The following is a 57,671-nucleotide window of genomic DNA, read 5'->3' on the forward strand; positions in this document are numbered from 1 at the left end:
GAGGACCAGGTCCTCCCAGCCCGAGCGGACCTTCATCGCGGCGAGGTTGACCGCCTCCAGCCCGGAGGCACAGAAGCGGTTCTCCTGGACGCCCGCGACGGTGTCGGGCAGTCCGGCGGCGATCGCGGAGATCCGCGCGATGTCCGAGCCCTGGTCACCGACCGGGCCGACGACACCGAGCACGATGTCGTCGATCGCGGCCGGGTCGAGGCCGGGGAAACGGGCGCGCAGCTCGTGGATCAGGCCGACCACGAGGTCGATGGGCTTGGTGCCGTGCAGGGCGCCGTCCGCCTTGCCGCGACCGCGCGGGGTGCGGATCGCGTCGTACACGAATGCTTCGGTGGTCACGCGTGAACCTTTCGGTGAGGGTCGGCCGAACGGGCGGGGGGCCGCGCGAGGCGCGGGGCGGGGCGGATCAGCGGGCGGATCACGGGGTGCGCGGGCATCACCGGCCGTCCCCGGCGAGGTCCCGTGGGGGTACCGCGGCGAGATCCTCCGGAGGTGCCGCGAGGTCCGGGGCGTCCTGGGGTGTCGTGAAGCCCTGGGCGTTCTGCGGTGTCGCGCGGCCCGGGGGGTCCTGCGGTGTCGTGAGGTCGGGCAGGTCCCAGTCGCGGGCCACCTCGGCGGTGTCGGCACCGGGGCGTGCGGGGCTCCGGCGGATGGCGCCGGGAGTGGCCGAGAAGCGGGGCGCGGGCGCGGGCTGGGTGACCCCTTCGTGGACGGTGAAGGTGCCCCGGGCGGCGAGATGCGGATGCCCGGGAGCCTCACGCAGCGACAGCACGGGCGCCACGCACGCGTCGGAGTCCGCGAACACCCGCGTCCACCACGCGCGCGTGCCGGTCGCGAAGCGGGCCGCGACGGCCGCCCGCAGCTCGTCCCAGCGGGCCGGGTCCTCGCGCGGGGGCGCGGTCGCGGTGAGGCCGAGGAGCGCCAGGAACTCATCGTAGAAGCGCTGTTCCAGGGCGCCCACGGCCATATGGCCGCCGTCGGAGGTCGGATAGCAGCCGTAGAAGGGGGAGCCGCCGTCGAGGAGGTTGACGCCCCGGCGGTCCTGCCAGTGTCCGGCGGCGGCCAGGCCGTGGATCAGGGTGGTGAGATGCGCGGTGCCGTCGACGATCGCGGCGTCCACGACCTGGCCGGTGCCGGTCGTCCGCGCGTGGTGCAGGGCCGCGAGGAGTCCGACGACCAGGTAGAGCGAGCCGCCCGCGTAGTCCCCCAGGAGGTTGGCCGGAGGTGTGGGCGGCTGGTCGGGGCGGCCGATCATGCCGAGCGCGCCCGTGACGGCGATGTAGCTGATGTCGTGGCCCGCGCGCGGGGCGAGCGGGCCGCTCTGGCCCCAGCCGGTCATCCGCCCGTAGACGAGCCGGGGGTTGCGCGCGTGGCACTCCTTGGGCCCGACCCCGAGACGCTCGGCGACACCGGGTCGGTAGCCCTCGATGAGGAGGTCCGCCCGGCCCGCCAGACCGAGGACCCGCTCCGGGCCGCCCGGGGCCTTGAGGTCCACCAGGACGGAGCGCTTGCCGCGGTTGGTCGGATCGTGCTCGGGGGCGACGGAGTGGCCCGGGCCGCCGGGACGGTCGACCCGGACGACATCGGCGCCGAGATCGGCCAGCAGCATGCCGGCGAACGGCCCCGGACCGATACCCGCCAGCTCCACGACCCGCACCCCCGCGAGGGGGCCGCCCTGCGCGGGCGTACGGGGCGGTTCCTGTGTCCCGCTCATCGAGCTCCCTTGTCCATGACCCGACCGGATCTACGACATGACTGGATCTGCGTGACCAGGTCTGCGCGACAGGTCTGCATGGCTTGCATGACCAGGTCCGCGTGACTGGCTCCGACACGACCGGTGCGAACAGAAGTGATGCTAGGAACGGGTCGCGGGCCGCACAAGAGAAGAACGAGCAAGCGCTTGGAAATGTGCCCGGCAAAGCACTTCCATGATGGTCCGGCGGCGGGCCCCGCCGCCTGTGACACGAGCCGTCCGCACGCCGGTGCACCCGCTCGGCCCGGCCGTCCGGACGCGTGGGCGCACCCCAGGGCGGACCACCGGCCCGGCCGTGCGCGAGGTGCTCACCGCGGTCGCCCTGGTCACCCGCGGGCCCGCACACGCTAGCCTCAGCCACCGACAACGGCGCGGGCGTCACGGCTGAGAGGTTGCCATGAGCAGGCTGGGCAAGGCAGATCGCACGGACCGGTCCTACGACATCGTCCTCTTCGGCGCCACCGGGTTCGTGGGCGCGCTGACCGCGGAGTACCTCGCCGCGCACGCGCCCGAGGGCCTGCGGTGGGCCATCGCGGGCCGGGACGCGGAGAGACTGCGGCGGTTGCACGGGGAACTGGCGGCCGTCTTCCCGGCCGCCGCCGGGGCGGGGGTGATCGAGGCGTCCGCCGACGATCCCGGCTCCCTGCGCGAACTCGCCCGCCACGCGCGCGTGGTGGCGACCACGGTCGGGCCGTATCTCACGCTGGGGCAGGAACTGGTGGCCGCGTGCGCCGACGAGGGCACCGACTATCTGGACCTCACCGGGGAGCCCGAATTCGTGGACCTCACGTATGTGCGGCACGACGCACGCGCGCGGGAGACGGGGGCGCGTCTGGTGCACTCGGCCGGGTTCGACTCGGTCCCGCACGATCTGGGAGTGCTCTTCACCGTCGGACAGCTGCCGCCGGACGTCCCGTTGCGTGTCGACGGGTACGTCAGCGCGCGCGGGATGTTCTCCGGGGGCACGTTCGCGTCGATCGTCGGCCAGTCAGCGCGCGGGCGGCGGATGGCGGCGGCCGCGCGGGACCGCAGACGGCATGAGCCGCGGAGCGTGGGAAGGCGGGCCTACTCGGCGATCGGCGGACCCCGGTTCGCCAAGGAGGTCGGCGCCTGGGCGCTGCCCCTGCCCACGATCGACGCACAGGTGGTACAGCGGTCGGCGCGGGCGCTGGAGCGGTACGGTCCCGACTTCCGTTACCGCGAGTACGCGGCGGTCCGTCATCTGCCCGTGGCGGTGGGCGGGGTGGCCGCGCTGACGGCCCTGTTCACCGTGGCGCAGGTGCCGTCCGTGCGACGGCAGCTGTCGAGGCTGGTGCGCCCCGGTGAGGGGCCGGACGCGGCCCGCCGGGCGCGCAGCTGGTTCTCGGTGCGGTTCGTCGGGGAGGGCGGCGGCAGACGGGTCTTCACCGAGGTCTCGGGCGGGGACCCGGGCTACGGCGAGACCTCGAAGATGCTCGCCGAGGCCGCGATGAGCCTCGCCCTGGACGACTTGCCCGCCACCTCGGGTCAGGTGACCACGGCCGTGGCGATGGGCGACGCGCTGACGAAACGGCTGCGCGCGGCCGGGATCACCTTCCGGGTGGCCGACACCCGCTAGCCCGGCCCGGTCACCGGGGGTGGCGCCGGGCACGCGCCACAGGCACGGCCGGGCCCGGTTCCCGCAGGCACGGCCGGGCCCGGTTCCGCGCCGGTCGGTGTGCCGCGGCGCCCCTTGGGCGGATGAGGGGCCGGTCAGGGGCGTCCGGCCGTGAGCTCGGACAGGGCCCTGCGGCACAGGGAGTCCGCGTGCCGGGTGGTCTCCGGGAGGCGGTACCGGGGCGTCAGGGCCAGGGTGTGGGCCACCGCGTTGGGAAGGGTGACCCGGTGGCCGACCGACACGTACACGGGTTTGACCCCGGGCCGGGTGCGCAGCGCGGCGCCGACCTGTTCCGAGTCCGCGAGCAGCGGGGACCACGCCCCGCGCGTGGGAGGCGGTTCCTCGTACGTGAACGTGAACGGGTTCTTCGCGACACCGATCGTGGGGAGCCCGGTGAGGACACCGAGATGGCTGGCGAGCCCGAAGCGGCGGGGATGGGCGAGCCCGTAACCGTCACAGACGACGATCCCCGGGTCGACGCTCAGCGCCTCCAGGGCGGCGAGCACGGTCGGGATCTCACGGAACGCGAGGAGTCCGGAGACGTACGGGAAGGACACCGTGCCGACGGCGGTGGCCTCTTCGACCACCTCCAGGGTGACGCGGTCGAGGACGACCGCCGCGGCGACGACGAGGTCGCGGCTGTCGTCGTACGCCACGTCCACGCCGGTGGCGTGTCCGGTGCCGGGAGGCGGTCCCGGTTCGTCCAGGACGACGCGGGCGCGCAGTTCGTCCTGGACGGCGCGCGCCCGGTCCTCGGTGACGGGCCAGTCGTCGGGCGGCGGCGGGGCCGGTACGGGGGTGGGGTGCGGTACGGGGTGCGGTGCGGGCTTCATGGTGACGCCGAGGGTAGTGCGGGGCGCCTCCGCGCGGCTGGCGTCACCCTGATTCGCCGTGCCGTCCCGGGCGGGCGACGGCACCGGCACCGGCACCGGCACCGTGCGGGTCCGCAAGTCCTGCCATACGTCCTGCCGGGTCCTCCGCGCCGGGAACCCCTCGGCCGTTCGGGACGGCGGGGATGGGTAGGGTCGGGGTGTGTTCGTGCTGGAGTTGACCTATACCGTGCCCGTCGACGCTGTGGACGTGGCCCTGGACGCCCATATCCGCTGGCTGGACGAGCAGTACGCGGCAGGCGTGTTCCTCGCGTCCGGGCGGAAGAATCCCCGGGACGGCGGGGTGATCCTGGCGGTCGGTGACGACCGCGCGCGGATCGAGACGGTCGTCGCGGCCGACCCGTATGTGACGGCCGGGTTCTGCGCGTACCGGATCACGGAGTTCGCGATGACGAAGACCGTGCCCGAGCTGGCCGCCTATCAGGAGCCCCAGCGGCCCTGACGTACGCCGGGCCACGGCCGGTCAGCGGGTGAGCCGGGCCACCCGGCCCTTCTCACCGGATGCCCAGCAGCCGCCGTCCGGGGCGCAGTCGACGGTGTCGTAGGAGCCGGTGTCCATCGGCCGCCAGGTCCGGCCGCCGTCCGTGGTGAGGTCGGTGCCGGTCGGGCCGACCGCGAGCGCGGTGTGCCGGGAGCCGACGCGGTGCGCCCACGGGGCGGGCAGCCAGACGGCGCCCGAGCGGTACGCGGGCGGGGGACGGTCCGCCGGCCGCCAGGAACGTCCGCCGTCCCGGGTCGTCGCCGCGGCGTCCGGGGAGGGCTGACCGGTGCGGTAGTCGCCGCCGACGGCGATGCCTTGGGCGCGGTCGCGGTCACGGTCCCTGCCGCGGTCACGGTCGCGCTCCCTGTCGCTGCTGTCGCTGTCGCTGTCTCGGAAGGCGAGCGCGAACACCCCGCGCGCGGGATCGCCCGCCGGGAGGGACAGTTCCGTGGCCCGCCAGGTGTGGCCACGGTCCGTGGAACGCAGCACCCGCGCGCGTGCGCCGCCGCCCGTCGCCAGCCACACGTCCCGGGAGCCGGAGGTGACCAGGCACTGGCCACTGGCCGCGAACCCCGCCTCCCCGGGCAGGGCGGGCGGCATGCCCGCGTCGGGCAGCACCCGCCAGGAGCGTCCGCCGTCCCGGGTGGACACGATGCGGTACTTGCCGTCGACCGGGTCGCTCATCGCCAGTCCGCGGCGGTCGTCGAAGAACGCCACGCAGTCGTAGAAGGCTCGGGGGTCGGTGTTGCGGAAGACCTCCGTCCAGGTGGCGCCGCCGTCCTCGGTGCGCAGCATCCGGGACGCCTCGCCCTCACCGATCGCGAGGACCACCGCCCGACGGGCGTCGAACGCCTCGATGTCACGGAACTCCAGGTCGGCCGTCCCGGGCGGGGACACCGTCCGCCAGTGCGCACCGCCGTCGGTGGTGCGCAGCACGGTGCCCCGGGAGCCCGCCGCCCACGCGGTGCGCCGGTCCACGGCCGCGAGCCCCCGCAGCCGGACGGTGACACCGCTGTCCTGGGAGCGCCAGCCGGGCGGACGCGGCTGACCGGTGCCCAGGGTGTCGGCGGCCTCGGACTCGGACACGGACACGGTGGGGACCGGGGCCGGGGTCCGGGGAGCGGGGGCTTCCGAGGCGTGCGCGGGGACGGCCGACGCCAGAGCGGTGAGGGCCACCGCGAGCAGCCGGGCGGTGCGGCGGGCGGCGCTGGGGCGGCGGCCCGCCGGGTCTGTGCCGGGGCCGGTGGAGATGACGTGGCCGTGGCCGTGGCCGTGGCCGTCGCTGTGGCTGTGGCTGTGGACGGTGTCGGTACCGGTGTCGTGCTTCCGGGTCGTCGGGACCGTACGCCTCTTGTTCCCCAAGCGCCTCATGGCGGGCGAAGCTAGTGCCTGGGGCGGAGGCCGTCCAGAGGGCCCGCGCCGGGCCGAACCTCCCCCCGGGCGGCGGGAGAAGGGGTCCGCAGGTGTCCGGAGTCCCACGAGCGGGCAGCCGTGACAGAGGTCACTCACCGTTCGGGTCACGGATCGGGGCGCTCCGGCGTCTCTTCTGATGTCCGGGGATTCAGTGGGGCCGACCGTGCCACTGGGCCGACAGCCGTCGCCGTCACGAGGGAGCAGGCGTTGTCCATCGTCATCGAGCAAGCCGTGGAGGCGCGCTTGGTCGCCGCCGCGCCGCGCATGGCCACCATCCCGGCCGTTCTGCGGTACGAGCAGGACGACCCCTTCGCGGTCCGTATGACCTTCCCCGCGCCCTCGACGCTGGAAGGCGTCGATGTGTGCTGGACGTTCGCGCGGGAGCTGCTCGCCGCCGGGATGGAGGAGGCCGTCGGCCAGGGCGATGTACGGGTCCGGCCGTACGGGTTCGACCGTACGGTGATGGAGTTCCACGCGCCCGAGGGCACCGCAATCGTGCATGTCCGCAGTGGTGAGCTGCGCCGGTTCCTGGAGCGGACCGACGCGGCGGTGCCCACGGGGCGCGAGTCGCTGTACCTCGATCTGGACCAGGACCTCGCGGATCTGATGCGCGACGCATGAGCCCGGGGGCGGGCGGGGCTGGGGGTGCTCCTCCTTGGCCCACTGTTCCTGTGTGGGCCTTGTCGGGCGCCCCCAGGGTCCCCTGTGCTGGGCGCGATTGTTCCCGTGCGGGTCGTTCGGTGGTTTTGCGCGGTTCCTCGCGCCCCTGAGGTTCCTTGTGCTGGGCGTACTTGTTCCTGTTGAGGTTGCTCGGGGGTGCGCAGTTCCTCGCGCCCCTGGGTACTCGGTTCTGGGCGCACTTGTTCCCGTGCGGGTCGCTCGTGGGTGCGCGGTTCCTCGCGCCCCTGAGGTTCCCTGTGCTGGGCCTACTTGTTCCTGCTGAGGTCGCTCGGGGGTGCGCAGTTCCCCGCGCCCCTGGGTACTCGGTTCTGGGCGTAGTTGTTCACGCGCGGGTCGCTCGGTGGATTTGCGCGGTTCCTCGCGCCCCTGAGGTTCCCTGTGCTGGGCCTACTTGTTCCTGTGCGGTCGCTCGGGGGTGCGTAGTTCCTCGCGCCCCTGGGTACTCGGTTCTGGGCGTAGTTGTTCCCGTGCGGGTCGCTGGTGACGAGAACGGGCCGGGCTCTGGTCGAGCGCGGCCCGGGTCTCGTTCGGTCAGCGTTGGGGGGTCGGCTCGCGGAGTCGGGGGCCGGAGACCGGGCCGCCGGAGAGGGTGGCCGCCTCCGCCAGTGCGGCTCTGCGGAAGGTTCTGCTGCGGCCCGCGCAGTCCGCGCAGATCGCCGGAGCGCCCTCCGCGGACGGATCACGGTCCATCTCCGCCGCGATGTACGAGTGGTCGCAGCGGTGGCAGCGGACCCGGGCCTGCCAGATGTCGTCGACCTCGTCGCGCGGGTCGTGGGCCCGGCGGAGCACCGGGGAGCGGGTGGTGCGGGTGGCGAGCCAGTAGAGGCCGACGCTCAGGACCAGGGTCACCGGTGACGACCAGGTCGTGCCGAAGGTCCCCGTGAACTCCAGGACGAGGATGCCCGTCAGGGACGAGATCATCCACACCACCGCGCCCGGCGCGAACGTGGCGACCCGCCCCGGCCGGAACTCCGGCAGCCCGTCCCGGTCGCCGTCACGGTGCAGCGCAAGATGCGTCAGCATGATGCCGACCCAGGCGACGACGAACGCGCCCTGCCAGGCCAGCGCGGTGAGCACATAGCTCAGTACGTCGGTGAGCATGATCAGATACGTCACGACGCTCGCCACCGCGAGAGCCGCCACTCGTGGCACCCGGATGTGGAAGAGCCGGGCGACCACGGCCTCCACATTGGTGGACGCCACGTAGTAGTTGGCGGTGTTGATACGGGACTGGGTCAGCCAGACGACCCCGAGTCCCCACACGCCCATCAGCGCGACGATGGTGTCACCGATGGCCGTCTCTGTCGGCATCCCGGCGGCGCCCGCCGCGAGGACCAGGAAGATACCGATCAGGCCGTTGACGAAGTACACGAAGAAGTAGAACACCGGGCCGAAGGTGACGACGCTGTGGAAGCCCGCGTCCTTCGGCTTGCCGAACCGGCCGAAGTCGACGGTGTACATCATGAAGACGAAGACGCCCATGTAGACGAAGAAGGCGTACAGCCAGCCCGGGGCACCGAGGTCCGGGACGAGGTCCGGGGTGTGGGTGAACCAGCCGGACGGCTTGTACTCCCGCGCGGCGAGGATCACGGCGATGATGAGGCCGGTCCAGTACAGCGGCAGCAGCGCCCCGTTGAACTTGTCGAGCCAGCGGCGTACCCCGCCGACGGCCATGGGCACATTGGTGAGGATCGAGACCGCGTACCAGAACTCGATGCTCAGCGCCCCGGTGTACGCGTGCAGGGCGTGCGCGATCACCGAGCCCTCGAAGACGGCGTAGTAGATCGCGGTCGCGGCGAGCACGAGCGGCGCGAGCACCGAACCGATGTACCCGAAGACGCGCTGCGAGAGCAGGGCCACGGTCAGCCCGGTGCGGGCCGCGTATCGCGAGAAGACGTAGTTGACCGTGCCGAACACGGCGACCGCGAGCAGGATGCCGATCAGGGTGTCGACGGTCCCCACGGTCACGGCCAGGGTCGCGGCGGTGACCAGGTAGAACATGCCACTGACGAGCGCGTACCAGGCCATGGTCAGCGAGAGCCGGCCGCTGCGCCAGGTCAGCGGGACGATATGCGTGGAGTAGTCCTCGTTGGCGGCCTCCTTGACGACGCGGGGGTCATCGGTGAAGGAGACGTCCAGTGGTACGGGGGCGGAGACATCCGGGCGTGGAGCGGTCACGGGAAGTCCTAGGGAACGGCCGCCTGGGGGGAGAGCGGGGCGGGGGCGCCGTACGACGCGTCCCCGCACCGGGGCGGACACCGCGCGGAACGGGAAGCGCGGGGCGGGCCCGGTGGTGCGGGCTGCGGACGGGTGACGACGCGGGGGCTGCTTGGTCGGCCCCGAGGCTTCCGGCGGGATGACCTCGTCCGGTCAAGGTGTGCGCCGCCACCCCGCCTTGTCAACGGTTCGACCGAAGAAGTGAGCTCACGCAACGAAAAACATGGGTCAATCGGTCAAGTTACTACGGATTTCGTCGCACCTGATGCAGCCGTGTGCCCAGTACGAGGGTCAGCGCGACCAGGGCGGCGGGCAGCACGGCGGCGGTGATCGGCGCGTACCGCAGCAGGAGCGCTCCGGCGAGTGCGCCGACCACCAGGGCGAGCAGCACCGCCAGCCGGCGCGGGACGTGCCGGGCGGACCCGTGCGCGGCGGACTCGGCGATCGATGTGAGGGTGCCCGTGACGAAGGTGGTGGTGATCCCGGCGAGCGCGACCCGCCGCGCGCACGCGGTCTGCACCCCCATGGCGAGCGCCGACAGGGCGACGAGCGCCACGTCCCACTCCTCGGACGGCTCGGCGTCCACGGCGGCCCAGCCCGCGAGGAACGCCACCTGGCAGAGCAGACCGACCGTCAGGGTCAGGGTGATCCGCCGGGGCCACAGGGCGCCCGCCGGAAGGTCGCGGGTCACCCGGAACGCCAGCACCAGCCCGGCGGCGAAGGCGAGGGTGGCCGCCGCCGCGCGGGCCACATGCAGATCGGCGCCGTGCGAGCCCGCGATCCCGAGCAGGACGAGATTGCCGGTCATGTTCGCGGTGAAGACTCCGCCGAGACCGAGGTAGGCCAGGGCGTCGGTGGCCCCCGCCGCCACGGTGAGCAGCAGCGCGAGCGCGTCGGCGAGCCGCTGCCGTCCGGCGGTGGCGGGCAGCACGGACGCGGTGTCCGGGACGGTGCCCGGTGCCGTTCCCTGCGCTGCGTCCGGCCCCGCGTCCGGTCCGGAGCCCTCGGGGGCGGACCCCGAGGAATCGTCGCGGCTGTCGACCCCGGCAGATCCCGTGGGGCCCGTGGGGTCTTCGGGGTTCCTGGGACCGGCGGCGTCGGCGTGGTCCTGGGGGCCGGGGAGGTCGTCGGGGGGACCGCTCGGCTGGTTTCGCATCATGCCGTTCCTCGGGTTTCGGGGCCCGTACCCCCGGCGCGCTGGCGGCCGAAGGGGTTGACATACGGGAAAAGGTGCCCAAACAATAAGCCCACTTGGTCGGACCATCTGACTATCTCGGCCCACCGGCAGGGCCACCCGCACCCGAAGGCACGCACTCCATGGCGCACACCGATCCCGAGACCCGCGTCCGTGAACTGGGTCTCGTCATCCCCGACTTCGCCGCCCGGCCGTACTACGGCACGGACTACGGGTCGATGAAGCCCCACCACATCACCGGAAACCTGCTCTTCCTGGGCGGCCACACCGCCGACGACGCGGACGGCAACGTCCGCAACCCGGGCCGCCTCGGCGCCGATGTGACCGTCGAGCAGGGTTACGAGGCCGCCCGGCTGACCGCCCTGAACTGCCTCGGCGGCATCCGGCTCGCCCTCGGCTCGCTCAACCGGGTGCACTCCCTAGTACGCTCGCTGTGCTTCGTCGTCAGCACCCCGGAGTTCGAGGACGTGCACAAGGTGTCCTCGGGCGCGACGGACCTCTTCCGGGACGTGTTCGGCCCCGAAGCGGGGCTCGGCGGACGCGCCACCATCGGGGTGATGAGCCTCGCCCGCCGGAGCTGCTTCGAGAACTGGCTCACCGTCGAGATCGACGGCTGACCCACCCGGGACGGCGGTCGCGCGCACCGCCCGGCCGGCGCGCGCGGCCGTGCCGCACGGCACCCGTCCACCGCCCGGCGGCCGGGCCCACCCGGACCGCCGCCCCGCCCGAAAGGCCCATCGGTGACCGTCGACTGGACCCTGATCGCCCCCGAGGCAGCCCTCGGACCCGACCGGCTCGCCGGACGCCTCCAAGGGCTCATCGAGGAGGGTCGGCTGCCCGCCGGCACCCGAATCCCCGCCGAGCGCGAACTCGCCGAGCAGCTGCGGATCTCCCGGGCCTCCGTCCGCGAGGCACTGCGCGAACTGGAGCTGCGCGGACTCGTCGACCGCAAGCCGGGCCGGGGCACGATCGTCACCGGCACCACCCGGCCCGATCTGCACGCCCGTCAGCTCGGGGACATGGACGAGGCGGCACGGCTGGTGCACGAGGTCATGGACCTGCGCTCGGCCGTCGAACCGCCCGTCGCCGCGCGGGCCGCGCTGCGTGCCACCGAGAGCGATCTCCAGCACCTCGCCGGACTGCTGTCGCAGGCCGAGCTGGAGCGCGGACGCGACAATCTGGCCGCCCTCATCGAACTCGACGGCGCCTTCCACGTCGCCGTCGCCCGGGCCACCCACAACCCGATGCTGACCCGGCTCCTCGAAGCCACCAACGAGTGGGTCGGACCCTCCCGTGACCCGCAGTACCAGTCCACGGAACGCCTGGTCGCCTCACTGCGCGGGCACCGCCGTATCCTCGCCGCGCTGATCAGCCACGACAGCGAGGCGGCGGCCGAGGCGATGGCCGACCACCTCAGCGAGGTCCAGGGCATGATCATCGACAGTCTGGGGCGGGGCACCCACGACACCGCGGAACCGCGACCCTGACCTCGCCGCACCTCAGCCCACCCTCTTCTCCCCCGCGCGAACGCCGTCCCGTGCCGGTGCCGCCGCAGCAAGGAAGGCCGCCGTCATGAACGCCGTACCGCCCGCCCAGCCCGCCTCCGCCGCCGCGCCCTTCGCCTTGGCCGCCCCGCACGCCCTGGCCACCGGGGCCGGGGACGCCGTCCGGGCGGCGGGCGGCAACGCCGTCGACGCCGCGCTCGCCGCTGCCATCGCGCTCACGGTCGTCTATCCGCACCAGTGCGCGGTCGGCGGCGACCTGATCGCCCTGGTCGCGCTGCCCGACGGACGGACCCTCACCGTCAACGGCAGCGGAGCCGCCGCGGCCGGAGCCGACCCCGGGGCCTTCAGCGGCCCCCTGATGCCGGTCACCGGCGCGCGGACCGTGACCGTCCCGGGCGTCGTCGCGGGCTGGGCGACCCTGCACGAGCTCGCCGGACGGCTCCCGTGGGCGCGGCTGTTCGACGCGGCCGTCACCTACGCCCGGGACGGTGTGCCGACCGCGCCCGGGGTCGCGACCGCACTGCGCCAGGAGGCGCCGCTGCTGCTCGGGGACCCGGGGATGCGCGAGGTGTTCTTCCCGGACGGCGTCCCGCTCGCCACCGGTGCGGTGCTCCGTCAGCCCGCCCTCGCCCGTTCCCTGGCTCTGCTCGCCGAGCGGGGCCCGAAGGCCCTGTACGACGGGGAGTTGGGCGCGGGTCTGGTGGAACTGCTGCGGTCCCTGGGGTCGCCGCTCACCAGGGACGACCTGGCCCGGCACACCACCGAGGTCACGGAGCCGCTGGGCACGGTGTTCCGGGGCGAGGAATACCTCACCGCCCCGCCCAACTCGCAGGGCCTGCACCTGCTCCAGGCCCTCGCCCTGGTGGAACGTATGCCGCGCGACGCCGAACTGCTCGGCGCGGACGCATCGTTGTTGGCGCGGATCTTCGACGCGATCACCCAGGACCGGGACAGCCATCTCGCGGACCCCCGCCAGGTGGACGTCCCCGTCGCAGAGTTGCTCGGGGCGGCCCATCTCGACACGGTCGCCGAACGGGTTCTCGGCGGTGAGCGGGCGCTGGGCGGTGAGCGGACCGCGTCCGTGCCCGGTGCCGCCCGGCGGGCACAGGCCGCGCGGCCCAGCGGGGACACCGTCGCGGTGGTCGCGGCCGACGCCGAGGGGTACGCGGTGTCGCTGATCCAGAGCCTCTTCCACAGCTTCGGGTCCGGCATCCTCGACCCGGGGAGCGGAATCGTGCTGCACAACCGGGGGTCGTTCTTCGACCTGGCGCCCGGCGCCCCCAACCGGCTCGCCGGGGGGCGGCGTCCGGCGCACACCCTGATGCCGGTACTGACCCGGCGGGACGGGGTGATCAGCGGCGCCCACGGCACGATGGGCGGCAAGGCTCAGCCGCAGATCCATACGCATCTCGCGCTGCGGCTCACCGCGGGGGACGATCCGGTGCGGGCGCTGGGCCGGCCCCGGTGGGTGATCGGCGGGCTAGGGGTGGACGAGCCCGCCGGGGTGGCCTCGGTGGAGGGATCGGTGCCCGCGGAGGCGCTTTCCGCGCTGGTCGGGGCGGGGTACCGGGCGGAGGTCCTTGCCGAGTTGGACGAGCAGGTGGGGCACGGGCAGGTGGTGCGGCGGCGGGAGGACGGCGGGTTCGACGCGGGGACCGATCCTCGGAGTGACGGGGCGGTGGCCGTGCGGCGGGCCTGACGCCTTCGCTTGCGCCTCCGGGTGCTGCCTCCTGCTGTTGTCCGCCGGGTGCGGGTCAGTCCTCGTTTTTGCGCAGTTCCCCGCGGGGCGCCTTCGCTTGCGCCTCCCGGTGCTGCCTCCTGCTGTTGTCCGCCGGGTGCGGGTCGTTCTCGCTTTTGCGCAGTTCCCCGCGCCCCTTCGGGGGCGCTGCCTTGCTGGGGCTTGCTCCTCGGGTGCGGGTTGTCCTCGTCTTTTGCGCAGTTCCCCGCGCCCCCTGGCGGGGCGCTGCCTGGTACCGCTCGCTTCTCGGGTGCGGGTCGTTCTCGTTTTTGCGCAGTTCCCCGCGCCCCTTTGGGGGCGCTGCGCGGTACGGCTCGATCCTCGGGTGCCCCGCGCCCCTTTGGGGGCGGTGACCGGCTGGGGGGCTCTGCTGTGGGGCTGGTCAGGGGTGGGGGAAGAGGGTGTTGGCCTCTTTGTAGGGCATGGCCCCGGTGAGGGCTTCGTAGGTGCCGGTGGTGAGGGCCTCTCGGGCTGCTGACCGGACGAACGAGTGGGCCGCGCGGGCCAGTCCGGAGCCCAGGGTGACGCGGGCCACGCCGAGTGCGGCCAGTTCCGGGACGGTCGGCAGGCCCGGTCCGGCCAGGATGTTGAGGGGGCCGTCCACACCGTCGGCCAGGGCACGGATCTCGTCGGGGTCGCGGACCCCGGGGACGAAGATCCCGTCCGCGCCCGCCGCGAGGTACGCGGCGGCCCGCTCCAGGGTGCGGGCGAGCCGGGTGGCCGGATCGCCGACCGACTTCCAGTACGTGTCCACCCGGGCGTTGACGAACAGCGGCACGCCCTGCGCGTCGGCCGCGCCACGGGCGACGCGCAGCCGGGCGGCCTGGTCCCCCACCGGACGCAGCGGGGTGGCGGCGTCCCGCTCCGGGTCCCCGTACAGGGCGTCCTCGATGTTGACGCCGACCGCACCGGCGGCGAGCACGATCTGGACCGTGGCGGCGATGTCCGGGGTCTCGTCGGCGTAGCCCGCCTCGATGTCGGCGGTGACCGGTACGTCGACGGCCGCCGCGATCCGTGCCACCGCGTCGAGCGCGCGGTCCCGGTCGAGCCGCTCACCGTCGGGGAGACCCAGTTCCCAGGCGATCCCCGCGCTGGTGGTGGCGACCGCCAGGGCGCCAGCGGCCACGATGAGCCGGGCGCTCGCGGGGTCCCAGGCGTTGGGCAGCACCAGCGGGCGGCCCGGCACATGCAGGGCGCGCAAGGCACGGGCCTGCGCCACCGGGTCGACGGCGTCCACGGGCGGCTTTGTCTCGTACGTCATGGCGGCCACTCAAGCACGCGGGGGGCGCGGGCGCGGGGACCGGCTCAGCCGCTGGTCGCGGCACCGCCCGCGACCACCGTCGTCGTCGTGACGATGAGCGCCGTGCGCAGCTCCTGGATCACCTTGCGCAGCGCCGGGGCCGCCGCGCCGCTGCGGGCCGTGAGGGCCTCGGCGCGGGCCTTGTGGGCGCGGTACTCCTTGGCGGAGGCGAGGGTGCGGACCTCGCCCGCGACGGCGAGGGCGACCAGTGCGGCGTCACGGGCGGGAACGTCCTCGACGGGTGCCGTGCCGACGAGCACACAGCGGGCATCGTCCCGCAGGGCGTCCACGACGGCGGGCCGTTCCAGGGTGTGGTCGACCGAGGGGAAGACCCCGAGGACGCGTTTGCGGTCGACCCCCAGATGACCTTCGGCGACAAGCTGTTCACGAACGGCGTCAAGGGTGACGCGGGCGCGCGAGCCGACCCAGGACTTCCACTTGCGGGGCGCCGACTCGCCGATCAGTTCCAGCAGCCCGTCGAGGACGGTGTCCCCGGCGCGGGCGTCCGGGTCGACCGGCCGGACGACCCCCTCGTCGTCGACCAGCAGCCCGCGCTGCGCCAGCTCCGTGAGGGCTCCCGCTCTGACCAGGTAGTGCAGCTGACTGGCACCGGTGATCTTGAGCCGGGTGGTGTCCCACGACAGCAGATAGAGCCGGGCAGGCAATGAGAGCGGGCCGAACGGCACGGAGTTCCTCCAGGGCGGCGTGGAGAGGGAGGGGCCGCCCAGCGCCACGATAAACGCTTGACTTCCCGTGGGCCGATTTCTACGGTGGAGAGGCACTGCCACCGTTGATGGGAGAAGGACGTTGCTCTACTGAGGTCCCGGGACACCGCGTCACACAGTCCGGTCCGATCCGCTGTGTGCGAAGTGTGCGACCTCGGTGCACGAGCCGTCCGCCCGTACGGGGCAGTCCGGTCCGCCTTTCCGGCGGCGGCCTCCCGCGTTCCCCGCTGAACGCCCCCGTCACGGCGCGCCCCGCCTCCGGCCGTCCGGTCCCCGCTTCCCGGTGTCTCCACTCGTCGCCCTGACCATGACGAGCGACCAGGAGGCCGCATGTCTACTCCGAATCCTTCCCGCAGCGCTTCCCTCACCCTGACCTCGCTGTCCTTCGCCTGGCCCGACGGCACGCCGGTCTTCGACGACCTGCACACCGCCTTCGGTCCGGGACGGACCGGCCTGATCGGGCTGAACGGCTCGGGGAAGTCCACCCTGCTCCGACTGATCGCCGGTGAACTCACGCCCGTCGAGGGCTCCGTGCTCACCGCCGGTGACATCGGGTATCTGCCCCAGGACGTCACGCTCGACACCGCGCTGCGGGTGGACGAGGTGCTGGGGATCGCCGCGACCAGAGCCGCGCTGCTCGCCATCGAGGCGGGTGACGCCGCCGAGGAGCACTTCGCGGCTGTCGGTGACGACTGGGACGTGGAGGAGCGGGCGCTCGCCACGCTCGCCGGTCTGGGGCTGGGGCACATCGGTCTCGACCGGACCATCGGCGAGGTGTCCGGTGGTGAGTCGGTGCTGCTGCGGCTGGCCGCGCTGCTGCTGGAACGGCCCGCCGTACTGCTGCTGGACGAGCCGACGAACAATCTCGACCTGGACGCCCGGCGGCGGCTGTACGCGGCCGTGCGGGCCTGGACGGGGGTGCTGGTCGTGGTCAGCCACGACCGTGAACTGCTGGACCTGGTCGATCAGGTCGCCGATCTGCGCGGCGGCGCGATCACCTGGTACGGCGGCAACTTCACCGCGTACGAGGAGGCGCTGGCCGTGGAACAGGAGGCGGCGGAGCGGATGGTCCGTGTCGCCCGGACCGATCTGCGCCGCCAGCAGCGCGAACTGGCCGACGCCCAGGTCAAGCTGGCCCGGCGCAAGCGGTACGGGCAGAAGATGTACGACACCAAGCGTGAGCCGAAGATCGTGATGAACGACCGCAAGCGCACCGCCCAGGTGTCGGCCGGCAAGCACCGCGTCATGCACGAGGACAGGCTCGCCGGGGCGAAGGAGCGTCTCGACGAGGCCGCCGGAGCCGTACGGTCGGACGACGAGATCCATGTCGATCTGCCGTACACGTCGGTGCCGCCGGGGCGCACCGTGCTGACCCTGCGGGAGCTGGAACTCCGGTACGGCTCCCGGGTGGACGGTGAGCTGTGGGTGCGCGGCCCGGAGCGGATCGCGCTGGTCGGCAGGAACGGGGCCGGGAAGTCGACGCTGCTGCGGACGATCGCCGGTGAGCTGTCGCCCGAGGCGGGTGAGGCGGTGGCACATGTGCCGCTGCGGTACCTGCCGCAGCGGGTGGATCTGCTGGACGAGGAGGCGACGGTCGCCGAGAACGTCGGGCGGTTCGCCCCGCAGGCCACCAACGCGCTGATCAGGAACCGGCTGGCCCGCTTCCTGTTCCGGGGTGCCCGTGCCGACCAGCGGGTGTCGACCCTGTCGGGCGGCGAACGGTTCCGGGCGGCACTGGCCTCGCTGATGCTGGCGGAACCCGCGCCGCAGCTGCTGATGCTGGACGAGCCGACGAACAATCTGGACATGGCCAGCGTCCGGCAGCTCACCAGCGCGCTGGAGTCGTACGAGGGGGCGCTGATCGTGGCGAGTCACGATCTGCCGTTCCTGGAGTCGCTGGGCATCACCCGCTGGCTGGAGCTGGACGGCGCACTGCGGGAGGTGACACCGCGCGACGTGGCGGGGCTCGGCTAGTCCGCGTCCCGGCGAACGGTGCCCGTCCAGGAAGGGGGACCAGGAAGGGGGACCGGAGGGGGAAGGGGCGCGGCGGGGGCGCGGGCCGGGTGTGCGGGGCGCGTCCGCGGGCAGGGGTACCACGCGAATCGGCCGTCGGTTGTGCCCGGGGGCTGTTTCCCGTCAGGTGGCCGGTTGCATGATGGCCGCCGTACGCGAGGGGGCCGTACCGGCCCCCTCCGCGCCCGTGCCCGTCGAGACGGAGAGCCGCCTGTGCCCAGCAAGAAGGCCCTGATCCGCCGTCCCGGTCCCCGGCTCGCCGAGGGGATCGTGACCCATGGCACGCGGGAGCCCGTCGACGTGGATCTCGCGGTCCGGCAGTGGGAGGAGTACGCGGCGGCGCTGGAGGCCCATGGGTGGGAGACGCTGGAGGTGGCGCCCGCCGACGACTGTCCGGACGCGGTGTTCGTGGAGGACACCGTCGTGGTGTTCCGCAATGTCGCCCTGATCGCGCGGCCCGGCGCCGAGTCCCGGCGAGCGGAGACCGCCGGGGTGGAGGAGGCCGTGGGGCGGCTGGGTGCCTCGGTGAACTGGGTGTGGGAGCCGGGCACGCTGGACGGCGGCGATGTGCTGAAGATCGGGGACACCCTGTACGCCGGGCGGGGCGGGCGGACCAACGCGGCGGGGGTCCAGCAGTTGCGGGCGGCGTTCGAGCCGCTGGGGGCCCGGGTCGTCGCGGTGCCGGTGGACCGGGTGCTGCATCTGAAGTCGGCGGTGACCGCGCTGCCGGACGGCACGGTGATCGGGTACGGACCGCTGGTCGACACGCCGAGCCTGTTCCCGGGTTTTCTGCCGGTGCCGGAGGAGTCCGGGGCGCATGTGGTGCTGCTCGGCGGGGCCCGGCTGCTGATGGCGGCGAGCGCGCCCCGGTCCGCCGGGCTGCTCGCCGGGCTGGGCTTCGAGCCCGTCCTGGTGGACATCAGCGAGTTCGAGAAGCTGGAAGGCTGTGTGACATGCCTCTCAGTGCGGTTGCGGGAGCTGTACAGCTGACCCGCATGGACCCGCTGGTGAATGGCCGGATTCGGATGTTTTCCACCACCCCGGCTGCGAGGTGCCTTTACGGCGGGTTTAACCTACGGGTTCGTAACCTACGGGTTCGTAGCCTACGTTGCCGTAGGTTGTCGTCCCCAGCACGTACTCCCCTCCCCAGGAGCCCCAGTGACGCTCACCTCTCCCCACCTCGGCACCTCGTCCACCTGGACGGATGCCCGGCTCCTCCATGCGCTGGAGGAAGTGGTCGAGCAGGAGCTGAACCGTCATCTGAAGGTCGCCAAGGACTGGATGCCGCACGAGTACGTGCCGTGGTCGGACGGCCGTAACTTCCCCGGCATCTTCGAGGACGGCGAGGCCTGGGGCAAGGAGCAGTCCAAGGTCACCGAGATCGGCCGGATCGCGCTCGTCGTCAACCTCCTCACCGAGGACAACCTCCCCAGCTACCACCACGAAATAGCTTCCCTGTTCGGCCGCGACGGCGCGTGGGGCACCTGGGTGCACCGCTGGACCGCCGAGGAGGGCCGCCACGGCATCGTGATGCGGGACTATCTGCTGGCGTCGCGGGCGGTGGACCCCGACAAGCTGGAGGCGTTCCGCATGTCGCACATGTCGGAGGGCTTCGAGTCGGACAACCGCCACTCGATGCTGCACTCCGTCGCGTACGTGGCCTTCCAGGAGCTGGCGACCCGGATCTCCCACCGCAACACCGGCCACCAGTCCGGTGACCCGGTGTGCGACCGGATGCTGGCGCGGATCGCGACCGACGAGAACCTGCACATGGTCTTCTACCGGAACCTGCTGAAGGCCGCGTTCGAGCTGGCGCCCGATCTGACGATGCAGGCCGTGCGCGACGTGGTCGTCGACTTCCGGATGCCCGGTCACGGCATCCCCGGCTTCGAGCGGGCCGCGGCGCAGATGGCGATCGGCGAGGTCTACAACATGCGCATCCACCATGACGACGTGCTCCAGCCGGTGCTCCGCTTCCTGAAGGTCATGGAGATCGACGGGCTGGGCCCCGACGGTCTGAAGGCCCAGGAAGAGCTCGGGCTCTACATGGGCGGTCTCGACGCGGAGGCGAGCAAGTTCGACGAGCGGCTGGCCGCCCGCAAGGCGCGGATGGCCGCCCGCAAGGGCTGACCGTACGACGGTGGGGGGCACGGGCCGCGGGCCGGTGCCCCCCACCGTCGTTCCCGCTGTCGACCCCGCCGGACCCCCGGATGAACAGCGCGTTGATCGTTTGTTTTTCGCCACCGTGCACGATCGGTGGCATGCAGATCGACAGTGACCTGGAGCAGGCTTCCGACTGGCAGGAGCGGGCGCTGTGCGCGCAGACCGGCTCCGAATTCTTCTTCCCGGAGCCCGGCAGCTCCGTACGCGAGGCCAAGCGCATCTGCCGGATGTGCGACATGCGCGAGGCGTGCCTGAGGTACGCGCTCGCCAACGACGAACGCTTCGGTGTGTGGGGCGGGCTCTCCGAGAAGGAGCGGCTGGACCTGCGCCGGGAGGCCGCCGCCTGACCGGCCCGGCCGGGGCGCGACGGGGTGCGGTGCCGGCGCGGGTTCAGTCCTGGCGGGCCGCGCTGCGGATCACCGCGAACCTCGCTCCGTAGGGGTCCGCGACCTTGGCGATCCGGCCGACGTCGGGCAGATCGGTGGGCGGCATCCGTACCTCACCGCCGAGCTCCTGGACCCGCGCCGCGACCGCGTCGGTGTCGGTGACCTCGATGTACGGCGTCCAGTAGGGGCCCGCCGCGATCTCCGCCGGGTCGGCGTCGACGGGCAGGAGACCGCCGAAGGTGCCGCTCTCGTCGGCCCCGGCGGGGCCCACGGTCGTGTACGTGCCGCCGCCGAAGGGGATGTCGGAGGTGTGCCAGCCGAAGACCCCGCCGTAGAACTCCTTGGCCGAGGCCACGTCCGGGGTGTACAGCTCCGTCCAGCACAGCGAGCCCGGCACGTCGACCAGGTCGAGGCCCTTGTTGGTACCGGGCTGCCAGATGCCGAAGCGGACACCCTCGGCGTCGCGGAGGAGCGCCATCCGGCCCTGCTCCATGACGTCCATCGGGGCGAACTCGACCGAGCCGCCGTGCTCCGAGGCCGCCGCGGCCGTCGCGTCGGCGTCGTCGCTGCGGAAGTAGACCGTCCAGCTCGGTGACCCCTGGTCCGCCGTGACGGTCATCCCGCCCGCGACGGTCCCGCCGTCGAGCTGGAACATGCCGTACCCGCCGGCCTCCGGACCCGCCGAGCGGAACGTCCAGCCGAACAGCGCCCCGTAGAAACCGAGGGCGCCGTCGAGGTCGGGGGTGCCGAGGTCGAGCCAGTTCGGGGCGCCGTGGACGTAGGGGATGGTGAGCATGATGCCCTCCTCCTGGGACCCCGGCCGGTCGCGGACCGCCGCTCCGTCCCGGTCCCGGGTACTGGGTGCCGGGCCCCGGGCACGGGCCGCGGGGCCCCCGGTCGTCCTTCCCCACCGAGTGTTCCACCACGGCCCGCCGCCCGCCGCCGGAGCGGAGGGACGCGGCCGGTGACCGGCGGCGGTCAGCCGACGACGAGCGTGCCCAGCATGGACGGATGGATCGTGCAGGTGTACGGATAGCTGCCGCGTTCGCCGGGCGCGGTGAACGTGGCGGTGGCGCCCGGCGCGATGTCACCGGTGTCGAAGGCGTCGCCCCCGGCGGCGGTGACGGTATGGGTCACCGAGTCCTCGTTGGTCACGGTGACGCGCCCGCCCGGGGCCACGGGAAGATCGGCGGGGACGAACGCGAAGTCCCGGATCACCAGGGCGGCCCGCGTGGAGCCGGACGGCCCGGTGGCCGAGGGCGTCGCGGACGACGGGGTACTTCCGCCGCCCCCGCCGCCCGAGCACGCGGCCAGCGGCAGGCACAGCACGGCGAGCACGGCCACGGCGGCGCGGGCCCGGGACCGGCGGGTCGGCCGGTGGCGCGGTGACCTGACATCCATACGGGCTCCGGGGTCCGGCCGCGTCCTCGGCGGCGTGCGCGCCCCGGGCACGGGGCCGTCGGCCTCACTAGAGCGCGCGGCGACACGGAGGGCCACCGGGCACAGCCGTCCGGATGACGCCCCGCGCACACCGTTCGGGTGAGCTGATTCCGGACATCCCCGTACCTCCCGCCCCGGTGAGGGATCAGACACCGACCGTGGCGGCGGGAGCGCGCGCGGCGAGAAGAAGGTCCTCGTAGGTGTGATGGCGGCGGGTGGTGGTGCGGTGGTGCAGCAGCCCGGCGGCGCGCGTGTGGTCCCCCGTGTCGACGAGGGCGCGGGCGAGGGTGTCCTGGACGATCTCGCGCTCGACCCGCACCCCGCCGATACGCTCCACCCCCTCACCCAGACCGCTCAGCAGCTCCACCGCCACCCCGGGACGCCCGGCGGTGATCTCCGCCAGCGCCCGTACGACGGGGGCGAGGACCTCGCGGTAGTCGGCGCGCTCGTCGGCGGCGGCCCGGCGGGCCAGGACGTACAGATCGTCGGTGGCGGCCTCCACGGCCAGGGCCAGGGCGAGATTGAAGGTATGGAAGACCTCGGCCGTCCCGCCCGGCGCGGCGAGCAGCTCCCGCACATGGTCCAGGTCGCTCCGGCCCGCCGGTGCCTGTCCGGCCAGGAGCAGGCGCCAGTTCGTCGCGGCTCTCATACCGACGTCCGTGCGGGCCAGTGCCGTGTCCGCGCGTCGGCGCGCGTCCGGGAAGTCGCCGCAGGCGAGGGACTGGAGTGCGGCATGCCAGTTGAGATGCCGTGACTGCGCCGCGTGCGGGTCGGCGCGCAGCCACTCGTCCAGGAAACCGGCGCCGTCGGGACCCGCCCCCAGCTCGTGCTCGGCGTGCGCGAGGGCGTGCGCTGCCACGCCCGAGCGGGGGTGGAGGGCCAGGGCCCGCCCGGCCAGTCCGTGCGCCTCCCGTACCCGGCCCTGCTCCGCCCGGGCCGCCGCCAGCCGGCCCGTCCACGACCAGCTCTCCGGACCGGCCAGCGCCGCGTGCTCCTCCACGAGGGCATCGCCGTGCGCACGGTAGGCGTCGTCCCCGCACGAGGAGAACGCGCCCAGCATGAGACCGGCGAGCTCGTCGGCGGGCCAGCGTGCGAAGTGTCCCACCAGGTGATCGGCCGTCAGCCGGTACTGCCGGTGGGTGTGGAGGAACACCCCGTACACCAGGCTCGCCTCCCGCTCACCGGCGGCCTGCGCGTCCCGGTGGGCGATCACCAGCTGCTCCTTGAGCACCGCTTCGTCCCACCGGTCACCGGTCACCAGCGCCAGCAGCGCCCGCGCCACCCCGTGGTCCGGCTCCGAGCCGACCCACTGGCGCAGCAGCGGCAGCGTCCGCCCGCTGAGGGACAGCAGCGCCTCCACCGCCCGCTCGCCCAGCGCGGCAGTCTCCGCTTCCCCGCTCACCGCCGCCGCGCCGGTCACCGGCCGCTCACCGGACCGTTCACACACTCGGTCGGAAGTCGACGGTGCAGACGACGCCGCTGTTGCCGCACTGGTTGCGCCGGAGGTCCAGCGGCAGACCGGTCTGATTGCCACCCCCCAGCCCGCTCCCGGCCGCGGTGACGCCCACGGCACGGGAATCGCCCTGGGTGACACAAGCGTTGCCGAAGACCGCGTTGCCGATCCCGATGATGCTCGCGTGAGCGGCGCCCGCCGGAACCAGTGCCACCCCGGCCACCGCTCCCAGCACCGCCGTCCGCACACCCACACGTCCCGCGCCACCGCGCGTACCTCGTGTCTCCACGCCCATCACGCCGCCTCCTTCGTCCGGGACCCTGTCCCGGTGCCGTACTGGTCACGACCGGCCGGACGGACCCGGCCACCGCACTTGCACCAACGAGTCGGCCCCCGCCCCGACACGCGGAGATCGCCCGGACCCCGTCAACGCGGCGGGGGCGCTCACGCGGACGGGGGCGGCGGCCCGCTGCCGGGCCGCCGCCCCCGTCCGGGGTACCGGATCAGAACTGCCAGAGCAGCACCGAACGCAGCTCCAGCCGCTCCGTGGCCGGGCGGCCGTGGGGACGGAGGTTCCACTCGCGTCCTGTGCAGTCGGCCTCGCTGTAGACGGTCGCCCAGGCGTCCGTGTCGTTCCACGGGGCGACGGCGGGCGAGGAGGCGTCCGGGTCGGCGACCTCGGGCAGCGTCACACACTCCCCGCTCGGCGGGTCCTGGAGCACAGCCGTCCGCAACTGCCCGTCCAGCCCGTGGTACTTGTACGCGAACTGCCCGGTCGCCGCGGCGGCGGTGCCCGACAGGGTGAACAGGAAGGCGAGGGACGCGGCGACGGCGGTCGCGGCGGAGGTACGGAGACGCACGGTGAGGGTGATCCTTTCCCCGGAGCTGCACTGGAACGAAGATCACCTTACGCGTCACCCAGCGTGCCCAAACGATTCTCCACAGCAACCGAACCCACGGTTCATCCCAAAGGACCGAACACCCGAATCGCCGAGGACCACGCACCCCCACGAACAACCGGAACCCGGCAAACAACCACAGCCCCCACCACCGACCCGAAGGGGCGCGGGGAACTGCGCACCCACGGACAACCCGCACCGGAACAAGCGCGCCCACCCCCAAGGGCCCGGGCACGGCAACCGAAGACATCCCGCACAGGAAAGGGAGCCGAGAGAACCCCCCAACCCCCGCGCCCCGCCGCCTCAGTGGGGATGATGCGGCTCGTACCCCGGGATCGTCCCGTCCGGCTTCTTCACCAGGAACAGGCCCACCATGCCCATGTCCGAGTGGCTCTGCACATGGCAGTGGTACATCCAGGCGCCGGCGCCCACGCCCTCCCCCGCGACGATCTGGAAGCCGAACGAGTCGGCGGGCCCGCAGATCTTGTTGTCGATGACCTGGCTCGGGTCGTCGGGCCCGGTGAGCATGCCCGTGCGGTTGTCGGCCCAGCGATGTCCGTGCATATGGAACGTGTGGTAGTACTCGCCGTGGGTGATGACGATGAACTCGACCCGGTCACCGACGGTCGCCTCGAAGTCGGGGCCGCTGTGCGCGGGGCGGTTGTTGATGTTCATGTCGTTGAAGACGACGGTGTGGGTCGCGTCGGGGAGGATGTCGCCCTTCCTGCGGACGATCACCGGCCCGTACAGGCCCTTGCGGATGCCGCCGGTGCCGTGCTCGGTGCCCACCACATGGTCGTGGTAGTGCCAGTAACCCGCGCTGCCCGCCCGCCAGGTGCCGTCCTTGCGGCGGCCGGGCGTGTGGGTGCGCCAGGTGTAGGTCCGCTTGCCGCCCGGCGGGACATCGCTCTTGTTCATGGCGGTGCCGTCGCTGGTGATCTCGTAGTCGAGACCGTGCACATGCAGGCTGACGGCCACGTCCATCGTGTTCTCGAACTCGATGTGCACGGTGTCGCCCTCGTTGACCTCGACGAGCGGACCGGGCACGGACGCCTTGCCCTTCTCGAAGCCGTAGCCCATCCGTCCGTCGGACAGCTTCTCCGCGTACATCTTGATCCGCCGTACCGCTCCCCCGGCGGGCGCGGTACGCGGTGGGGCGGCGGCGGAACTCACCGGTATCGCCGCCGACATCGATGTCAGCCCGGTCGCGACCACCGCGCCCCCGGCGAGGAACCGTCTGCCGAACAGCCGTCTGCCGAAGCCGGGGACGGAGCGCCCGCCCCCGTCCGGCACAGGCCGCTCCGGAGCACCCACGAGGTCCGGACCCGGTGTGTCCGCCCGCTCCGGCACCCCGTCCGGCCTGCCGCCCGTCGCGTCGCGCATCGTCGAACCTCCCGCTCTCGTAAGGCGATCGGCCGGGGCGCGGCGCACCCCGGGAACGGCCACACCGTAACCGCGGAACGATCGTTTCTCCACTCCCAGGACAAAGTTCGGGTTTTTCCGGCGTTACCTATTGGCGAAGCCGCGAAAGAGGTCTAGCTTCGTCGGCGCTGTCGCTGGGATGGCAGAGGGGTGGTAAGCACATGCGGCTGACACCGCATCACAGGCACTCAGCCGTAACTGGGTTGAGCGGATCGAAGGGCGCGCCGACCGGACCGGTCCGCGCCGGGGCCGCGAGGAGGTCCCGCAGACGCTGGGCGGCTGTCCTGGTCACGGGCGCCGTCGTCTCCGGGGGGCTTTCGGGTCCCGCCGCCTCGGCGCGGCCGGACCCGGCACCGTCGCCGACAACGATGTCCCTGCCCTCACCGCCGGGCGGGGCCAAGGTACGGGTGCTGATCTACCACGGCTCGGCGTCCGGCGGTGAGGAGTCACCGGTCGTGAACGCGGGGATCGCGGCGATCGAACGGATCGGGCTGACCGGTCCGGCCGGGCAGCGGTTCGCGGTGACGGCGACCGGCGACCCGGCCGTCTTCACCGATGCCCGCCGGCTCGGCCGGTTCCACTCCGTGGTGTTCCTGACCGGGGGCGGCGATGTCCTCGACCCGGAGCAGGAGGCGGGCCTGGAGGCGTACATGGAGGCCGGCGGCGGCTTCCTCGGGGTGCATGACGCCGCGCGCGCCGAGCCGTACTCCGACTGGTTCACCGGGCTGATCGGGGCCCGTCCGGCGGACGGCGGACCGGTGTCCGCGCAGCGGGCGACCGTGGAGGTCGGGGACCGGGTCCATCCGGCGACCAAGGATCTCCCGGTGCGGTGGAAGCGGCCGGACACCTGGCTGAACTGGGAGAAGAACCCGTCCGGTCAGGTGCACACCCTGGCCCGGGTCCGGGAGTCGACGTACAAGCCGGGCGCGGGCGGCAACGGCTGGGACCATCCGGTGTCCTGGTGCCGGGACTACGACGGCGGGCGCTCCTTCTACACCGCGATGGGCGGCACCGCCGACGCGTGGGACGAGACCGACTTCCGTACCCATGTGCGGGGCGCGCTGCGGTGGACCAACCGGCAGGCGCGGGCCGACTGCAAGGCGTCGATCACCGCCAGCTACCGGGCGGAGCGGCTGACCAAGCCCAATCAGCCGGGGCAGCACGACCAGATCGGGGAGCCGCACGGGCTGGTGACCGCGCCCGACGGGCGGGTGTTCTACATCGGGCGGGGCGGTGCGGACTCCTCCCGTCCGGTGGTCACCGACTGGGCGGACCCGGACATCGGCAAGGGCGAGGGCGAGATCCATGTCTACGACCCGGCGACCGGGCGGGTGAGCCTCGCGGGGTCGGTGACCGTCTTCGGCAACAAGGGCGGCGGCGGTGAGCTGACCAAGAACGAGGAGGGACTGCTCGGTATCGAGCTGGACCCGGACTTCGCGGACAACGGCTGGGTGTACCTGCACTACACGCCGCACGCGAAGGTGGACCGGGACAGGCGGATCGCCCAGCGGTACGTGTCGCGCTTCACTCTCGACCGAACGACGAACAGGCTCGCCGCGTCCAGTGAGAAGGTGCTGCTCAGCTGGCCGGTGCAGGTCCACAGCTGCTGTCACGCGGGTGGTGGGATGGCCTGGGACTCGAAGGGCAATCTCTACATCGCGACGGGTGACAACAACTCCAGCGGCTTCAGCGACGGTTACTCGGGCAACAACCCGGTGCCCGAGTACAAGGGCGTCGGATTCGCCGACGCGCGCCGCACCTCGGGCAACACCAACAACCTCAACGGCAAGATCCTGCGTATCCACCCGGAGCCGGACGGCTCGTACACCCTGCCCGCGGGGAACCTCTTCACGGGCCGGGAGAACGCCGAGGGCGGCGGGAAGACCCGGGGCGAGATCTATGTGATGGGGGTGCGCAACCCGTCGCGGATCTTCGTGGACCGCGAGACGGATGTCCTGTACGCGGGCTGGGTCGGTCCCGACGCGGGCGCGCCGTCCACGACCTGGGGTCCGGCGAAGTACGACACGTTCGCCGCGATCACCAAGGCGTCCAACCGGGGCTGGCCGTTCTGCATGGGCAACAACCAGCCCTACCGTGACCGCAACCTGCCCGATCCGGCGCAGCCGCTGGGCTGGTACGACTGCGCGAAGCCGAAGAACGAGTCCCCGCACAACGACGGTCTCGTCAATCTGCCACCGGTGACGGCGAACAACATCTGGTACTCGCCGCAGGGCGGCGCCCCCGACTACCCCCGGGACGCGAACGGGGTGCCCTCGTACCGGCAGGCGGACACCGAGCTGCTGCTGCCGTGGCTGAAGGGCGGGGCGCAGGCCACCATGACCGGGCCGGTGTACCGCTACGACGCGGCCCGGGACAGTGCGGTGAAGTGGCCCGCCTACTGGGACGGCAAGTGGTTCGTCGGGGACTTCTACGACGGTGACCAGCCGCGTAACGCGGTGCTGATGGACGAGGCGACCCAGGGCGAGGGAGGGCTGCCGGTGCACGCGGAGTCGTTGAAGAAGATCGTGCCGGTGGGTGCCGACGGCATCCGCAACCTCATGGACTGGAAGTTCGGTCCGGACGGCGCGCTGTACGTGCTCGACTACGGGCGGGGCTTCTTCACCTCGGACCCGCGTTCCGCGCTGTGGCGGGTCACGTACCGGGGCGGTGGGCCGACCCCGGCCGCCGCCGACCTGGTCGGGAAGGGGCAGTGATGCGCGGGAGAGGCGGACAATCCGCACGGATCTGGACGGCGCTGCTCGCGTCGCTGGTGATGCTGCTGGGGCTGAACTCGACGGTCGCGTACGGCGGTTCCGACGGTCCGGTCGCGGGTGGTACGTCCGCTTCGGACGGGTCCCGGGCCGCGCAGACGCTGACCTGGACGGCCGACGACGACATCTCCCGGTATGTCTCCGCGCCGGCCACGGCCGTGGCGGGGGCGACGACGATCGTCTTCGAGAACAGCGCGGCCACCGGGAACACCACGGGGATGCCGCACACCCTGACCTTCGACGTGGCGGACCCCGAGTACAACAACGACGTACCGCTGAACATCCTCGCCAATCCGAACGACGACCAGGCGGGCAAGCACACCGCCGAGGTGGTCCTCACCCCGGGCCGCTACCGCTACTACTGCACGATCCCCGGTCACGGGACCATGCAGGGCATCCTCACGGTCACCGATCCGGGCGGCGAGGACGTGACGGCGCCGCAGACCGCGGCGAAGGTCGAGGGCAGCCGGAACACCGACGGCGCGTACGTCGGTTCGGCGTCCGTGACGCTGAGCGCGACGGACACGGGGTCGGGGGTCGACCGGATCGAGTACGCGGTCGGCGCGGCCGGGGCCTGGCAGCCGTACACCTCCCCGCTGGTGGTGAACCAGGTCGGGGAGCACGCGATCCGCTACCGGGCCACCGACAAGGCGGGCAACACGGCGGACGAGCGGACCGAGCGGTTCACGGTCGCCGCGCCTTCCTCGGACGACACGACACCGCCGGAGACCTCGGCGACCGTCACCGGGGAACGCGACGAGCAGGGCCGCTATCTGGGGATGGCGACCGTGACGGTCACGGCGTCCGACACCGGTACCGGCGTCAACACCATCGAGTACGCGCTCGGGGAGAGCGGCGCGTGGCAGCCGTACACGGCTCCCGTGATGGTCCATGAGGCGGGTACCCATCTGGTGCGCTACCGGGCCACCGACAAGGCGGGCAACCAGGCGGCCGGGAAGAGCGCCGAGTTCGTGGTGGTCACGCCGCCCGCGCGGGACACCACCCCGCCGACCGCCGCGGCGGCGGTCACCGGGGAACGCGACTCCAGCGGGGCGTATCTGGCGCGTGCCACGGTGACCGTGACGGCCACGGACTCCGGGTCGGGCGTCGAGCGGACCGAGTACTCGCTGGACGGCGGGCCGTACCTCGCGTACGGGGCGCCGCTGGTGGTGGACCGGGCGGGTGCGCACACCGTGCTGTACCGGGCCTCCGACAAGGCCGGGAACACCTCGGCCGCCCAGCGGGTCGCGTTCACGGTCGTCCCGGGCGGCGGGGTCCCGGGCCCGGCGTGCGCGGAGCACGACGAGCGGCTGACCGTCGCGGTCGGCACGGTGGACACGGGTGTCCCCAACCGGGTCACCGACAACCGGTGCCGGATCAACGAGATGATCGAGGACGAGCGGCAGTGGTCGTCGCACGCCCTGTTCCTGAAGCGTGTGAAGGCGGTGACGGACCGGCTGCGCGCGGCCGGGGCGATCGACCAGCGGGAGTACAACAAGATCAACCGGGCGGCGAAGCAGTCGGGGATCGGCAAGCCGGGTCAGCAGACCGGCTATCGCGCGATCTTCGACGGTACGGCGTCCTCGTTCGCCAAGTGGCGTCATGCGGGCGGCGGTTCGTTCGCGCTGAACGGTGACGGCACGATGACCTCGGGCACCGACCGGGGCGGCCTCGGCATGCTGTGGTTCGCGGAGCGTACGTACGGGGACTTCTCGCTGAAGCTCCAGTGGCGGGACGACGCCCCGGGTGACGGGAACGCCAACTCCGGGGTGTTCACGCGCTTCCCGCGGCCCGAGGGGCATCCGGAGGAGTCCCGTCCGGAGTGGGTCGCCATCAAGTACGGCCATGAGGTGCAGGTCCTCGACCGGCCGGCCGGGGACATGTACAAGACCGGTTCGGTGTACGGCTTCGACCGGGTGCCGCTCGCCGGGGCGGGTGTCACCCCGAAGGGCACCTGGAACGACTACGAGATCCGGGTGGTGGACCAGCGGTACTCGGTGCTGCGCAACGGGGTGCTGATCAACGAGTTCGACAACACGGGCGGCCGGCTCTTCGAGCCGCCCCGGGCGGACGACCCCGGGACCGACGGACGCAGGTTCGCGTCCGGCTTCATCGGGCTCCAGGTGCACGGGACGAGCGATGTGGTCTCGTACCGCGACATCAGGATCCAGGAGCTGTAGCCGCAGCCGGTGCGCACACGGCGTCCGGGCCCTCGCGTGAGAATGTTCCGCGCGGGGGCTCAGCCGTCCCCGGCCGCGTCCCCGGTCCCGGTCCCGCCCGCGGCGGTGTCGTCGTCGGGCTCGTCGTGGCGGGCGCGGCTGGGCTGGACGCGTTTGGGTTCGCCGGGCATCTTCGGGTACTCCGGCGGGTAGGGCAGGTCCCCGAGCCCGTGGTCGTGCTCGTCGCGGCGGGCCAGTTCCAGCAGGGGTTCGAGGGAGTGCCGCTCGTCGTCCATCGCGGCGTGGACATCGCCCAGTTCGGCGTAGCGGACCGGCATGGTCGCCAGGTCGAAGTCCCTCGGGGTGACGTCGTCGACCTCGTCCCAGCGCAGCGGCGCGGAGACGGGGGCGTGCGGGCGGGGGCGCACCGAGTAGGCGGAGGCGATCGTGCGGTCCCGGGCGGTCTGGTTGTAGTCCACGAAGATCCGGGTGCCGCGTTCCTCCTTCCACCAGGCGGTGGTGACCCGGCCGGGCATCCGGCGTTCGAGCTCGCGTCCGCAGGCGATGGCGCAGCGGCGGACCTGGGTGAACGTCCAGCGGGGTTCGACGGGGACGAAGACGTGCAGACCGCGTCCGCCGGAGGTCTTGGGCCAGCCGCGCATGCCGTGTTCGTCCAGGAGGGCGCGCAGTTCGTGGGCGGCGGCGACGGCGTCCTTGAAGTCGGTGCCGGGCTGCGGGTCGAGGTCGATGCGCAGTTCGTCGGGCCGGTCGGTGTCGGCGCGCCGTACGGGCCAGGGGTGGAAGGTGAAGGTGCCGAACTGGGCGGCCCAGATGACGGCGGCGACCTCGGTGGGGCACATCTCGTCGGCGTACCGGCCGCTGGGGAAGGTGATGTGCGCGCGGGGAATCCAGTCGGGGGTGTTCTTCGGCGCGCGTTTCTGGAAGAAGTGCTCCCCGTCGACGCCCTCGGGGTAGCGCTCCAGGGTGGTGGGGCGGTCGCGCAGGGCGCGCAGGATGCCGTCGCCGACGGTGAGGTAGTAGCGGGCGACGTCCAGCTTGGTGAAGCCGCGCTCCGGGAAGTAGACCTTGTCGGGGCTGGACAGCCGCACGGTCCGCCCGCCGGCGTCCAGCTCGATCGGCTTGCCGTGGCTGGTCGCACCCATGCGGTCACCGTAGACGCCTGCCACCCGGGCCGCATATCGGGACGAATGACGCCGCGCCGGGCAGAATCGCGGTATGGACCTGCCGGTGATGCCCCCTGTGAAGCCGATGCTCGCCAAGTCCGTGCCGGACATCCCGCCGGGGATGCAGTACGAGGCGAAGTGGGACGGCTTCCGCGCGATCGTCTTCCGGGACGGTCCCGAGCTGGAGCTGGGCAGCCGTACCGGCAAGCCGCTGACCCGGTACTTCCCCGAGCTGGTGGCCGCGCTGGCGGACCGGCTGCCCGCGCGGTGCGTGGTCGACGGCGAGATCGTCATCGCCCGGGACGGACGGCTGGACTTCGACGCGCTCACCGAACGTATCCACCCGGCCGACTCCCGGGTCCGCACGCTCGCCGAGCGCACCCCCGCGTCGTTCGTCGCCTTCGATCTGCTGGCCCTCGGTGACGACGCCCTCCTGGACACCCCGCTGACCGACCGCCGCGCGCTGCTCGCCGGGGCGCTGGCGGCGGCCGCTCCCCCGGTCCATCTGGCGCCCGCGACCACCGACGCGGAGGTGGCGCGCTCCTGGTTCGAGACCTATGAGGGCGCTGGCCTCGACGGGGTCGTCGCCAAACCGCTGGATCTGCCGTACCGGCAGAACGAGCGGCTGATGTTCAAGGTCAAGCACGAACGGACCGCCGATGTGGTCGTGGCGGGCTACCGCTTCCACAAGTCGGGCCCGGTGGTCGGCTCGCTGCTGCTGGGGCTGTACGACGACACGGGCGCGCTCCAGCATGTGGGGGTCTGCGCGGCCTTCCCGATGAAGCGCCGGGCGGAGCTGGTCACGGAGCTGGAGCCGCTGCGGATGGAGTCGGCGGCTGAGCATCCCTGGGCGGCGTGGGCGGACGAGGCGGCGCACGCGTCGGCGCGGCTGCCGGGGGCGCCGAGCCGCTGGTCGGGCAAGAAGGACCTGTCATGGGTGCCGGTGCGCCCGGAGCGGGTGTGCGAGGTGGCATACGACCATATGGAGAACGGGGCGCGGTTCCGGCACACCGCCCGGTTCCGCCGCTGGCGCCCGGACCGGACCCCGGAGAGCTGCACGTTCGAGCAGCTGGACGAGCCCGTGCGCTACGACCTGGGGGAGATCCTGGGCGCGTGAACGGGCGCGCGGGCACCCGGGCGGGCGGCGCCCGCCTCGCGCGCCGCCCGGCCCATGGGAACCGCCCGAGGGGTCGGACCGTCCCCGCCGTCGTACCGTGAGAACCCACGCTCGCCTCCGGGGGTGCAGACAGATGGAACGGTCGGCTCGTGCAAGACACGGCGCGCTCGGCGTCGTGATCGCGGTGGTGCTCGCCCTCCTGGCGGGCGCGTGCTCCGGCGGCTCGTCACCGGGCCCGTCGGAATCGCCCGCGGAGTCGTCCGGGCCGCTGCTCGCCGTGAAGATCGACAATGCCCCGCAGGCCCGTCCGCAGACCGGTCTGAACGCGGCGGACGTGGTCTACGCGGAGCAGGTCGAGGCGGGGCTGAGCAGGCTGATGGCGCTGTACGCGACGAAGCTCCCGGACTCCGTGGGGCCGGTGCGCAGCGCCCGGGAGTCCGATCTGGAGCTGCTGGCGCAGTTCCAGGACCCCACACTGGTGTTCTCCGGCGCCCAGTCCAAGCTGCTGCCGCTGATCGACGCGGCGCCGCTGCGGCCGGTGACCCCCGGGGACGCCCCGTCGGGCGCCTTCGTCCGCGACCCCGAGCGGACGGCGCCCCACAATCTGTACGTCCGCCCGCCGCGGGTGCAGGACCGCACGGCCGGGGCGAAGGCCCTGGAGCGGGCCGGGCTGCGCGGCGGTCCGGCGCCGGACGGCGGGGAGCGGGTGGCCGAACGCACCGTGCGTTTCCCTTCCTCGCGGTTCACCTTCACCTGGTCGGCCGACCAGGGCCGCTGGCTGATCGCGATGGACGGCAGACCGGCGACCGAGCCCGACGGTACGCCGGTGACCGCGGCGACCGTCGTCGTCCAGCGGGTGGAGATCAAGGAGTCGCAGTTCCAGGACTTCATGGGCAACAACTCCCCGCTGACCGTGACCGTGGGGTCGGGCGACGCGGAGGTGCTGCGCGACGGCCGGGCCCACGCGGGTGAGTGGCAGCGCCGGTCGGAGCGCGACACGACGACGTTCACCACCCCGGACGGCGATCCGCTGAATGTCGCGTCCGGGCCGGTGTGGGTGATGCTGGTGGCGCGCTGAGCGGCGGGCCGCCCCGGGCTCCGGCGGGGGGCCGTCCACCGGCTCAGCCCAGTCCGCGGCCCGATTCCAGGACGTGCTCGGCGCGGGCCACGAGTCCGTCGGCCCCGCAAGCGCGGGCGAGGGCCAGACCGCGGGTCAGTTCGGTGACCGAGCGGGCGGCGATCCCGTAGTCGATCCGGGCGACCGCGTGCTCATAGGCGCAGGGCGACGCCTCCAGATAGGCCGCCGCCTGCGCGTACAGCGTGACGGCCCGCTGCCCGGTCTCCAGCGCCGCCGCGCACCGCAGGGCCTCCCCTATGGCGGTGTCGGTCCCGAAGCGCTCGGCCTGGGTGCGGGCCTCGGCGGCGAGTCCGGCGGCCCGGTCCGGATCGTCCTTGGCGAGCGCGCGGGCCAGATCGGCGGCCCAGGTGGACATGATCGTGTTGTGCCGTCCGCCGGTGGCCGCGGCCTTCTCCGCCGACTCCAGCGCCCGGATGCCCTCCTTGACCCGCCCGGCCTCGATCAGCAGCCTGCCGCGCACGGAGTCGGCGTCCGGCATGATGATCGTGGACGGGTACGGCGGGGTGACACCGTAACGCTCGACGATCTCCAGGGCCTGGGCGACATGGCCGCGGGCGGTCAGGGTGTCGATGAGCATGCAGGCCGCGTCCCAGTGCATGGGCAGTCCGCTGCCGACCCGGTCGGCCAGCCGCAGCGCTTCCCTCAGGAAGCCCTCGGCGTCGGCGAGTTTGCCGCGTCTGCGCAGCACGAATCCGACGAAGGCGTGTGCCAGGGCGAGATGGCCACCGCTCCAGCCCTTGGCCTGGTAGACGCGCAGCGCGTCACCGAACAGGCTCTCGGCGCGGTCGAGCCGGTCGCTGAACAGATACGAACTGCCCAGCATCATCAGCAGTTCGAAGCCCCACTCGGAGTCGGTCCAGCCGAGTCCGGGCGGCAGTACGCCGTTCATCAGGGACCGGTCGCACAACTCGACGACCAGTTCGGCGTTCTCGCCGCGGGTCATCGCGTCGAAGCCGCGGATGATCAGCAGCGCGCGTTCGGAGTTGTCGCGGCCGGTGAGGGGCTCGGCGAGCGCGGCGAGGCTGCGGGAGCGGCCGGTGGAGTCCTCCTCGTCGGCGTGGATGCCCTCCCACATGTGGTGCAGGGCCTGGAGCCGCAGCCGCTGCGGGCCGGGTGCCAGCCGCTCGGCCTCCTCGTCGATCACCTGGATGGCCTCCGCCAGCTGATCGTTGTGGACGAGTGCCTGGGCGAGCTGGCAGACGGCGTCGACCCGGGTCTTGCCCTCCAGTCCGAAGGCGGCGAGGGCTTCCCGCAGATGGCCGATGGTCCGGGCGGGCGAGGTCAGCAGGGTCGCGCAGCCGAGTTCGAACAGGACCTCCGCCCGGTAGTCGTCCGACGGCGGCTCCCGCAGCGCGCGTTCCAGACAGCGGACGGCGGCCTCGGGCGCGCCCACGGCGAGGTGTTCGCGGGCGGCGGCCCGCATCTGCTCGACCAGTTCGGGGTCGTCGTCCGGATGGACCTCCAGCAGATGGCGGGCCGCGGCGGCGGCGCCCTGCCCGGCCAGCCGCACCGCCTCGGCCGCCAGCCCGTGCATGACGGTGCGGGTGCCGCTGGGGATGGCCTGGTAGATGGCGCTGGCGATCAGCGGGTGCAGGAACTCCAGCCGGTCGGGCAGGGAGCCGGGCTGGGCACCGGGGCGGGCGAGGACACGGGCGACCCGCAGTTCCTCGACGCATCTGCCGGCCGCTTCCTCGGGGAGCATCGCGAGTTTCGCGACGACGTCGAGCGGGATGTCGGTGCCGAGTATCGCGGCGGCCCTCGCGACCTTGCGGGTGCTCAGACCGAGTTCGTCGAGCCGGGCGAGCAGTCCGCCACCGCGGGTCGACCGGTTGAGTCCGCGCAGTTCGTCGGCGGACGACTCGGTCGGTTCCAGTTCCTGGTCCTGGACCTTGGCGAGGAGTTCCACGGTGTCGAACGGGTTGCCGCCGGTGACCGCCCAGACCTGGCGGCAGAACGGGTCGTCCGCGTGGGCGCCGAGCCGGGCGCGGGTGAGTCCGGCCGCCGCGTCCGGGGTGAGGCTCTTCAGGCTCTTCAGCGAGGCGCTGGGCCGGGCGGCCTGCCCGATGCGGTCCAGATGGGGCGCGGCGGCGCTGCCGGGGTCGACCGGGCGGTGCGCGACCACCACGAGGACCCGCATCTCGTCCAGCCGTTCGGCGAATCCGGCCAGCCAGCGCAGGGTCTCGGGGTCGGCCCAGTGGGCGTCGTCCACGAGCAGGACCAGTGGGAACAAGGCGTCCGCGAGCCGGCCGACGCCGTGTTCGAGTCCGTCGCAGACGCCCTGCGGGTCGGCGGGCGGTCCGCTCGGCTCGGCGATGCCGAGCGCCGGTCCGGCGATCCCGTACCACTCGCCGAGATGGACCCTCGCCTCGTCCGGGGTGAGGGTGATGAGCGCGGGCTGGAGCAACTGCCGTACGACGTTGAAGGGGACGGAGGTCAGGGTCTCGCCGCCGCGCGCCGACCAGACCGTGCACCCGCGGCTCTCGGCCGTCCGCCGGACCCGGGTGAGCAGCGCGGTCTTGCCGATCCCGGGGACCCCGGTGAAGACCAGGAGGCTGCCGGGCCTGGCGGGACGCCCCGCCGAGGCCGCCGGTGTCTCCGCACACAGTCGTTCGATGGCCTGTTCCGCCGCGGCGATCTCGCTCTCGCGTTCCCACAGCGCGTCGGCACCGGACGGGTCCGACGGTCCCTGCGTCATCCCGCAACCTCCCCAGATTCGCTCAACCGGCTTGCAGACCCCTGAGGTTAGCTGGCCGGATCGCTGACGCGCGTGCTGTCAGGGCAGGTTGTCCCAGGTCGGGTGACGAGTTTGCGCGAACCGCGGTGGATGTGCTTTACGTGACGGTCCGATCGCGGAGCGTGTGCGCGAGGGGTGCGCGGGGAGTTGGCCGGAACGCTTCGCCGCTGGTGGGGGCCCCGTGGTGGAGGGTCCCCCTCTCATCCCGCTTTCAGGCACGGCTCCTAGTGTGGGCGCATGACCCACATGACGCCGCCCGGCTGGTACCCCGACCCCGGGCAGAGAAGTGACGGACCGCCCACGGAACGCTGGTGGGACGGCAACGCGTGGACGGAGCAGACCCGTGCGCTCGGCGCGTCCGGTGCCTGGGCTCCGCCCGCCTATCCGCAGTGGGCCGTCGCCCCGCCCCCGGCGAAGCGGCGCAAGGCGGTCCGCGCGGCGATAGGCGCGGTCGTCGCCCTTGCCGTCCTCGGGGGTCTGGCCGGCGGGGTGTACGCGCTGACCCTGGACGACGACAAGGACGGCGACCGCACGGCGACCGCTCCCAGCCCGAAATCGCCCGGCGGCCCGGAGAGCGCCACCCCCGAGGGCGGCCCCGGCGCCCCGGGCGCACCCTCGCGGCCGGGCGCCCCGCAGGGCGAGAAGGGCTTCGCGGCCGACCCGGCGAGCGGGATCAGTCTGCCGGTGCCCGAGGGCTGGTCGGGCGATTCGGGCATCGTGGGGGCGCAGGTGTCGACGGGGCCGTACCCGTGCCCGGGGGACGCCACGAAGAGCTGTGCGCGGGCGGGGGCGCACTCCGCCCCGGCGGCGGCGCTCAAGCGGACGGAGCGCACCGCGCGGGCGATGGCGGAGGCGGACATCGCGGACGCCGCCGAGGAGGCGTACGGCTCCGATTCGTACGGCGACCTCACCTCGCACGACGAGATCGCGGACAAGCCGGTGACCGTCGCGGGCGGGAAGGGCCATCTGGTCCGCTGGAAGGTCGTCACCGAGAAGGGCGACGACGGGTACGTCCAGTCGCTGGCCTTCCCCTCGCCGCACGACGCACGGCAGTTCGTGGTCGTACGGTTCGGCTTCGACGTCAGCGACAAGGCGCCCGCGCTGTCGGTGATGGACGAGATCACCGAGGGCATCAAGAAGTCCGCCAGGGGCTCGGGCAACGGCCAGGCCGCTTAAGGTCCTCTGCCGGATCGGCCCCTCGGTACTCCCCGTTCGCCGCCGGGGCTCGCGTGGAGCGGGTCGGCCAGGTGGGGGCGGAGCGGACCGGGCGGGTCGTCCGCGCGCGGCCGCATGGCTCACGAGGACGGCCCGCCCGGCCGGGTGCGCGCCGCCCCCGTCCCCACGGTGCGGCGCGCGGCGGTCCGCCCACCGGTCATCCCAGGGGCGGCGGGCCGCCGTTCAGGGGGAGCGTTCGGCTCCGGTGTCCGGCTTCTCGGCGAGCGGGTGCGCCGCCGCCGGGACGGCCGTCCCGAGGCCGAACGCGGGCAGGATCACGGCGTCCACCAGCCGGACCAGGTACTCGGGGTCGGCGAACCGGCCCTCCAGCTGGGGCCGGACCCGGGTGACCCCGAAGAGCTGGGCCGCGACGAAGTCCGCCGCCGGGTGTCCGGCCGGGATCTCCCCGCGCGCGACGGCGCGCGCGACCATCGCGTCGAGTTCGACCAGTTCCGGCTCGACCAGCGCCTCGCACAGCGCCCGCTGGAGTTCGTCGTCCTGGAGGGTGGTGTGGCCGAGGGCGTGCAGCAGCCGGGTGTCGTCGCAGGACTCCGCGCCGGCCGCGCGGGCCGCCGCCCTCAGGTCCCCGGCGAGGCTCCCGGTGTCGATCCCGGCGAACCGGGGACAGCGCTCCGAGCGGAGCGCGGCGGCGACGAACCGGGCCTTGGTCCCCCACTGCCGGTACAGGGTCGACTTGCCGCACCGGGCGCGGGCGGCGACGCCTTCCATGCTCAGCGTCTCGTAGCCGCTCGCGCGCAGCAGGTCCAGCGCGACGGTGTAGAACTCCCGCTCGCGCTCCGGAGTGATCTTGGAGCGGCGTGCCGCGACGGACGCTTCCCGCATGCTCTTCCGCCCTCCTCCCGGTCCGGAGGCCCCGGTCGGTCACGATCCGGCCGCCTCATCGATACGCCAGTGTACCGATACGGGCCCGTATCGGTACACTGGCGTATCGATGAATGCCGTCGGCCCTGTCCCACCTGGGCGGACGGCCGGGCACGCACCGCCGCACACACCTCACGCAAAGGGGCCGGAATGGATTCCCGCACCGGGTCTTCCGCACCGGAGCCGCACCGAGCACTCCCTCTCCTGGGGCTCGGCGTTCCGCGCTCCCCGGCGCGGGGCGCGTGGGGCGGGCGGATCGGCACGCCGCCCGGACGCCGGTCCCTCCCCGGCCGTGGGAGGACCCGGTGAACGCCACCGTCGTCGCCGTCGCGCTGTCGCTCGTCTCGGCCGTCGCGTACGCCGGTGCCGCCGTCACCCAGGAACGGCTCGCGTCGAGGACCGTCCGGGACCGCGGGATGCGGCGTCTGCTCGGCGCCTGGGCGTGGTGGGGGTCCGTCGGGCTGAACGCCTTCGGGGCGCTGCTGCATGTCGCGGCCCTGCGGTTCGGACCGCTGACGCTGGTGCAGCCGCTGGGCGCGCTGACACTGGTCGCCGCGGTGCCGCTGGGCGCGCGGCTCGCGGGGCGCCGGGTGAGCGGGGCGGAGTGGCGGGGCATCGCGCTGGCCCTCACGGGGCTCGCCGCACTGACGCTCGCCGCGTCGGGGCCCGCCCCGGACCAGACCCTGTCGCTGCCGGAGGCGCTGGCCGTCGCCGGGGTGACCACGCTGCTCATCGGGCTGCTGGCGCGGCCCGGCACCCGCCCGGGGCTGCGGCACGCCACCGCGTCCGGGGTCACCTCCGGGGTGGCCTCGGCGCTCACCCAGACGGTGACCGTCGCGGCGACCGACGGGTCGGAAGCGGTGCTGAGTGTGCGGACCGCCGTGGTCGCGCTGCTGGTCGCCGGGTTCGCCGCGGCGGGGCTGCTGCTCGCGCAGACCGCGTACCGCGGGGGGCTCGGCGCTCCGCTCGCGATGCTCACCCTCGCCAATCCCGTGGCCGCGGCGGCGATCGGTCTCGTTCTCCTCGGGGAGGGGGTACGGGGTGGCGCGGCGGGGGTCGCGCTGGCCGTCGCGGGCGCGGTGGCCGCGGGGTGGGGGGTCCTGGTCCTCAGCAGGGCGGCCGGGGGCCGGGCGTCGGGTGTCGGCGGGGGGTCGCGGACCGTCGCGTCCGGGGCGGGCTTGGGTGGGCGTGTGCCTGCTCCCGGGCGGGTGCCTGCTCCCGGGCGGGTGCCCGGTCCCGGGCGGGGGGTCGGTCCCGGGCGGGGGGTCGGTGCGGAGGGCGCCGACGTGGACGGTCCGGCGCCGTTGAGCCCCACCCCCTGAGCGGGGTCCTTACGGGGCCCCTCGTCCCTGGGTTTCCCCGGCCGAACGCACTTGTTCCGGTGCGGGTCGGACGGGGGTGCGCAGTTCCCCGCGCCCCTGGGTACGCCCGGCTCGACGGACTTGTTCCTGCACCGTCGCTCGTGGGGTGCGCAGTTCCCCGCGCCCCTAGGTTTCGACCTGTGCCCGGGCTTGTTCCTGCGCCGTCGCTCGTGGGGTGCGCAGTTCCCCGCGCCCCTGGGTTTCGACCTGTGTCCGTACTTTTTCCTGTGCGGGCCGGACGCGGGTGCGCAGTTCCTCGCGCCCCTGGGTACGCCCGGCTGGGCGGGCTTGTTCCTGCGCCGTCGCTCGTGGGGTGCGCAGTTCCCCGCGCCCCTGGGTTTCGACCTGTGTCCGTACTTTTTCCTGTGCGGGCCGGACGCGGGTGCGCAGTTCCTCGCGCCCCTGGGTACGCCCGGCTCGGCGCGCTTGTCCCTGCGCCGTCGCTCGTGGGGTGCGCAGTTCCCCGCGCCCCTGGGTAGGCCCGGCTGGGCGGACTTGTTGCTGTGCCGTCGCTCGGTGGGTTCGCGCGGTTCCCCGCGCCCCTTTGGGGCGGTGCTGCCGAGCGGACGCGGGCCTCGGGCGCCCCCGAAGGGGCGCGGGGAACTGCGCGAGGAACCAGGGGCCGTCCGCAGCCGAACGGGAACCGCAAGAGGCGCGACCCAAGGGGCGCGAGGAACTGCGCGAGCAGCCAAGGGCCGCCCGCAGCCGAACGGGAACCGCAAGGGGCGCGACCTCAGGGGCGCGGGGAACTGCGCGAACCCACCGAGCGACGGTGCAGGGACAAGCGCGTCCAGCCGGGCGCACCCAGGGGCGCGGGGAACTGCGCACCCACGAACGAACCCGCACCGGAACAAGTGCGTCCAGGTGGGGAACCCCAACGGCGCGGGCGTACCGCATAGAGTGCGTAGGTATGAGGCTCGCGATTCTCGGTGGCGGTGGCTTCCGCGTCCCCCTGGTCCACTCCGCACTCCTCGCGGACCGCGCCGAGGGCAGGGTCACGGAGGTCGCCCTCCACGACACCGACCCCCACCGCGCCGCGGCGATCGCCCGGGTCCTCGCGGAACAGGCCCAGCGGGCCGCCGAGGCCGACCCCACCGCTCCCCCGGCCCCCCGGCTCACCGTGACCGGTGACCTGGACACGGCCCTGCGCGGCGCGCACTTCGTGTTCTCGGCCATCCGCGTCGGCGGCCTCGCGGGCCGCGCCGCCGACGAACGCGTCGCACTGGCCGAAGGCGTCCTCGGGCAGGAGACCGTGGGCGCCGGAGGCATCGCGTACGGGCTGCGGACGCTGCCCGTGACGGACCGGATCGCCCGCCGCGTCGCCGAGATCGCCCCGGACGCCTGGTTCATCAACTTCACCAATCCGGCGGGGCTCGTCACCGAGGCGATGTCCCGTCATCTGGGCGACCGGGTCATCGGCATCTGCGACTCCCCGGTGGGCCTCGGCCGCCGGGTCGCCCGTGCGCTGGGCGCGACCGGGCGCTCGGACGTCGAGGTCGACTACGTCGGGCTCAACCATCTGGGCTGGCTGCGCGGACTGCGGATCGACGGCGAGGACGAGCTGCCGCGGCTGTTCGCCTCCACCGCGCTGCTGGAGAGCTTCGAGGAGGGACGGCTGTTCGGCGCGGACTGGCTCCGCGCGCTCGGCGCCGTACCGAACGAGTATCTGCACTACTACTACTTCAACCGTGAGGCGGTCCGCGCGTACCAGGCGGCGCCGCTGACCCGGGGGGCGTTCCTCGACGAGCAGCAGTCCCGGTTCTATGCCCGGGTCGCGGACCCGGGCATCCCCGCGCTGCGTGCCTGGGACGAGGTCCGGGCCGAACGCGAGGCCACCTATATGTCCGAGAGCCGGGAGGCGGCGGGCGCCGGGGAGCGCGACGAGGCGTCCCTCACCGAGTCCGGCGGCTACGAGAAGGTCGCCCTCGCCCTGATGCGGGCCATCGCCCGGGACGAACGCGCCACCCTGGTCCTCAACGTCCGCAATCGTGGCGCGCTGCCCGGGCTCGACGCCGACGCGGTCGTCGAGACGCCCTGCCGGGTGGACGCGCACGGCGCCCACCCGCTGCCCGGCGGCCCGCTGCCCGCGCACGCGGCGGGGCTGGTGACGAGCGTGAAGGCGGTCGAGCGCGAGGTGATGGCCGCGGCGGACTCCGGTTCCCGGGCGACGGCCGTCAAGGCGTTCGCCCTGCACCCGCTGGTCGACTCCGTGTCCGTGGCACGGCGTCTGGTCGACGGATACGTGGCCGCGCACCCGGGGCTCGGCTATCTGACCTAGCCGGGCCGCCGCCCCGGGTGCGCCGCGGACATCCGGCGACGGGGAACCTCCCGCCGCCGACCCCTTACGTGAGCGAGTGGGCTCAGCTGTCGGAGCGCGGGGTCCCGCGGAAGACCTCGATGAGGCTCGCGTAGCTGGCACCGGCGTGCCCGGCGCCCCGGGCGCGTTCGGCCAGGGTCTGGACGAGGGCCGGCCATTCGGTGTCGACGCCCGCCGCCTCGCTCTCCCGCACCAGATACCTCATCGTGGCGAGATGGGTGTCGAGGGAGGCGTCCTCCGCCGGATACGCCCCCTTGTCGATCTGCCCGGCGTACTCGCTGACGAAGCCGGTGACACTCGCCACCCACTGGTTCGCGAACGGCGCGAACACGGACGCGTCGACCTTCGCGGCACCCAGCAGCGCGGCCCCGTGCAGGAACGCGTTCAGGGTGCCCCACATGACACCCAGCAGCGCGACGTCGTAGAGGGAGGCCAGCCCCGGGTCCTCCCCGAAGTAGACCCCGTTGCCGAGGCACTTCAGTGTCTCCTCGTGCCGCTCGAACGCGGAGGCCGATCCGCTGAACAGCAGGAACGCCTCCGGAGTCGCGATCACCCCGGGGACGGCCATGATCGCGCCGTCGAGGTGGTCGCTCGCCCACCCGGCGGTCTCACGTGCCTCGGCGGAGGTTCCCGAGGTCAGATTGACGAGGGTGCGCCCGGCCAGGTCGGCCCGGCGCGGGGCGAGTGTGTCCCGTACGACGGTGTAGTCGGTCAGACAGACGACGACCAGGGAACTCGCCCGGACGGCGTCGCCGACGGTGGGTGCGACGACGGCGCCCCGCGCGGCGAGCGCGTCCGCCTTCCCCGGTGTGCGGTTCCAGACGGTGGTGGGGTGGCCGGCGTGGAGAAAGGCGGTGGCGAGGGCCTTGCCCATCAGCCCCAGCCCGATGACAGTAACGGGTTCGTTGGACATGGGACGACTGTGCGTCAGGGGGGTTCCGCTCCGTCTCCGGAAAGGTTCCGGCACGGAGCCGGGTAACGTGGCCAGGTGCGTTTCGGGGTGCTGGGTCCGCTGGAGGTGCGGACAGGGGACGGTCGGCCCGTACGGGTGCGCGAGACCAGGCTCCGTACGCTGCTGACCGCGTTGCTGGTACGGCGCGGGCAGGTCGTGCCGGTGGACCGGCTGATCGACGATCTGTGGGGCGACGCGCCTCCCGTGAACGACGTGCGCACCCTGCGGTCCAAGGTGTCGCTGCTGCGGCGGACGCTGGAGGACGCCGAGCCGGGCGGACGCGATCTGCTGGTGTCCCGGCCGCCGGGGTACATGCTCCGGGTGGACGGCGACGCGGTCGACGCCGGACGCTTCGAGTCGCTGCTGGCGAAGGCCCGGACACTCACCGGTGACCCGCGTGCGAAGGCGGCGCTGCTCACCGAGGCGGTGGACCTGTGGCGGGGGCCGTCCGCCTTCGCCGACCACGCGGACGCGCCGTTCGTACAGGCCGAGGCCACACGGCTCGAAGAGCGGCGGCTGGCCGCCCTGGGCGAACTCGCCGGAGTACGGCTGGAGCTGGGCGAGCACGATGTGCTGGCGGGCGAGCTGGGGGAACTGGTCGCGGCGCATCCGCTGCACGAGGGGCTGCGTGCCGCGCAGGTCCGTGCCCTGTACCGGTCGGGCCGTCAGAGCGAGGCGCTGGCGAGCCTCGGGGATCTGCGTGACCAGCTCCGGACCGAACTCGGCATCGACCCCGGGCCCGAGCTCACCGGGCTGCGTCAGTCGATCCTCCGGCAGGACACCGCCCTCGCCGCCGTACCCGTGCGGACGGTCCCGCGCGGCAATCTCCCCGCCCCGCTCACCGCGCTGATCGGCCGGGACGAGGACGTCCGCCGGATCGGCGCGCTGCTGGCGTCCGAGCGGCTGGTGACCCTGACGGGGACGGGCGGGGTGGGCAAGACCCGGCTGGCCCTTGAGGTGGCCGCGCGCCGGGCGGGGGACTTCCCGGACGGCGCCTGGCTGGTGGAGCTGGCCGCCGCGCGCTCCGGCGCCGAGGTGCGGGAGGCCGTCGCGGCGGCGCTCGAACTGCGGGACGACGGCGGTACCCCGGCGCGCGCACCGGTCGACCGGCTCGCCGACGCCGTCGCGAGGCGGCGGCTGCTGCTGGTGCTGGACAACTGCGAGCACCTGGTGGAGCCCGTCGCGGAGCTGACCGCGCGGCTGCTGCGCGCGGCGCCCGGGTTGCGGGTGCTGGCCACCAGTCAGGAACCGCTGGCGGTCGGCGGCGAGCACCACTGGCCCGTTCTCCCGCTGGACCTGCCCGGGCCGGGCGCCGGGCGGCCGTCCGATTCGAGCGCCGTGCGGCTGTTCGTGGCCCGGGTCACGGCCGCCGCCCCCGGTTTCGCCCTGGGGCCCGGCAACGCGGAGGCCGTCGCCACGGTCTGCCGCCGACTGGACGGTATCCCGCTCGCGCTGGAGATGGCCGCCGCGCGGGTGCGGGTCATGCCGGTGGGCGACCTCGCGGACCGGCTCGACGACCGGTTCCGGGTCCTCACCGCGGCCCTGCGCGGCGTACCGGAACGCCAGCGCACCCTGCGCGCCACGATCGACTGGAGCTGGGGGCTGCTCGGCGGCGACGAACAGGTGGTGCTGCGCAGGCTGGCCGTGTCCGTGGACGGCTGCACGCTCCTGGCCGCCGAGGCCGTCTGCGCCGGGGACGGGGTACGGGCCGGGGACGTGCTCGGTCTGCTCGGACGGCTGGTCGACCGTTCCCTGGTCGTCCACCGGGACGGCCAGTACCGGCTGCTGGAGTCCGTCGCGGCCTACGGTCTGGAACGGCTCGCGGAATCCGGGGAGGAACAGCGGGTGCGCGACCGGCATCTCGACCACTACGTCGGTCTCGTCGAGCGTCTCGCTCCCCTGCTGCGGGGCCACGAACAGCGCGGCAGGCTGGAGGAGATGGACGCCGAGGCCGCGAACCTCCGCGCGGCCCTCGCGTACGCCGTCCGCCGGGGCGGCGCGGACAAGGCGCTGCGACTGGTGGACGCGGCCTGCTGGTACTGGTTCCTGCGCGGCCGGTTCGCGGAGGCGGGGCGCGCCCTGGATCTCGCCCTGTCGGGCGGGGGCGGCCCCGGGCCGAGGGCCGCGGCGCGGGCCTGGCGGGCGGGGATGTCGCTGCTGCTGCACGACACGGCGGACGCCGGGGACCGGTCCGTGCTCGCGTGGTACGACGCGGGGGACGATCCGGCGGGCGGGGCGCGGGCGCGGTGGTTCCTGGCGCTGGGGAGGACCGGGTTCGGTGATTCCGGGGAGACGTTCGGCCTCGTGGACCGGGCGTATGCCGGGTTCCGCTCGCTGGGCGACCGCTGGGGGACGGCCGCCGCGCTGACGGTCCGTGCCGAGATCGACCTGTACCAGGGGAACCTGGGGCCCGCGCGGGACGACGCGGAGCGGGCGTACGCGCTGTTCCGGGAACTCGGCGACGGATGGGGCGAGTTGCATGCCGCCCGGACGCTCGGCGACCTGGCCGAGTTCACCGGCGACTACGGGACGTCCGCACGGCTGCGCCAGGACGGTCTGCGGCTGGCGGAGCGCCTGAAGCTGTGGAACGTGGCGTCCGGGATGCTGGCCCGGCTCGGCCGTACGGCGCTGCTGACCGGCGACCTGGACCGGGCGGAGGATCTCCACCGGCGGGCCAGGCGGCTCGCGGTGGCGCATTCCCATGAGCGCGGCGAGGAGTTCGCCGAGGTGGGTCTGGGGCTGGTGGCGCGGCACCAGGGCAGGCTGGACGACGCCGAGGCGCATCTGCGGGCGTGGCTGGACTGGTGCCGCCGGTGGGAGGGCGACCACGGGGTGGCGCTGATCCTGGCCGAGCTGGGTTTCATCGCCGAGCAGCGGGGCGATGCCGGGACCGCGCTGGAGGCGCACCGGGAGGGGCTGGAGCACGCCCGCCGCACCGGCGACCGGCGGGCCCTCGCCCGCGCCTTCGAGGGCCTGGCCGGTGCGCACGCGCTCGCGGGCGACCACGAGGAGGCCGCCGGGCTGCTGGGGACGGCGACCGCGCTGCGCGAGGCGGTCGGTATGCCGCTGCCGGCCGGTGAGCGCGGTGACGTGGACCGGATCACCACGGCCGTGCGCCGCTCCCTGGACACGGCGTCCTTCGAGTCCGCCTTCGGGCGGGGCGCGGAGCGGGCCGGGGCGCAGGCGGTTCCGGCCCCCGCCGCGTCCGGCGGCCCGGGGCTCCTCGGCAGGGGGTCGGGGAATCCGCGGAGGCCCGAGGCGGAGCCCTCCTGACGGGCCGCGCGCACGGTGTGCCGGTGTCCAGGGTCTGGAAGGCCGTGCGCCATCCGCTCCCGGGCGAGCGCGGCGCGGTGGGGTTCGGTGCGCGACGCGGGTCGGTGCGCGACGCGGCGGGCGTCACCGGCCGTTCGGACGACGGGGTCGGTGCGGTAGGGGCGGGACCGGTGGCGGGCCTACCGGTCGACTCCCGCCGGGGCGTGGGCGAGGCCGGCGGTCAGGGTGTCCAGGGCGGGGGGCGGGGTCAGGGAGCCGCCCAGTACCGCGGAGAAGCGGTCGACGACCTGGGTGACCGCCACCGCCGCCTCGGGGTCGAGGGTGAGGGCGCCGTCGGCCGTTACGGTGATCTGCCGGTCGAGGGTGAACCAGCCCTGGACGACATGGTCCGCGCCCATCGAGTTGAGCACGGGCCGCAGCGCGTAGTCGATGGCGAGGACGTGTGCGGTGGTGCCCCCGGTGGCCAGCGGCAGCACCGTCTTCCCGGTGAGGGCGTACTGCGGCAGCAGGTCCAGCAGTGTCTTGAGGAGTCCCGAGTAGGCGGCCTTGTACACGGGTGTGCCGATGACGACCCCGTCGGCGCGGGCGAACAGCGAGGTGGTGTGCCGGATCGCGGGGTGCCCGAAGTCCGCCCCGAGCAGGGCCTCGGGCGGCAGTGTGCGTACGTCCAGCGGTATGACGTCATGGCCCTGTTCCCGTAGCCGGGTGTCGAGATGACGCAGCAGCCGTGCGGTGCGGGAGGTGGCGGAGGGGCTTCCGGAGACGGACAGGACGGTGGCCATGGGGAGTCCTTCGGGCTGGGGATGCGGGTGGCTCGGGCGCGCGCGGTACGGCACGCGCCGGACGGTCGCGGACATCGGCGGACACGTGTCACGGACGGTCCGGGAACCCTCGGCGCTGGGAATTCCCGGGGCGGGGGACGACGGCGCCCGGGAGTGCGCGGGCGGCGGACGGGACGTACCGGCGTGGATGCCGGGTACGGGTGCCGGGGAGGCGGACCGGGGCGGCCGGGGGGTGGTTCAGCCGTGGCGCGCGGGGCGCGCTCGCGGGGGCCGGGGGCTCCGGGTCAGCGGGTGGGACGACAGAAGGCGCTGGAGACACGCGCGAGGTCGACATGGCGTCGCCGCGTGAGTTCCTGTCGTCGCTTCATACGGCCGATCAAATCAGGCGGGGTCGGGACGGTCAAGGTCGCAATGGCCGCGTACCGGTGCCAAGTGGGCGTATTCGCGGGCGGGCGACCGATGGGTGAGACGGCGGCGCGCGGGAGCCGTACCTTCGGGGGCCGGGCCCCGTCCGCCGTCGTCCCATCGGGCCCCGCAGGGAAGGACGTTCGGACCGTGCCGCTCTTCACCCGCCCCCGTCCACGACCGGACCGGGACCCCGTACCCGTACCCGGGCCCTCGGCGGAAGCCGTGCCCGGGGAACTGGTGCGGGGTGCCGAGGACGGGCAGGGGGGTGGCGTTCCCCGGCGCCCGCCCGGGCGGCGGGTGGCGGGGGCGGTGGGCACGGCCTCGGCCGTGGCCTTCGTGCTGTTCGGGCTGCTGCTGCCGGACCGGCTCGCGGAGCTGACCCCGGGGGCCTTCGTACGGCTGCCGGGCGAGGCGGTCCTCGGTGCGGCGCTGCTCCTGGCGCTGACGGGCCGGGCGCGGGACGTGGCGGCCGGGGCGCTGGGGCTGCTGCTGGGGGTGACCGTACTGCTGGGGGCGCTGGACCTGGGATTCCATGAGGCGCTCGGGCGGCCGTTCGACCCGGTCCTGGACTGGATTCTGCTGGACGACGGACAGGCGTTCCTGCGGGACTCGGTGGGACGTACGGGCGCGCTGCTCGCCACGGCCGCCGTGCTGGCGCTGGCACTGGCCGTCCTCGCGGCGGGGACGGTGTCGGTGGTGCGGCTGGGCCGGTCGCTGCGGCGGAGCGGTGCGGTGGCGGCGCCCGTGACGCTGGCGGGCGGCACGGTGTGGGTGGTGTGCGCGGCGCTCGGCGCGCAGTTCGCGGGGGCGCCGCTGGCGGCGCGGAGCACGGCCGACGCGCTGGGTGACCGGGTGCGGCAGACCCGTGCGACGTTCGCGGACGAGGAGGTGTTCGAGAGGGCCGCGGCCGACGACCCGTTCCGCGACACCCCGGGCGACCGGCTGCTGACGGGGCTGCGCGGCAAGGACGTGCTGTTCGTGTTCGTCGAGAGCTACGGGCGCACCGCGCTGGAGGACCCGGCGATGGCCCCGCACCTCGGGGCGCTGCTCGCGGACGGCACCGAGCGGCTGCGGGCGGCGGGGTACGCGTCGCGCAGCGGCTTCCTGACCTCGCCGACGGCCGGTGCGGGGAGCTGGCTCGCGCACTCCACGTTCCTGTCGGGGCTGTGGGTCGCCCATCAGCAGCGGTACCGCAGTGTCACGGCCAGCGACCGGCTGACGCTGACGGAGGCGTTCCGGCGGACGGGCGCGTGGCGGACGGTGGGGATCATGCCGGGGGTCACCCGGGAGTGGCCGGAGGGGCGGTTCTACGGGCTGGACCGGGTGTACGACTCGCGGGAACTCGGTTACCGGGGGCCGAAGTTCAGCTGGGCGCCGGTCCCGGACCAGTTCAGCCTGGCGGCGTTCGAGCGGCTGGAGGGGGGCCGGGCGGGGCGCGGTCCGCTGATGGCCGGGATCGTCCTGGTGTCCAGCCACAATCCGTGGGCCCCGATCCCGGAGATGCTCGGCTGGGACGGACTGGGCGACGGCTCGGTGTACGAGGGGGTGCGGGCCCGGGGCGCGGACCCGAAGCGGGTGTGGCGGGACCCGGAGCGGGTGCGCGCCGAGTACCGGCGCTCGGTCGAGTACTCGCTGACGAGCCTCGTCTCGTATCTGGAGGAGTACGGGGACGAGGACACGGTGCTGGTGTTCCTGGGCGACCATCAGCCGATCCCGGCGGTCGCCGGGGAGGGCGCGTCCCGGGACGTGCCGGTGGCGATGGTGGCGAAGGACCCGGCGGTGTTCGAACGGATCGGCCACTGGGGCTGGGACGAGGGGCTGGCGCCGTCCCCGTCGGCGCCGGTGTGGCGGATGGACACCTTCCGGGACCGGTTCCTCGGCGCCTTCGGCCCGGCCTCCTGAGGCGGGACGGGCCCGGGCGCGAAGGGGTGGACGGCGCGGCCCCCTGACCGGTCGCGCCGTCCACCCCCTTCCCCTCGGGGAAGGAACCTCAGCCGTCGGCCGCGGGCACCGCCCGCAGATATCCGACGGCCCTTCGGGCGCCGCGTCGTACGGGCCGCCGCCCGCCGCCCGCCCTCCGGGGTTCCCGCAGGACCAGGGTCAGCCGGGAGAATCCCATGTCCTGAAGTGTCTGGGGCGCCTCGCCCACCACCCGGCAGTGGGTGCGTCCCCACCGGGGGTCCGGATGGGTCAGCGGGCGCAGCGCCCCGTCGTTGGCGATCGCCTCCGCGCCGACCGAGCTGATCCAGCGGGGCAGCCCGTGCCGGTAGGCGGCGTCCATGATCGGGTCGTCGGCGATGGCGGCGCGGATGGCCTGGAGTTCCTCGTCGCCGGCGTGCCGTTCCAGTGCCTCGGCGAAGTGCGCGAGCATGGGCAGGCACCAGCTCGACTCATGGTCCCCGAGGACCGTGGCGGCGTCCGGGTGGAAGAGGACGAAGCGCAGGAAGTTGTCGCGGGGCATGGCTGTCGGATGCGGCCCGACACCTCCGAAGAGCACGTCGTACGCGTCGTTGGCGAGCACGACGTCCCAGCGGTGGTCGAGGACGACGGAAGGAAAGGAGACCGCGTCCAGCAGGGCCGCGTAGTCCTGGAGATAGGCCCGGCATCCTGGCCCGGTCCGCGCGCTCCCCCAGGCCGGTCGTCGGCGCCCTTGTGCCTCGTATGCCATCGGGTGGTCACCCCTCTTACGGCTCTGACGGCGAGCGCTGGTCGTGCGGCGCGGCGGTCCGGCAACGGGAACGGCGCCCCCGGTCGTGCCACCGCGTGGCGATCGTGCTACCCCGACCGGAAGCATGTCAACTATCGTGGCATTTACAGACGGTTGACGAATAAAACACGCCACAGATGTGGCGCGGCCTGGCCCGTGCGCTGGTGAGGGACTAGTCTCCGATGCTGTCCATGGCGCGATGCCGGAGACCGTGGTGCGGGCCCCTCGGGGCGCGTTCCGTCCGGTTTCCGCCACGGTCGCGCCGTGCGTCCCGGCGACCCGGCGAGCCCCCCGGTGGCCGGGGACGGCTCTGCGCGGCCGGTCCGGTGGACCGTTCGTCCGGCGGGTTCGCCGGTAGCCGTGTTTCGGTCCTGTTCGACGTGTCGGTTCTAGGAGACCTTCGGTGACGGATGGCTTCTCGCTGCCGGGTGGCGTCACTCCCTCGGGCTCGTTGCCGGGTGTTGTCGCCCGGGTCCGCGATCTCGCCGACCGCCTCGGCGTGCCCCACGCCGAGGTCTTCGACATACCCCGGCTCACGGTGGCCTCGGGGGTACCGGAGGAAGTGGTCAGGGATCTGCTGACCGGGCGCACGGGCGGTGAGCCCGATCTCCAGGCCCGGTTCCTCCAGCGGTTCGACCTGCTGCGCAGAACACGGCTGAAACCGAACGGCCGCCGCTGGACCCAGCAGGAGATCGCCGACGGCGCCGGGATGTCACGGCAGCAGGCCGGCGCCCTCATCAACGGCGACCGGCGGCCCACGATGGAGCACTGCGCGGCCATCCAGCGCTTCTTCGGCGTCCACGCGGGGTTCCTGACCGCCGAGGACGCCGACGCGCTGGTCTCCGCGCTCCAGCTCACCGAGCAGGAACTGCTCCAGTGGGCCGCCGCCCAGGACCGCGCCGTACCGCCCGCGCCGCCCGCGCCGCCGGCCACCGCGCCGGGCGCGGACCCCGGGAAGCCGTCGCGGGACGCGATGGACGACGCCCTGGAACAGCTGTTGCAGAATCACGGGGTGCGCGGTATCGCCTGGCGGGCCGCCCAACTCCCCACCGACAAGCACCGCGACAAGGTCACGGAGTGGCTGGACATGCTGCTGGAGAGCGTCAAGCCGCCCCACGGCCCCACGGAGCCCTGATGCGCGCGCGGGTCACCAAGGACATGCGCAAGTTGTGCGGCGAACTCATCGCCGGACTGCCCCCCGAGATACCCGACACCCCCGGCGCCCTGATCGGCGCGCTGTGCGCGACGATGAGCCGGCGGCGCGGCCGGCCGGTCAACCACCGGATGGCCGCGTTCCCGCCGGGCACGGCGAGCGGCCTCTGGCTGGACATGGCCGACCAGGACCTCATCGTGATCGAGGAACGCACCGCCCCCGACCACCAGTTGGTCATCCTCGGGCATGAGCTGTGGCACATGACGGCCGGACACAGCACCCGGCACGTGGACGCGGCGGGCACCGGCGTGGCCGCCCGGCTGCTCGCCGGTGGCGTCGATCTCCAGGACACCGTCCGCAGGGTCGCCGCCCGCAGCCGCTCGCACGCCGTCGAGGAGGAGGAGGCCGAGAGCTTCGGGCTGCTGCTCGCCAGCAAGTGCCGCTCCCGGACAGCCGGTCCGGCGGGCCGCGGGCAGGCCCCGCGTGACGAGCTGACCGCCCGTATCGAGGCGTCCCTGGGCTATCGCAGGCCGCAAGGCTGAGGCGTGAACGGCCCCGACTACTATCTGCCCGCCGCGGCGACGGGCATCGCGCTCGCCTTCAAGTTCCCTTCCCTGCTGCGGGAGTGGCGCGATCCACTGCTGCGCTCGGTGTGCGCGCTGCTCGCGCTCGGCACCTCGGTGTTCTTCTTCTCCGCGCCGCCGACGATCGCGCAGGTCAACCGGATCACGGGGGTGCCCAACATCTCCGGGCCGCTCGTGTACGCCCTGCTGTCCGCGTTCAGCGCCTCCTGTCTGGTGCTGATGGTCAACTGGCGCGGCGGACCGCCCGAGGTGACCCGGCGGGTCTCGCGCCGCTGGATCGCCGGGTACACCGCGGTGAGCGTGGCCCTCGTGGTGCTGTTCGCGCTCGGTGACGCGCCGGTGGAACGGCTGCGCGACCTGGACACCTACTACGCCAACACCCCGTACATCCGCGAGATGATCGTGCTGTACCTGACCGGGCTCACGGTCGCGGGTGTCGCCATGGCCTATCTGTGCCTGCGCTGGTCGCTCCAGGTACGGGGGCTGCTCCGCGCCGGGCTGTCCGCCATCGCCGTCGGGTATCTGTTCAACCTGTCCTACGCGGCGACCAAGTTCACGGCGGTGTTCGCGCGCTGGGCGGGCCATGACCTCGACTGGCTCAGCTCCGAGACGGCGCCCCTGCTGGCCTCGGCGGCGGCCCTGTTCAGCGCCATCGGGTTCTGTCTGCCGCTGGCGTTCCAGCGGCTCGGGGAGCAGGTCACCGTCTGGTCGACCTACCGCAGGCTCGGCCCGCTCTGGCGCGAGCTGCGCGGACTCGGGCCGCACGGCGTCGCACCGTCGCGGATCTCCTGGTGGCCGTCGGCGGATCTCCTGGTGACCCAGCGGGAGTCCGACATCCATGACGGGATGCTCAGCCTGTACCCGTACTTCGACAGCCGGGTCCACGCCCGCGCGCACGCCGCCGCCGTCGCGTCCGGGAACGGTCCGGCGCAGGCGCGGGCCGTCGCCGACGCGGCGATGGTGACCGCCGCGGTACGGGCGCGCGCGGCCGATCCGGAGGGGACGGCGCTGGCGCGGCCGGACAGGCCGCCGGACACCGCCGTCTCCGGTGAGGGCCCCCGTGACCTGGTCCGGATGTCCCTGGCGCTGCGCCACTCCCCCGTCGTCGCGGCGGCCCGTACGGCCGTCGCCCGGTCAGAAAGCGGTACCCATGAGCCCATCCGATAGATCCGCCGGAGCCGCCCGGGACACCCCGCACCGCCATGCCGTGGTGATCGGCGCGGGAGTCGCGGGCCTGGCGGCGGCCGCCGCGCTGCGGGGCCACGCCCGGGTCACCCTGGTGGAACGGGACACCCTGCCGGAGGGTCCCGAATCACGCAAGGGGCTTCCGCAGGCCCGGCACGCCCATCTGCTGTGGTCGGGCGGGGCGCGCGCGCTGGAGGAGCTGCTGCCCGGGGTCACCGCACGGTGGCTGGCCGCCGGGGCCCGCCGGATAGCGCTGCCGACCGGGCTGGTGTCGATGCAGCCGAGCGGCTGGATACGCCGGTTCCCCGAACTCCAGTTCATGATCGCGGCAAGTCGCGACCTGCTGGACTGGGGCATCCGGCGGAGCCTCGCCGAGGACCCGGCGGTGACCGTCCTGGAGCACTCCGAACTGCTCGCCCTGGAGGGCGACGCGCGCCGCGTCACCGGGGTACGGCTGCGGGTCGGCCCGGGTCAGGCGGCGGAGGAACGATTCCTCGCCGCGGATCTGGTGGTGGACGCCTCGGGCCGGGGCTCACGGGCGGTGGCCCAGCTGGCCGCGCTCGGGGTGCCCCGGGCGGCGGAGGAGGAGGTCGACTCGGGGCTGGTGTACGCCTCCCGGATCTTCCGGGCGCCGCCGGGGACCGAGGGCTTCCCGGTGGTGAACGTCCAGGCCGACGCCCGCGAGGCGCGGCCGGGCCGGACGACGACGATCGTGCCCATAGAGGGTGAGCGGTGGCTCGTGACACTGTCCGGTACCCGGGGCGGTGAACCGGGCCCGTCCCCGGAGGGCTTCGAGCCGTTCGCGCGCACGGTGCGCCATCCGGTGGTGGGGGAACTGATCGCCCGCGCCGAGCCGCTCAGCGGGGTACGGGTGACCCGCAGCACCGTCAACCGCCGCCGCTTCTTCGAACGGGTCGCCCCGTGGCCGGACGGGTTCCTGGTGCTGGGGGACGCGGTCGCCACGTACAACCCCGTGTACGGGCACGGGATGTCGGTGGCCGCCGAGGGGGCGCTGGCGCTGCGGCAGCTCGTGGACGCCGAGGGGCTCGGGACGCCGGGGCAGGCGCGGCGCGCCCAACGGGCCGTGGCCCGGCCGGTCTCGGTGGCCTGGGATCTGGCGACCGCCCAGGACATCCTGTACCCGGGCTCGATCGGGCGCCGCCCCGGGCCGTCCGCGAAGGCGGCGCGCCGCTATGTCGACCGGCTGATGCGGACGGCGACCGCCCGGCCCCTGGTCGCCAAGGCGCTGCTGGACGTGATGACGCTGTCGGCGCCGATGACCGCGCTGGTGCGGCCCGAGGTGGTGTTCGCGGTGCTGCGCGGACCCCGGCTGCCGCCGCTGGCGGGGCCGCCGCTGACCGACCGGGAACTGGCCACGGCCCTCGGCTCCGGACACCACTGAGCACGGCCGGGACGGCGGCGGGGCGGACGGACGAACGGTGAGCGGGCGCGCCGGAGCCAAATCAGGTGATCACGCGCGCGGCGCGTGCCTTCCATGTCACCCTCTAGGCAGTCCCGTCCGTGACGAGCGGTTCGCGTCGAATGCCGCTGTCCCGTGCCCGTGCCCGTGCTGCCGTCCGCACGGCGGGACGGGAGGAAGGGGGCCGCGATGCGCGAGATCAGCGTGCCGCGTCTGGTGGAGCCACTGGCCGCGGGCGGACTCGCGGACGAGGTCTTCGACCGGGCCCGGCGGGAACCGGACACCGTGGCGATGTCCCTCGGCGGTGACCGGCCGGGCGGTGTGTGGGTCCCGCTGACGGCCGCCGGGTTCCGCGACGAGGTCATGGGCGTCGCCAAGGGCCTGCTCGCGGGCGGCATCCGGTTCGGCGACCGGGTCGCCCTGATGTCCCGCACCCGCTACGAGTGGACGCTGTTCGCGTTCGCCCTGTGGACCGTGGGGGCGCGGGTCGTGCCCGTGTACCCCACGTCGTCCACGGACCAGGTGCGCTGGATCCTGCGTGACACGCAGGTCTCGGCGGTCGTCGTGGAGGACGAGGGCCACGCCATGACCGTGGCCGCGGTGTGCGACGGGCTGCCGCTGTTCTCCCGGATCTGGCAGCTGGACGCCGGCTGTGTGGAGCAGCTGGTGGCGGAGGGCGCTCAGGTGCCCGACGAGGAGGTCCACCGCTGCCGGGCGGCGGTCCGCCCCGAGCAGATCGCCGCGATCGTGCACACCTCCGGTACGACGTCCCCGCAGCCGCGCGGCTGTCTGCTCACCCATCGCAACCTCGCGTACGGGACGGACACCCTCGTCGGGGGCTGGGGCGAGGTGCTGACCGCCGAGGACGGGGACCGTTCGCTGCTGACGTTCCTGCCGATGGCCCATGTGTGCGGGCTGATGATCGCCGTCGCCGCCGTCCGCCGGGGTGTCCGGCTCGCCCATCAGCCGGACATGAGGCCCGGGGCGCTGCTGCCGTCGCTGGCGAGCTTCCGGCCGAGCTGTGTGATCGCCGTGCCCCATGTCTTCGAGCGGATCTTCCGGCAGGCCCGCCGCCGCGCCGAACTCGGCCGCAAGGCGGCCGTGTTCGACCGGGCGGTGTCCGTCGCGGTGCGGTACGCGGAGGCGGTGGAGCGGGAGCGGCACGGGGAGGGGACCGGCCCGGGGGCCGGGCTGCGGATGCAGCACGCGCTGTACGACCACACGGTGTACGCGCGGATCAGGGCGGTCTTCGGCGGCCGGGCGCGCTGCGCGGTGTCCGGCGGGTCCACGCTGCGCCGCCGGCTGGGGCTGTTCTTCGCGGGCGCCGGGATCACCGTGTACGACGGGTACGGGCTGACGGAGACCTCCGGCGGCTGCGCCGCGCAGCCGCCGGGCGCGGTCAAGTTCGGCACGGTGGGCAAGCCGTTGCCGGGTGATTCGCTGCACATCGCCGCTGACGGCGAGATCTGGGTGCGGGGCGACAATGTCTTCCTCGGCTATCTGAACGACGTCCGGGCGTCCCGTACCGCCCTGCGCGGGGGCTGGTTCGGTACGGGGGACCTCGGGTTCCTGGACGACGACGGGTATCTCGTCATCACCGGGCGCAAGAACGATCTCATCGTGACCAGTACCGGCCGGACGGTGGCGCCGCTCGCCCTGGAGGAGCGGGTGCGGGACGATCCGCTGGTGTCGCAGTGCGTGGTCGTCGGGGACGACCAGCCCTGTCTCGCCGCGCTGATCACCCTCGATCCGGCGGCGGTGGCGCACTGGCGCAAGCTGACCGGCCAGGGCGGCGGGGACGGGGAGGACGCGGCGTTGCGGGCGATGGTCCAGCGCGCCGTGGTGCGGGCCAACTCCGGGGTGTCCCCGGCGGAGTCCATCCGGGCGTTCCACATCCTGCCCGCGGAGTTCACGGTGGGCGGGGGGTTGCTGACGCCGTCGTTCAAGGTGCGGCGGGGTGCGGTCGTCGAGGCGTTCGCGGCGGAGATCGAGGCGATGTACGCGGCGCCCCGGCCGTCGGGCGGGTCCGCTTCGCTGGTCTGAGGGGGGCGCGACCTCGCGGAACGCCTTCGCCCGCGCCCCCTGGGAGGGTGGGTACGGGATCTGCACATGGGGGGCCGGGGGTGGGCACGTGCGTGCGAGCCGGGGTGCGGGGCGCGCGGGGCGGGGCGAGGTGTGTGCGGGAGTGTCCGGTTCGGGGGGCGGGGGTTTCCGGGCATCCGGTGAAGGCGGCGGCACCGAACGGTGAGCGCGTCTGCACCACCCTTGGACATCGTGGGTGGCCCCGGGACGACGGGTTGGCCGCCCGCGCGGCCCCCGTGCTTGTATCTGCGCCAGACGGCGGTCACCCGGAAGGGCTCCTGGAACGCACGGGAGTTGACGGCCGCCGGGCCGGTCCGGCGGGATTCCCCCGAGCCGGCCGATCCCGCTCACGTACATCCATCGGAAGGGCACGCACATCATGGACATCACCCCCCAGGTCGAGACCGCCGAGATCTCCGACAGCGACCTGGACAACGTGTCCGGCGGACTCGTCGGCGACGTCCTCGGCACGGTGGCCTCCACCGCCGACTCGGTCGCCCCCGTTTCGGCGACGCTCGGCACGGTCACCGGCGGCGTCGAGGACACCTCGGGGCTGAGCACCGCCCCGGTCGCCGGTCTGGTCGCCGGTCTCTGAGGAGCTGAACCGCCCGTGCGCCCCGTGGCCCCCCGGCCCGGGGCGCACGGCTGTGTCCGGCCGACGGGCCGTGGAGAGGGGAAGGTGCCGTGCAGTTCCGTCAACGGGCCCTGGCCAAGGCCCGGTCGCCCGAGGAGCTCGACCTGCCGGTGCGGCTGGCCCGCCCGCAGGGCCGTCTCGCGCTCGCGGTCTGCGCTCTCGTGCTGGCCGCCTCGGGCGGCTGGGCGGTGACCGGCGGTGTGCCGTCCGAATTGAACGCGCCCGGGGTGCTCACCCATGGGCACGGCGGTCATGTCCTCCAGAGCCCGGTGGCCGGGCAGGTCACGGCGGTCG

47 protein-coding genes (2 of these 47 running past the window's edge) are annotated in these 57,671 nt (G+C 73.6%); 26 read left to right on the plus strand and 21 right to left on the minus strand.

What is annotated here, in order from left to right; all coding sequences use genetic code 11:
• Both OG711_RS06635 and OG711_RS06640 read right to left on the minus strand, forming a co-directional pair.
• Nucleotides 1-348: the 5' end (the start) of an acetyl-CoA C-acetyltransferase gene (locus tag OG711_RS06635; protein ID WP_073782385.1), read on the minus strand. Its footprint begins 867 nt before the window's first position; 348 of the gene's 1,215 nt are visible here — the first part of the coding sequence; its start codon is at nucleotides 346-348; its stop codon lies beyond the left edge, outside the window.
• A gap of 97 nt (nucleotides 349-445) precedes the next feature.
• The gene (locus OG711_RS06640) at nucleotides 446-1,723 is read right to left on the minus strand and encodes a CaiB/BaiF CoA transferase family protein (RefSeq protein WP_329558718.1); all 1,278 of its coding nucleotides are present in this window, start codon (nucleotides 1,721-1,723) and stop codon (nucleotides 446-448) included.
• A gap of 436 nt (nucleotides 1,724-2,159) precedes the next feature.
• Here OG711_RS06640 and OG711_RS06645 point away from each other — a divergent pair, with 436 nt between their 5' ends.
• Nucleotides 2,160-3,359, plus strand: a complete 1,200-nt coding sequence (locus OG711_RS06645; RefSeq protein ID WP_329558719.1) for a saccharopine dehydrogenase family protein — start codon at nucleotides 2,160-2,162, stop codon at nucleotides 3,357-3,359.
• Nucleotides 3,360-3,493: 134 nt separating this feature from the next.
• On the opposite strand, the gene OG711_RS06650 is transcribed toward OG711_RS06645, so the two are convergent.
• Nucleotides 3,494-4,231, minus strand: coding sequence for an endonuclease V (locus OG711_RS06650; RefSeq protein WP_329558720.1), 738 nt, complete (start codon nucleotides 4,229-4,231; stop codon nucleotides 3,494-3,496).
• Between the two features lie 199 nt (nucleotides 4,232-4,430).
• Here OG711_RS06650 and OG711_RS06655 point away from each other — a divergent pair, with 199 nt between their 5' ends.
• Complete coding sequence (locus OG711_RS06655; protein ID WP_329558721.1) at nucleotides 4,431-4,730, plus strand: YciI family protein; 300 nt, start codon at nucleotides 4,431-4,433, stop codon at nucleotides 4,728-4,730.
• Between the two features lie 21 nt (nucleotides 4,731-4,751).
• On the opposite strand, the gene OG711_RS06660 is transcribed toward OG711_RS06655, so the two are convergent.
• The gene (locus tag OG711_RS06660) at nucleotides 4,752-5,945 is read right to left on the minus strand and encodes a WD40/YVTN/BNR-like repeat-containing protein (RefSeq protein ID WP_405674778.1); all 1,194 of its coding nucleotides are present in this window, start codon (nucleotides 5,943-5,945) and stop codon (nucleotides 4,752-4,754) included.
• Between the two features lie 444 nt (nucleotides 5,946-6,389).
• Here OG711_RS06660 and ssgD point away from each other — a divergent pair, with 444 nt between their 5' ends.
• Nucleotides 6,390-6,803 carry a spore wall synthesis regulator SsgD gene (gene ssgD, locus OG711_RS06665; RefSeq protein ID WP_073782379.1) on the plus strand — a complete coding sequence of 138 codons (414 nt, stop codon included), beginning with the start codon at nucleotides 6,390-6,392 and terminating at the stop codon, nucleotides 6,801-6,803.
• Between the two features lie 591 nt (nucleotides 6,804-7,394).
• Here the strand turns inward: ssgD and OG711_RS06670 are convergent.
• On the minus strand, nucleotides 7,395-9,041 hold the full coding sequence (locus OG711_RS06670; RefSeq protein ID WP_073782377.1) for a purine-cytosine permease family protein: 1,647 nt from the start codon (nucleotides 9,039-9,041) through the stop codon (nucleotides 7,395-7,397).
• A gap of 283 nt (nucleotides 9,042-9,324) precedes the next feature.
• Entirely contained in the window at nucleotides 9,325-10,236 is a 912-nt protein-coding gene (locus OG711_RS06675; protein WP_329558723.1) for a YoaK family protein, read from the minus strand.
• A gap of 161 nt (nucleotides 10,237-10,397) precedes the next feature.
• Here OG711_RS06675 and OG711_RS06680 point away from each other — a divergent pair, with 161 nt between their 5' ends.
• From OG711_RS06680 to OG711_RS06690, 3 genes are all read left to right on the plus strand, one after another.
• Nucleotides 10,398-10,892 (plus strand): RidA family protein, encoded by a 495-nt coding sequence (locus OG711_RS06680; RefSeq protein WP_073782375.1) that lies wholly within the window; start codon nucleotides 10,398-10,400, stop codon nucleotides 10,890-10,892.
• Between the two features lie 123 nt (nucleotides 10,893-11,015).
• Complete coding sequence (locus tag OG711_RS06685; protein WP_079184190.1) at nucleotides 11,016-11,762, plus strand: FadR/GntR family transcriptional regulator; 747 nt, start codon at nucleotides 11,016-11,018, stop codon at nucleotides 11,760-11,762.
• Nucleotides 11,763-11,847: 85 nt separating this feature from the next.
• Nucleotides 11,848-13,479, plus strand: a complete 1,632-nt coding sequence (locus tag OG711_RS06690) for a gamma-glutamyltransferase family protein (protein WP_329558724.1) — start codon at nucleotides 11,848-11,850, stop codon at nucleotides 13,477-13,479.
• 421 nt (nucleotides 13,480-13,900) lie between these two features.
• Here the strand turns inward: OG711_RS06690 and OG711_RS06695 are convergent, their stop codons facing one another.
• Entirely contained in the window at nucleotides 13,901-14,779 is an 879-nt protein-coding gene (locus OG711_RS06695; protein ID WP_329558725.1) for an isocitrate lyase/PEP mutase family protein, read from the minus strand.
• 44 nt (nucleotides 14,780-14,823) lie between these two features.
• A complete protein-coding gene (locus tag OG711_RS06700; protein WP_073782369.1) occupies nucleotides 14,824-15,504 on the minus strand; it encodes a GOLPH3/VPS74 family protein in 681 nt (226 codons plus the stop codon).
• 369 nt (nucleotides 15,505-15,873) lie between these two features.
• Here OG711_RS06700 and OG711_RS06705 point away from each other — a divergent pair, with 369 nt between their 5' ends.
• The 4 genes from OG711_RS06705 (at nucleotide 15,874) to OG711_RS06720 (ending at nucleotide 20,066) form a co-directional block, all read left to right on the plus strand.
• On the plus strand, nucleotides 15,874-17,517 hold the full coding sequence (locus OG711_RS06705) for an ABC-F family ATP-binding cassette domain-containing protein (protein WP_329558726.1): 1,644 nt from the start codon (nucleotides 15,874-15,876) through the stop codon (nucleotides 17,515-17,517).
• Nucleotides 17,518-17,769: 252 nt separating this feature from the next.
• On the plus strand, nucleotides 17,770-18,546 hold the full coding sequence (ddaH, locus tag OG711_RS06710; protein WP_266506384.1) for a dimethylargininase: 777 nt from the start codon (nucleotides 17,770-17,772) through the stop codon (nucleotides 18,544-18,546).
• A 168-nt stretch (nucleotides 18,547-18,714) separates the two neighbouring features.
• A complete protein-coding gene (locus OG711_RS06715) occupies nucleotides 18,715-19,686 on the plus strand; it encodes an acyl-ACP desaturase (protein ID WP_073782363.1) in 972 nt (323 codons plus the stop codon).
• Between the two features lie 131 nt (nucleotides 19,687-19,817).
• A complete protein-coding gene (locus OG711_RS06720) occupies nucleotides 19,818-20,066 on the plus strand; it encodes a WhiB family transcriptional regulator (protein WP_073782361.1) in 249 nt (82 codons plus the stop codon).
• Nucleotides 20,067-20,109: 43 nt separating this feature from the next.
• Here the strand turns inward: OG711_RS06720 and OG711_RS06725 are convergent, their stop codons facing one another.
• The 6 genes from OG711_RS06725 to OG711_RS06750 form a co-directional block, all read right to left on the minus strand.
• Complete coding sequence (locus tag OG711_RS06725; RefSeq protein ID WP_329558727.1) at nucleotides 20,110-20,901, minus strand: VOC family protein; 792 nt, start codon at nucleotides 20,899-20,901, stop codon at nucleotides 20,110-20,112.
• A 182-nt stretch (nucleotides 20,902-21,083) separates the two neighbouring features.
• Nucleotides 21,084-21,506: a cupredoxin domain-containing protein gene (locus OG711_RS06730; RefSeq protein ID WP_329558728.1), complete on the minus strand. Its 423-nt coding sequence runs from the start codon at nucleotides 21,504-21,506 to the stop codon at nucleotides 21,084-21,086.
• Nucleotides 21,507-21,690: 184 nt separating this feature from the next.
• On the minus strand, nucleotides 21,691-22,965 hold the full coding sequence (locus tag OG711_RS06735; protein WP_329558729.1) for a hypothetical protein: 1,275 nt from the start codon (nucleotides 22,963-22,965) through the stop codon (nucleotides 21,691-21,693).
• Between the two features lie 19 nt (nucleotides 22,966-22,984).
• The gene (locus OG711_RS06740; protein ID WP_329558730.1) at nucleotides 22,985-23,293 is read right to left on the minus strand and encodes a hypothetical protein; all 309 of its coding nucleotides are present in this window, start codon (nucleotides 23,291-23,293) and stop codon (nucleotides 22,985-22,987) included.
• 208 nt (nucleotides 23,294-23,501) lie between these two features.
• Nucleotides 23,502-23,858 (minus strand): hypothetical protein, encoded by a 357-nt coding sequence (locus OG711_RS06745; protein ID WP_073782353.1) that lies wholly within the window; start codon nucleotides 23,856-23,858, stop codon nucleotides 23,502-23,504.
• A gap of 342 nt (nucleotides 23,859-24,200) precedes the next feature.
• Complete coding sequence (locus OG711_RS06750; RefSeq protein ID WP_329558731.1) at nucleotides 24,201-25,280, minus strand: multicopper oxidase domain-containing protein; 1,080 nt, start codon at nucleotides 25,278-25,280, stop codon at nucleotides 24,201-24,203.
• A 200-nt stretch (nucleotides 25,281-25,480) separates the two neighbouring features.
• On the opposite strand from OG711_RS06750, the gene OG711_RS06755 reads away from it, so the two are divergent.
• The gene (locus OG711_RS06755) at nucleotides 25,481-28,033 is read left to right on the plus strand and encodes a ThuA domain-containing protein (RefSeq protein WP_405672885.1); all 2,553 of its coding nucleotides are present in this window, start codon (nucleotides 25,481-25,483) and stop codon (nucleotides 28,031-28,033) included.
• Nucleotides 28,033-30,270 (plus strand): OmpL47-type beta-barrel domain-containing protein, encoded by a 2,238-nt coding sequence (locus OG711_RS06760; RefSeq protein ID WP_329558732.1) that lies wholly within the window; start codon nucleotides 28,033-28,035, stop codon nucleotides 30,268-30,270. The genes OG711_RS06755 and OG711_RS06760 overlap by 1 nt, the downstream gene beginning before the upstream one ends.
• Nucleotides 30,271-30,329: 59 nt before the next feature.
• Here the strand turns inward: OG711_RS06760 and ligD are convergent, their stop codons facing one another.
• Complete coding sequence (gene ligD / locus OG711_RS06765) at nucleotides 30,330-31,412, minus strand: non-homologous end-joining DNA ligase (RefSeq protein ID WP_329558733.1); 1,083 nt, start codon at nucleotides 31,410-31,412, stop codon at nucleotides 30,330-30,332.
• Nucleotides 31,413-31,485: 73 nt separating this feature from the next.
• Here ligD and OG711_RS06770 point away from each other — a divergent pair, with 73 nt between their 5' ends.
• Together OG711_RS06770 and OG711_RS06775 are read left to right on the plus strand one after the other, a co-directional pair.
• A complete protein-coding gene (locus tag OG711_RS06770; RefSeq protein ID WP_073782347.1) occupies nucleotides 31,486-32,550 on the plus strand; it encodes an ATP-dependent DNA ligase in 1,065 nt (354 codons plus the stop codon).
• 133 nt (nucleotides 32,551-32,683) lie between these two features.
• Complete coding sequence (locus OG711_RS06775; protein ID WP_266506401.1) at nucleotides 32,684-33,628, plus strand: DUF3048 domain-containing protein; 945 nt, start codon at nucleotides 32,684-32,686, stop codon at nucleotides 33,626-33,628.
• A 43-nt stretch (nucleotides 33,629-33,671) separates the two neighbouring features.
• Here OG711_RS06775 and OG711_RS06780 read toward each other — a convergent pair whose 3' ends face one another.
• Nucleotides 33,672-36,383, minus strand: coding sequence for an ATP-binding protein (locus OG711_RS06780; protein ID WP_329558734.1), 2,712 nt, complete (start codon nucleotides 36,381-36,383; stop codon nucleotides 33,672-33,674).
• Nucleotides 36,384-36,659: 276 nt separating this feature from the next.
• Between OG711_RS06780 and OG711_RS06785 the strand changes: the two genes are divergently transcribed.
• Nucleotides 36,660-37,598, plus strand: a complete 939-nt coding sequence (locus tag OG711_RS06785) for a DUF2510 domain-containing protein (protein WP_073782341.1) — start codon at nucleotides 36,660-36,662, stop codon at nucleotides 37,596-37,598.
• 222 nt (nucleotides 37,599-37,820) lie between these two features.
• On the opposite strand, the gene OG711_RS06790 is transcribed toward OG711_RS06785, so the two are convergent.
• Nucleotides 37,821-38,480 (minus strand): TetR/AcrR family transcriptional regulator, encoded by a 660-nt coding sequence (locus OG711_RS06790; protein WP_329558735.1) that lies wholly within the window; start codon nucleotides 38,478-38,480, stop codon nucleotides 37,821-37,823.
• A gap of 344 nt (nucleotides 38,481-38,824) precedes the next feature.
• Between OG711_RS06790 and OG711_RS06795 the strand changes: the two genes are divergently transcribed.
• On the plus strand, nucleotides 38,825-39,841 hold the full coding sequence (locus tag OG711_RS06795; protein WP_329558736.1) for a DMT family transporter: 1,017 nt from the start codon (nucleotides 38,825-38,827) through the stop codon (nucleotides 39,839-39,841).
• A gap of 949 nt (nucleotides 39,842-40,790) precedes the next feature.
• Nucleotides 40,791-42,158 carry a 6-phospho-beta-glucosidase gene (locus OG711_RS06800; protein WP_329558737.1) on the plus strand — a complete coding sequence of 456 codons (1,368 nt, stop codon included), beginning with the start codon at nucleotides 40,791-40,793 and terminating at the stop codon, nucleotides 42,156-42,158.
• Nucleotides 42,159-42,240: 82 nt separating this feature from the next.
• Here OG711_RS06800 and OG711_RS06805 read toward each other — a convergent pair whose 3' ends face one another.
• Entirely contained in the window at nucleotides 42,241-43,110 is an 870-nt protein-coding gene (locus OG711_RS06805; protein ID WP_329558738.1) for an NAD(P)-dependent oxidoreductase, read from the minus strand.
• Nucleotides 43,111-43,185: 75 nt separating this feature from the next.
• Between OG711_RS06805 and OG711_RS06810 the strand changes: the two genes are divergently transcribed.
• Nucleotides 43,186-46,422, plus strand: coding sequence for a BTAD domain-containing putative transcriptional regulator (locus OG711_RS06810; RefSeq protein ID WP_329558739.1), 3,237 nt, complete (start codon nucleotides 43,186-43,188; stop codon nucleotides 46,420-46,422).
• Nucleotides 46,423-46,601: 179 nt separating this feature from the next.
• Here the strand turns inward: OG711_RS06810 and ssuE are convergent, their stop codons facing one another.
• Both ssuE and OG711_RS39040 read right to left on the minus strand, forming a co-directional pair.
• Nucleotides 46,602-47,204 (minus strand): NADPH-dependent FMN reductase, encoded by a 603-nt coding sequence (ssuE, locus tag OG711_RS06815; RefSeq protein ID WP_329558740.1) that lies wholly within the window; start codon nucleotides 47,202-47,204, stop codon nucleotides 46,602-46,604.
• 284 nt (nucleotides 47,205-47,488) lie between these two features.
• Nucleotides 47,489-47,572 (minus strand): putative leader peptide, encoded by an 84-nt coding sequence (locus tag OG711_RS39040; RefSeq protein ID WP_353961787.1) that lies wholly within the window; start codon nucleotides 47,570-47,572, stop codon nucleotides 47,489-47,491.
• 187 nt (nucleotides 47,573-47,759) lie between these two features.
• Between OG711_RS39040 and OG711_RS06820 the strand changes: the two genes are divergently transcribed.
• A complete protein-coding gene (locus tag OG711_RS06820; protein WP_329558741.1) occupies nucleotides 47,760-49,514 on the plus strand; it encodes an alkaline phosphatase family protein in 1,755 nt (584 codons plus the stop codon).
• Between the two features lie 88 nt (nucleotides 49,515-49,602).
• On the opposite strand, the gene OG711_RS06825 is transcribed toward OG711_RS06820, so the two are convergent.
• Nucleotides 49,603-50,280, minus strand: coding sequence for an MmyB family transcriptional regulator (locus tag OG711_RS06825; RefSeq protein ID WP_073782327.1), 678 nt, complete (start codon nucleotides 50,278-50,280; stop codon nucleotides 49,603-49,605).
• A gap of 442 nt (nucleotides 50,281-50,722) precedes the next feature.
• Here OG711_RS06825 and OG711_RS06830 point away from each other — a divergent pair, with 442 nt between their 5' ends.
• The 7 genes from OG711_RS06830 to OG711_RS06860 all read left to right on the plus strand — a co-directional run.
• Entirely contained in the window at nucleotides 50,723-51,454 is a 732-nt protein-coding gene (locus OG711_RS06830) for a helix-turn-helix transcriptional regulator (RefSeq protein WP_329558742.1), read from the plus strand.
• Nucleotides 51,455-51,477: 23 nt separating this feature from the next.
• Nucleotides 51,478-52,014, plus strand: coding sequence for a toxin-antitoxin system, toxin component (locus tag OG711_RS06835; protein ID WP_073785136.1), 537 nt, complete (start codon nucleotides 51,478-51,480; stop codon nucleotides 52,012-52,014).
• 3 nt (nucleotides 52,015-52,017) lie between these two features.
• Entirely contained in the window at nucleotides 52,018-53,223 is a 1,206-nt protein-coding gene (locus OG711_RS06840; RefSeq protein ID WP_329558743.1) for an MAB_1171c family putative transporter, read from the plus strand.
• Nucleotides 53,207-54,643 (plus strand): FAD-dependent monooxygenase, encoded by a 1,437-nt coding sequence (locus OG711_RS06845; protein ID WP_329558744.1) that lies wholly within the window; start codon nucleotides 53,207-53,209, stop codon nucleotides 54,641-54,643. The genes OG711_RS06840 and OG711_RS06845 overlap by 17 nt, the downstream gene beginning before the upstream one ends.
• Nucleotides 54,644-54,850: 207 nt before the next feature.
• Nucleotides 54,851-56,704, plus strand: a complete 1,854-nt coding sequence (locus OG711_RS06850; protein WP_329558745.1) for an AMP-dependent synthetase/ligase — start codon at nucleotides 54,851-54,853, stop codon at nucleotides 56,702-56,704.
• 418 nt (nucleotides 56,705-57,122) lie between these two features.
• Nucleotides 57,123-57,338: a hypothetical protein gene (locus tag OG711_RS06855; RefSeq protein WP_073782316.1), complete on the plus strand. Its 216-nt coding sequence runs from the start codon at nucleotides 57,123-57,125 to the stop codon at nucleotides 57,336-57,338.
• 89 nt (nucleotides 57,339-57,427) lie between these two features.
• A protein-coding gene (locus OG711_RS06860) for an HlyD family efflux transporter periplasmic adaptor subunit (protein WP_329558746.1) crosses the window boundary here: on the plus strand, nucleotides 57,428-57,671 show its beginning. 563 nt of this gene lie beyond the right edge of the window; only the first 244 of its 807 coding nucleotides appear in the window; the start codon lies at nucleotides 57,428-57,430; its stop codon lies beyond the right edge, outside the window.

It is taken from the genome of Streptomyces uncialis, from assembly GCF_036250755.1.
In the GTDB taxonomy this organism is placed as follows: Bacteria; Actinomycetota; Actinomycetes; order Streptomycetales; family Streptomycetaceae; genus Streptomyces; species Streptomyces uncialis.

Excerpts from the sequence above, each read along its gene's own strand:
- OG711_RS06640 (WP_329558718.1), bottom strand. The coding sequence starts at position 1,723 with ATGAGCGGGACACAGGAACCGCCCCGTACGCCCGCGCAGGGCGGCCCC.
- OG711_RS06645 (WP_329558719.1), top strand. The coding sequence starts at position 2,160 with ATGAGCAGGCTGGGCAAGGCAGATCGCACGGACCGGTCCTACGACATC.
- OG711_RS06650 (WP_329558720.1), bottom strand. The coding sequence starts at position 4,231 with ATGAAGCCCGCACCGCACCCCGTACCGCACCCCACCCCCGTACCGGCC.
- OG711_RS06675 (WP_329558723.1), bottom strand. The coding sequence starts at position 10,236 with ATGCGAAACCAGCCGAGCGGTCCCCCCGACGACCTCCCCGGCCCCCAG.
- OG711_RS06680 (WP_073782375.1), top strand. The coding sequence starts at position 10,398 with ATGGCGCACACCGATCCCGAGACCCGCGTCCGTGAACTGGGTCTCGTC.
- OG711_RS06690 (WP_329558724.1), top strand. The coding sequence starts at position 11,848 with ATGAACGCCGTACCGCCCGCCCAGCCCGCCTCCGCCGCCGCGCCCTTC.
- OG711_RS06695 (WP_329558725.1), bottom strand. The coding sequence starts at position 14,779 with ATGACGTACGAGACAAAGCCGCCCGTGGACGCCGTCGACCCGGTGGCG.
- OG711_RS06705 (WP_329558726.1), top strand. The coding sequence starts at position 15,874 with ATGTCTACTCCGAATCCTTCCCGCAGCGCTTCCCTCACCCTGACCTCG.
- OG711_RS06720 (WP_073782361.1), top strand. The coding sequence starts at position 19,818 with ATGCAGATCGACAGTGACCTGGAGCAGGCTTCCGACTGGCAGGAGCGG.
- OG711_RS06725 (WP_329558727.1), bottom strand. The coding sequence starts at position 20,901 with ATGCTCACCATCCCCTACGTCCACGGCGCCCCGAACTGGCTCGACCTC.
- OG711_RS06730 (WP_329558728.1), bottom strand. The coding sequence starts at position 21,506 with ATGGATGTCAGGTCACCGCGCCACCGGCCGACCCGCCGGTCCCGGGCC.
- OG711_RS06740 (WP_329558730.1), bottom strand. The coding sequence starts at position 23,293 with ATGGGCGTGGAGACACGAGGTACGCGCGGTGGCGCGGGACGTGTGGGT.
- OG711_RS06750 (WP_329558731.1), bottom strand. The coding sequence starts at position 25,280 with ATGCGCGACGCGACGGGCGGCAGGCCGGACGGGGTGCCGGAGCGGGCG.
- OG711_RS06755 (WP_405672885.1), top strand. The coding sequence starts at position 25,481 with ATGCGGCTGACACCGCATCACAGGCACTCAGCCGTAACTGGGTTGAGC.
- OG711_RS06760 (WP_329558732.1), top strand. The coding sequence starts at position 28,033 with ATGCGCGGGAGAGGCGGACAATCCGCACGGATCTGGACGGCGCTGCTC.
- ligD (WP_329558733.1), bottom strand. The coding sequence starts at position 31,412 with ATGGGTGCGACCAGCCACGGCAAGCCGATCGAGCTGGACGCCGGCGGG.
- OG711_RS06770 (WP_073782347.1), top strand. The coding sequence starts at position 31,486 with ATGGACCTGCCGGTGATGCCCCCTGTGAAGCCGATGCTCGCCAAGTCC.
- OG711_RS06775 (WP_266506401.1), top strand. The coding sequence starts at position 32,684 with ATGGAACGGTCGGCTCGTGCAAGACACGGCGCGCTCGGCGTCGTGATC.
- OG711_RS06780 (WP_329558734.1), bottom strand. The coding sequence starts at position 36,383 with ATGACGCAGGGACCGTCGGACCCGTCCGGTGCCGACGCGCTGTGGGAA.
- OG711_RS06785 (WP_073782341.1), top strand. The coding sequence starts at position 36,660 with ATGACCCACATGACGCCGCCCGGCTGGTACCCCGACCCCGGGCAGAGA.
- OG711_RS06790 (WP_329558735.1), bottom strand. The coding sequence starts at position 38,480 with ATGCGGGAAGCGTCCGTCGCGGCACGCCGCTCCAAGATCACTCCGGAG.
- OG711_RS06800 (WP_329558737.1), top strand. The coding sequence starts at position 40,791 with ATGAGGCTCGCGATTCTCGGTGGCGGTGGCTTCCGCGTCCCCCTGGTC.
- OG711_RS06805 (WP_329558738.1), bottom strand. The coding sequence starts at position 43,110 with ATGTCCAACGAACCCGTTACTGTCATCGGGCTGGGGCTGATGGGCAAG.
- ssuE (WP_329558740.1), bottom strand. The coding sequence starts at position 47,204 with ATGGCCACCGTCCTGTCCGTCTCCGGAAGCCCCTCCGCCACCTCCCGC.
- OG711_RS39040 (WP_353961787.1), bottom strand. The coding sequence starts at position 47,572 with ATGAAGCGACGACAGGAACTCACGCGGCGACGCCATGTCGACCTCGCG.
- OG711_RS06825 (WP_073782327.1), bottom strand. The coding sequence starts at position 50,280 with ATGGCATACGAGGCACAAGGGCGCCGACGACCGGCCTGGGGGAGCGCG.
- OG711_RS06835 (WP_073785136.1), top strand. The coding sequence starts at position 51,478 with ATGCGCAAGTTGTGCGGCGAACTCATCGCCGGACTGCCCCCCGAGATA.
- OG711_RS06845 (WP_329558744.1), top strand. The coding sequence starts at position 53,207 with ATGAGCCCATCCGATAGATCCGCCGGAGCCGCCCGGGACACCCCGCAC.
- OG711_RS06850 (WP_329558745.1), top strand. The coding sequence starts at position 54,851 with ATGCGCGAGATCAGCGTGCCGCGTCTGGTGGAGCCACTGGCCGCGGGC.
- OG711_RS06855 (WP_073782316.1), top strand. The coding sequence starts at position 57,123 with ATGGACATCACCCCCCAGGTCGAGACCGCCGAGATCTCCGACAGCGAC.